47 protein-coding genes, 1 tRNA gene, 1 other RNA gene and 1 pseudogene (1 of these 50 only partly in view) are annotated in these 56,703 nt (G+C 72.5%); 29 read left to right on the top strand and 21 right to left on the bottom strand.

Translation table 11 applies throughout. The features are described from left to right. The 4 genes from ACN28C_RS13900 to ACN28C_RS13915 all read right to left on the bottom strand — a co-directional run. On the bottom strand, nucleotides 1–607 hold the start of the coding sequence (locus ACN28C_RS13900; protein WP_422773884.1) for an alkaline phosphatase D family protein. The gene continues 1,046 nt to the left of window position 1, outside the view; only the first 607 of its 1,653 coding nucleotides appear in the window; it begins with the start codon at nucleotides 605–607; its stop codon lies beyond the left edge, outside the window. 168 nt (nucleotides 608–775) lie between these two features. Beyond that, nucleotides 776–1,573 (bottom strand): ABC transporter permease, encoded by a 798-nt coding sequence (locus ACN28C_RS13905; protein ID WP_422773885.1) that lies wholly within the window; start codon nucleotides 1,571–1,573, stop codon nucleotides 776–778. Then, complete coding sequence (locus ACN28C_RS13910) at nucleotides 1,560–2,471, bottom strand: ABC transporter ATP-binding protein (protein WP_422773886.1); 912 nt, start codon at nucleotides 2,469–2,471, stop codon at nucleotides 1,560–1,562. The genes ACN28C_RS13905 and ACN28C_RS13910 overlap by 14 nt, the downstream gene beginning before the upstream one ends. After that, nucleotides 2,464–2,883: a GbsR/MarR family transcriptional regulator gene (locus ACN28C_RS13915; protein WP_422774655.1), complete on the bottom strand. Its 420-nt coding sequence runs from the start codon at nucleotides 2,881–2,883 to the stop codon at nucleotides 2,464–2,466. Before ACN28C_RS13915 ends, ACN28C_RS13910 begins: the two co-directional genes overlap by 8 nt. A 204-nt stretch (nucleotides 2,884–3,087) precedes the next feature. Between ACN28C_RS13915 and ACN28C_RS13920 the strand changes: the two genes are divergently transcribed. The 5 genes from ACN28C_RS13920 (at nucleotide 3,088) to ACN28C_RS13940 (ending at nucleotide 7,806) form a co-directional block, all read left to right on the top strand. After that, on the top strand, nucleotides 3,088–5,577 hold the full coding sequence (locus ACN28C_RS13920) for a transketolase C-terminal domain-containing protein (protein ID WP_422773887.1): 2,490 nt from the start codon (nucleotides 3,088–3,090) through the stop codon (nucleotides 5,575–5,577). 110 nt (nucleotides 5,578–5,687) lie between these two features. Continuing rightward, entirely contained in the window at nucleotides 5,688–6,125 is a 438-nt protein-coding gene (locus tag ACN28C_RS13925; protein WP_421494496.1) for a DUF3052 domain-containing protein, read from the top strand. A gap of 34 nt (nucleotides 6,126–6,159) precedes the next feature. Further along, nucleotides 6,160–6,624 (top strand): peroxiredoxin, encoded by a 465-nt coding sequence (locus ACN28C_RS13930; protein WP_422773888.1) that lies wholly within the window; start codon nucleotides 6,160–6,162, stop codon nucleotides 6,622–6,624. Nucleotides 6,625–6,698: 74 nt separating this feature from the next. Continuing rightward, nucleotides 6,699–6,770: transfer RNA gene (locus ACN28C_RS13935), tRNA-Val, on the top strand. Between the two features lie 337 nt (nucleotides 6,771–7,107). Next, complete coding sequence (locus tag ACN28C_RS13940; RefSeq protein WP_422773889.1) at nucleotides 7,108–7,806, top strand: DUF4142 domain-containing protein; 699 nt, start codon at nucleotides 7,108–7,110, stop codon at nucleotides 7,804–7,806. 94 nt (nucleotides 7,807–7,900) lie between these two features. Here ACN28C_RS13940 and ACN28C_RS13945 read toward each other — a convergent pair whose 3' ends face one another. Together ACN28C_RS13945 and ACN28C_RS13950 are read right to left on the bottom strand one after the other, a co-directional pair. After that, the gene (locus ACN28C_RS13945) at nucleotides 7,901–8,110 is read right to left on the bottom strand and encodes a hypothetical protein (RefSeq protein WP_422773890.1); all 210 of its coding nucleotides are present in this window, start codon (nucleotides 8,108–8,110) and stop codon (nucleotides 7,901–7,903) included. Between the two features lie 59 nt (nucleotides 8,111–8,169). Beyond that, nucleotides 8,170–8,493, bottom strand: a complete 324-nt coding sequence (locus ACN28C_RS13950; RefSeq protein ID WP_422773891.1) for a zinc ribbon domain-containing protein — start codon at nucleotides 8,491–8,493, stop codon at nucleotides 8,170–8,172. Nucleotides 8,494–8,794: 301 nt separating this feature from the next. Here ACN28C_RS13950 and ACN28C_RS13955 point away from each other — a divergent pair, with 301 nt between their 5' ends. Then, complete coding sequence (locus ACN28C_RS13955; protein ID WP_422773892.1) at nucleotides 8,795–12,394, top strand: SNF2-related protein; 3,600 nt, start codon at nucleotides 8,795–8,797, stop codon at nucleotides 12,392–12,394. Further along, a complete protein-coding gene (locus ACN28C_RS13960) occupies nucleotides 12,391–13,359 on the top strand; it encodes an SWIM zinc finger family protein (protein ID WP_422773893.1) in 969 nt (322 codons plus the stop codon). Before ACN28C_RS13955 ends, ACN28C_RS13960 begins: the two co-directional genes overlap by 4 nt. Nucleotides 13,360–13,473: 114 nt before the next feature. Here ACN28C_RS13960 and ACN28C_RS13965 read toward each other — a convergent pair whose 3' ends face one another. Then, a complete protein-coding gene (locus tag ACN28C_RS13965) occupies nucleotides 13,474–13,728 on the bottom strand; it encodes a DUF3040 domain-containing protein (protein WP_422773894.1) in 255 nt (84 codons plus the stop codon). Between the two features lie 255 nt (nucleotides 13,729–13,983). After that, a complete protein-coding gene (locus ACN28C_RS13970; RefSeq protein ID WP_422773895.1) occupies nucleotides 13,984–14,670 on the bottom strand; it encodes a bifunctional DNA primase/polymerase in 687 nt (228 codons plus the stop codon). A gap of 240 nt (nucleotides 14,671–14,910) precedes the next feature. Between ACN28C_RS13970 and ACN28C_RS13975 the strand changes: the two genes are divergently transcribed. From ACN28C_RS13975 to ACN28C_RS13995, 5 genes are all read left to right on the top strand, one after another. Then, on the top strand, nucleotides 14,911–16,143 hold the full coding sequence (locus ACN28C_RS13975; protein ID WP_422773896.1) for a helix-turn-helix domain-containing protein: 1,233 nt from the start codon (nucleotides 14,911–14,913) through the stop codon (nucleotides 16,141–16,143). A 56-nt stretch (nucleotides 16,144–16,199) separates the two neighbouring features. Further along, on the top strand, nucleotides 16,200–16,769 hold the full coding sequence (locus ACN28C_RS13980; protein WP_422773897.1) for a flavoprotein: 570 nt from the start codon (nucleotides 16,200–16,202) through the stop codon (nucleotides 16,767–16,769). Between the two features lie 103 nt (nucleotides 16,770–16,872). Continuing rightward, complete coding sequence (locus ACN28C_RS13985) at nucleotides 16,873–17,766, top strand: Nif3-like dinuclear metal center hexameric protein (protein WP_422773898.1); 894 nt, start codon at nucleotides 16,873–16,875, stop codon at nucleotides 17,764–17,766. Next, nucleotides 17,763–18,503: a zinc ribbon domain-containing protein gene (locus ACN28C_RS13990; RefSeq protein ID WP_422773899.1), complete on the top strand. Its 741-nt coding sequence runs from the start codon at nucleotides 17,763–17,765 to the stop codon at nucleotides 18,501–18,503. The genes ACN28C_RS13985 and ACN28C_RS13990 overlap by 4 nt, the downstream gene beginning before the upstream one ends. 105 nt (nucleotides 18,504–18,608) lie before the next feature. Beyond that, nucleotides 18,609–19,778, top strand: a complete 1,170-nt coding sequence (locus ACN28C_RS13995; protein WP_422773900.1) for a bifunctional RNase H/acid phosphatase — start codon at nucleotides 18,609–18,611, stop codon at nucleotides 19,776–19,778. 45 nt (nucleotides 19,779–19,823) lie between these two features. On the opposite strand, the gene ACN28C_RS14000 is transcribed toward ACN28C_RS13995, so the two are convergent. Beyond that, on the bottom strand, nucleotides 19,824–20,696 hold the full coding sequence (locus ACN28C_RS14000; protein WP_422773901.1) for an alpha/beta fold hydrolase: 873 nt from the start codon (nucleotides 20,694–20,696) through the stop codon (nucleotides 19,824–19,826). A gap of 301 nt (nucleotides 20,697–20,997) precedes the next feature. Here ACN28C_RS14000 and ACN28C_RS14005 point away from each other — a divergent pair, with 301 nt between their 5' ends. Further along, entirely contained in the window at nucleotides 20,998–21,243 is a 246-nt protein-coding gene (locus tag ACN28C_RS14005) for a DUF3311 domain-containing protein (RefSeq protein WP_422773902.1), read from the top strand. Nucleotides 21,244–21,249: 6 nt separating this feature from the next. Further along, nucleotides 21,250–22,920: pseudogene (gene mctP / locus ACN28C_RS14010) on the top strand (monocarboxylate uptake permease MctP); the annotation flags it as partial. Nucleotides 22,921–23,158: 238 nt separating this feature from the next. Here the strand turns inward: mctP and ACN28C_RS14015 are convergent. Further along, a complete protein-coding gene (locus ACN28C_RS14015) occupies nucleotides 23,159–23,995 on the bottom strand; it encodes a sulfite exporter TauE/SafE family protein (protein WP_422773903.1) in 837 nt (278 codons plus the stop codon). A gap of 141 nt (nucleotides 23,996–24,136) precedes the next feature. Here ACN28C_RS14015 and rnpB point away from each other — a divergent pair. Beyond that, nucleotides 24,137–24,579: RNase P RNA component class A (gene rnpB / locus ACN28C_RS14020), an RNA gene on the top strand. Nucleotides 24,580–24,657: 78 nt separating this feature from the next. Then, nucleotides 24,658–25,578: a hypothetical protein gene (locus ACN28C_RS14025; RefSeq protein WP_422773904.1), complete on the top strand. Its 921-nt coding sequence runs from the start codon at nucleotides 24,658–24,660 to the stop codon at nucleotides 25,576–25,578. Between the two features lie 75 nt (nucleotides 25,579–25,653). On the opposite strand, the gene ACN28C_RS14030 is transcribed toward ACN28C_RS14025, so the two are convergent. From ACN28C_RS14030 to ACN28C_RS14040, 3 genes are all read right to left on the bottom strand, one after another. Then, nucleotides 25,654–26,457 (bottom strand): aminoglycoside phosphotransferase family protein, encoded by an 804-nt coding sequence (locus ACN28C_RS14030; RefSeq protein ID WP_422773905.1) that lies wholly within the window; start codon nucleotides 26,455–26,457, stop codon nucleotides 25,654–25,656. Between the two features lie 488 nt (nucleotides 26,458–26,945). Beyond that, nucleotides 26,946–27,449, bottom strand: a complete 504-nt coding sequence (locus tag ACN28C_RS14035; protein ID WP_422773906.1) for an NUDIX hydrolase — start codon at nucleotides 27,447–27,449, stop codon at nucleotides 26,946–26,948. A gap of 91 nt (nucleotides 27,450–27,540) precedes the next feature. Further along, entirely contained in the window at nucleotides 27,541–28,089 is a 549-nt protein-coding gene (locus ACN28C_RS14040) for a hypothetical protein (RefSeq protein WP_422773907.1), read from the bottom strand. Between the two features lie 309 nt (nucleotides 28,090–28,398). Between ACN28C_RS14040 and ACN28C_RS14045 the strand changes: the two genes are divergently transcribed. The 3 genes from ACN28C_RS14045 to npdG all read left to right on the top strand — a co-directional run bounded on the left by ACN28C_RS14045 (nucleotide 28,399) and on the right by npdG (nucleotide 30,246). Continuing rightward, nucleotides 28,399–28,602: a hypothetical protein gene (locus ACN28C_RS14045; protein WP_421494469.1), complete on the top strand. Its 204-nt coding sequence runs from the start codon at nucleotides 28,399–28,401 to the stop codon at nucleotides 28,600–28,602. A gap of 85 nt (nucleotides 28,603–28,687) precedes the next feature. Then, on the top strand, nucleotides 28,688–29,368 hold the full coding sequence (locus ACN28C_RS14050) for a histone H1 (protein ID WP_422773908.1): 681 nt from the start codon (nucleotides 28,688–28,690) through the stop codon (nucleotides 29,366–29,368). A gap of 179 nt (nucleotides 29,369–29,547) precedes the next feature. Then, on the top strand, nucleotides 29,548–30,246 hold the full coding sequence (gene npdG, locus ACN28C_RS14055) for an NADPH-dependent F420 reductase (protein ID WP_422773909.1): 699 nt from the start codon (nucleotides 29,548–29,550) through the stop codon (nucleotides 30,244–30,246). Between the two features lie 76 nt (nucleotides 30,247–30,322). On the opposite strand, the gene panB is transcribed toward npdG, so the two are convergent. Together panB and ACN28C_RS14065 are read right to left on the bottom strand one after the other, a co-directional pair. Beyond that, complete coding sequence (gene panB, locus ACN28C_RS14060; protein WP_422774656.1) at nucleotides 30,323–31,165, bottom strand: 3-methyl-2-oxobutanoate hydroxymethyltransferase; 843 nt, start codon at nucleotides 31,163–31,165, stop codon at nucleotides 30,323–30,325. 152 nt (nucleotides 31,166–31,317) lie between these two features. Further along, nucleotides 31,318–33,102 carry an NAD+ synthase gene (locus tag ACN28C_RS14065; RefSeq protein WP_422773910.1) on the bottom strand — a complete coding sequence of 595 codons (1,785 nt, stop codon included), beginning with the start codon at nucleotides 33,100–33,102 and terminating at the stop codon, nucleotides 31,318–31,320. A 239-nt stretch (nucleotides 33,103–33,341) separates the two neighbouring features. On the opposite strand from ACN28C_RS14065, the gene glnA (ACN28C_RS14070) reads away from it, so the two are divergent. Further along, entirely contained in the window at nucleotides 33,342–34,694 is a 1,353-nt protein-coding gene (gene glnA / locus ACN28C_RS14070) for a type I glutamate--ammonia ligase (protein WP_421494465.1), read from the top strand. Between the two features lie 103 nt (nucleotides 34,695–34,797). Here glnA (ACN28C_RS14070) and ACN28C_RS14075 read toward each other — a convergent pair whose 3' ends face one another. Beyond that, on the bottom strand, nucleotides 34,798–35,313 hold the full coding sequence (locus ACN28C_RS14075) for a hypothetical protein (RefSeq protein WP_422773911.1): 516 nt from the start codon (nucleotides 35,311–35,313) through the stop codon (nucleotides 34,798–34,800). Nucleotides 35,314–35,750: 437 nt separating this feature from the next. Between ACN28C_RS14075 and ACN28C_RS14080 the strand changes: the two genes are divergently transcribed. Next, nucleotides 35,751–37,307: a N,N-dimethylformamidase beta subunit family domain-containing protein gene (locus tag ACN28C_RS14080; protein ID WP_422773912.1), complete on the top strand. Its 1,557-nt coding sequence runs from the start codon at nucleotides 35,751–35,753 to the stop codon at nucleotides 37,305–37,307. A gap of 77 nt (nucleotides 37,308–37,384) precedes the next feature. Here the strand turns inward: ACN28C_RS14080 and ACN28C_RS14085 are convergent, their stop codons facing one another. After that, complete coding sequence (locus ACN28C_RS14085; RefSeq protein WP_422774657.1) at nucleotides 37,385–38,329, bottom strand: S66 peptidase family protein; 945 nt, start codon at nucleotides 38,327–38,329, stop codon at nucleotides 37,385–37,387. 224 nt (nucleotides 38,330–38,553) lie between these two features. Between ACN28C_RS14085 and ACN28C_RS14090 the strand changes: the two genes are divergently transcribed. The 3 genes from ACN28C_RS14090 (at nucleotide 38,554) to ACN28C_RS14100 (ending at nucleotide 44,415) form a co-directional block, all read left to right on the top strand. Further along, the gene (locus ACN28C_RS14090) at nucleotides 38,554–39,306 is read left to right on the top strand and encodes a type 1 glutamine amidotransferase (RefSeq protein WP_422774658.1); all 753 of its coding nucleotides are present in this window, start codon (nucleotides 38,554–38,556) and stop codon (nucleotides 39,304–39,306) included. A gap of 107 nt (nucleotides 39,307–39,413) precedes the next feature. Beyond that, nucleotides 39,414–42,680, top strand: coding sequence for a bifunctional [glutamine synthetase] adenylyltransferase/[glutamine synthetase]-adenylyl-L-tyrosine phosphorylase (locus ACN28C_RS14095; RefSeq protein WP_422773913.1), 3,267 nt, complete (start codon nucleotides 39,414–39,416; stop codon nucleotides 42,678–42,680). After that, nucleotides 42,673–44,415 carry a hypothetical protein gene (locus ACN28C_RS14100; RefSeq protein ID WP_422773914.1) on the top strand — a complete coding sequence of 581 codons (1,743 nt, stop codon included), beginning with the start codon at nucleotides 42,673–42,675 and terminating at the stop codon, nucleotides 44,413–44,415. Before ACN28C_RS14095 ends, ACN28C_RS14100 begins: the two co-directional genes overlap by 8 nt. 74 nt (nucleotides 44,416–44,489) lie before the next feature. Here the strand turns inward: ACN28C_RS14100 and ACN28C_RS14105 are convergent, their stop codons facing one another. Continuing rightward, nucleotides 44,490–47,813: an NACHT domain-containing protein gene (locus ACN28C_RS14105; protein WP_422773915.1), complete on the bottom strand. Its 3,324-nt coding sequence runs from the start codon at nucleotides 47,811–47,813 to the stop codon at nucleotides 44,490–44,492. A gap of 242 nt (nucleotides 47,814–48,055) precedes the next feature. Between ACN28C_RS14105 and ACN28C_RS14110 the strand changes: the two genes are divergently transcribed. The 5 genes from ACN28C_RS14110 to ACN28C_RS14130 all read left to right on the top strand — a co-directional run bounded on the left by ACN28C_RS14110 (nucleotide 48,056) and on the right by ACN28C_RS14130 (nucleotide 53,075). Continuing rightward, complete coding sequence (locus ACN28C_RS14110) at nucleotides 48,056–49,582, top strand: pyridoxal phosphate-dependent decarboxylase family protein (RefSeq protein ID WP_422773916.1); 1,527 nt, start codon at nucleotides 48,056–48,058, stop codon at nucleotides 49,580–49,582. A 135-nt stretch (nucleotides 49,583–49,717) separates the two neighbouring features. Beyond that, on the top strand, nucleotides 49,718–50,929 hold the full coding sequence (locus tag ACN28C_RS14115; RefSeq protein WP_422773917.1) for a helix-turn-helix transcriptional regulator: 1,212 nt from the start codon (nucleotides 49,718–49,720) through the stop codon (nucleotides 50,927–50,929). Between the two features lie 197 nt (nucleotides 50,930–51,126). After that, on the top strand, nucleotides 51,127–51,606 hold the full coding sequence (locus tag ACN28C_RS14120; protein ID WP_422773918.1) for a hypothetical protein: 480 nt from the start codon (nucleotides 51,127–51,129) through the stop codon (nucleotides 51,604–51,606). 148 nt (nucleotides 51,607–51,754) lie between these two features. Continuing rightward, nucleotides 51,755–52,027, top strand: coding sequence for a hypothetical protein (locus ACN28C_RS14125; RefSeq protein ID WP_422773919.1), 273 nt, complete (start codon nucleotides 51,755–51,757; stop codon nucleotides 52,025–52,027). Nucleotides 52,028–52,442: 415 nt separating this feature from the next. After that, nucleotides 52,443–53,075 carry a DUF433 domain-containing protein gene (locus ACN28C_RS14130; protein ID WP_422773920.1) on the top strand — a complete coding sequence of 211 codons (633 nt, stop codon included), beginning with the start codon at nucleotides 52,443–52,445 and terminating at the stop codon, nucleotides 53,073–53,075. 517 nt (nucleotides 53,076–53,592) lie between these two features. On the opposite strand, the gene ACN28C_RS14135 is transcribed toward ACN28C_RS14130, so the two are convergent. From ACN28C_RS14135 to glnA (ACN28C_RS14145), 3 genes are all read right to left on the bottom strand, one after another. After that, on the bottom strand, nucleotides 53,593–54,681 hold the full coding sequence (locus tag ACN28C_RS14135) for a GlsB/YeaQ/YmgE family stress response membrane protein (protein ID WP_422773921.1): 1,089 nt from the start codon (nucleotides 54,679–54,681) through the stop codon (nucleotides 53,593–53,595). Beyond that, nucleotides 54,678–55,082: a PadR family transcriptional regulator gene (locus tag ACN28C_RS14140; protein WP_422773922.1), complete on the bottom strand. Its 405-nt coding sequence runs from the start codon at nucleotides 55,080–55,082 to the stop codon at nucleotides 54,678–54,680. Before ACN28C_RS14140 ends, ACN28C_RS14135 begins: the two co-directional genes overlap by 4 nt. Nucleotides 55,083–55,265: 183 nt before the next feature. Then, entirely contained in the window at nucleotides 55,266–56,690 is a 1,425-nt protein-coding gene (gene glnA / locus ACN28C_RS14145; protein WP_421494459.1) for a type I glutamate--ammonia ligase, read from the bottom strand. Nucleotides 56,691–56,703: the final 13 nt, after the last annotated feature.

The following is a 56,703-nucleotide window of genomic DNA, read 5'->3' on the forward strand; positions in this document are numbered from 1 at the left end:
CGCGCGGGTTCCCGCCCGGGATCGTGTACGAGTCCTTCGCGTACTCGTACTGGTAGTCGCCGAGGTGCAGGACGAGGTCCGGCTGCTCCTCGGCGAGGCGCCGGTAGGCGGTGAAGTAGCCGTGCTCGAACTGCGAGCAGGAGGCGAAGGCCATGGTCAGGGCACCGCCCAGCGTCCAGAGCGGCGGTGCGGTGCGGGTCCGGCCGACCGGCGAGGTGTGCCGCTCGGCGTGGAACCGGTAGAAGTACTCGCGTCCGGGGAGCAGGCCGTTCAGTTCGACGTGCACGGCGTGCCCGGACTGTGGCCGGGCCAGCGCGGTGCCGCGGCGTACGACGTGTCGGAACCGTTCGTCGGCGGCGAGTTCCCAGCGCACCGGCACGACCCGGTCCGGCATCCCGCCCATGCCGTCCTCGGCGAGCGGGGTCGGTGCCAGCCGGGTCCAGAGGACGAAGCCGTCGGAGTCCGGGTCGCCGGAGGCGACGCCGAGGGTGAACGGGTCGGCGGTCAGCGGCCGGGCGGCGGCGGCCGCGGCCGGCAGGCCGGTCACCGCGCCGGCGGCTCCGACGGCGGCGCCGGTGAGCAGGAGGGTACGGCGGGACAGGGCCATCGAGATCTCCCGGGGATCCGGTGGACAGGCTGGGAGCAGCCTGGCGAAGACCGGTTCCCCGGGTCGATCGTCCCGATAGCCACCTGCCGAACAGAAAGTAAAGAAAAGAGCTGGCTTGCCCGGTTACGGCGCAGACATCCTCGGCACCGTAACCGGGTCCGTGCTGGATCAGACCGCGACGTCTCGCCGGTTGAACGCCCAGGTGCCGGCGGCCACCAGCAGCGCCGAGGTGCCGAGCAGTAGCAGCGCGCCGCCGGCCTGGAACCCGTTGACCAGGGGCTGACCGCCTAGGTACCAGTGGAACGGGGAGAGTTCGGCCAGCCACTCCGCCCCCTCGACCTGTGGGAACACCGAGTTGGCCAGGTACGCCAGCACGGCCACCCCGGCGCTGACGCCGAGCGCGACGGCTCGCCGCCCGGTTGCCGCGCCGACCGCGTACGCCAGGGCGCCGAAGGTCGTGCCGAGCAGTGCGAGCTGGAGGCTGGCCGCGGCGAACTCGCCCGCGCTCACCCCGTCGAACTGGGCCGGCCCGGTCAGCGCCAACATCACCACCCAGAGCAGCACGGTGATGACGGCGAGCCCGACCAGCAGCGCGGCGAAGCGCTGCACCGCGAGCCTGACCCGCCCGACCGGATGCGCGAGGATCAGGTCGAGGGTGCCGGCCTCCTCGTCCCCGGCCACCGCCCGGGTGCCGGCGGCGATCGCGAAGACGGTGACCAGCAGCGGCACCAGCAGGCCGTAGACCGCGCTGCCGAGATAGCCGGCGGCGCTGGTGAGGTCGCTGTAGTTGAAGGCCTCCATCAGCCCTTCCGGATAGGCCTCCAGAGCCTCCTGCATCTCCGGGGCCTGCATGGTCGGCCAGAAGGCGGCGTACATGGCGGCGACGGCGGCGATCGCCAGGGCCCAGGAGAGCAGCGATCGCCGGCTGTCGACGAGGGCCTTGGTGAACGGATCACGCGGCAGCATGCTCGACCTCCCCGGTCGCGTAGTAGCCGAAGAAGAGCTCCTCCAGGTCGGGCTCTTCCGACAACAGGCTCACCACGGCGTGCCGGGAGGCCGCCTTGACCAACCCGTCCGCCCGGCCGTCCAGCCGGCAGCGCAGGGTGCCGCGCTCCAGGGTCGCGTCGCTGACCCCCGGCAGCTCGGCGAACTCGGCCAGCTCGACCGGATCGTCGAAGTGGATCTCCACTCGCCGGACCGCGCGTTCGCGCAGCTCCTCCACCCGTTCCACGGTGACCAGCCGGCCCTCCCGGACGATGCCGACCCGGTCGGCGGTCTGCTGCACCTCGCTCATCACGTGCGACGACATGAAGACCGTCTGCCCGGCGGCGCGGGCCTCGCGGACCAGCGCGACGAACTCCTGCTGCAGGAACGGGTCGAGCCCGCTGGTCGGCTCGTCGAGGATCAGCAGCTCGGGGGAGTGCATGAAGGCCTGCACGACCCCGACCTTCTGCCGGTTACCCCGGGAGAGGCTGCGGATCCGCCGGCCGAGGTCGAGGTCGAGCCGCTCGGCAAGTTCCTCGATCCGGGCGCGCGGCACCCCGCCGCGCAGGTTGGCCAGGTAGCCGAGGAGTTCCCGGCCGGTCTGCCGGCCGTCGACGACGAAGTCGCCGGCGAGGTAGCCGATCCGGCGCCGCAGCGCCACCCCGTGCTGGCGCGGGTCCTGACCGAGCACGCTGACCCGGCCGCTGGTCGGCCGGATGAGGTCGAGCAGCAGCCGGATCGTCGTGGACTTGCCGGCGCCGTTCGGACCGAGGAAGCCGTAGACCTCACCGGGCTCGACCCGCAGGTCCAGCCCGGCCAGGCCGCGACTGCGGCCGTAGCGCTTGACGAGTTGCTCGGTGCTGATGGCCGGTTCAGCCATCCGTTTCTCCCTTCCCGAGATATTCGGCCTTGAAGCGTTCGATGATGGCGGGCAACTCCCGTTCGGCGTACGCGTAGAAGTCGCGGGTGATCAGGGCCCGGGCGGCCCGGGGGGAGTCCTGGCCGCCGGCCACGGTCACGCCTCGGTCCATCAGCTCGCGGAACGTCCGGAACTTCGTGGTCTCGGCGACGCTGCGGATGATCGCGTCCGGGGCGACCTCGTAGGCGTGCCCGCGCCGGCCCGGCGCCGGGACCCGGCGGACGAAACCGCTGAGTTCCAGCACGCGCATCCCGGTGCTGACCGAGCCCCTGGAGAGGTCGAGTGCGGTCGCCAGCTCGCCGCTGGTCTGCTGCGGCGGGTCACAGATCAACAGCCAGCCGAGCAGCTTGCCGTAGGCCGGGGTCATGCCCATGGCGCCGAGGACGACGGCGGCCTCCTCGGCGTAGCGGCGCTCCGGGGAAAGTTCGGTCACCTGCGCTCCCGTTTCTGTCGAGCTGTTCGTTTCGACTGATCTGATTCGAACGTTCAAAGATTTCTGAACGTTGAGTCTAGACCAAGCTGCTGAGACCAGGACGGGCCGGGGTGTCTGAGTGGTCAGGGGTGGCCGGCGTCGGTAATGCTGTCGGACGTGACCACCCCCCAAGATCTCGACGAGCGGTTCCGGGAGGCGGTCGGCGCCATCGAGGTGCCGGCGTCCTCCGGTCGCGCGGCCGAGGAACCGGTCCGGGACGGCGGCACGCTCGACGGCCGTACCGCCCTGGAGCTCTTCGACGCCCAGCTCGTCAGCCGGCACCTGGATCTTGCGGCCCGCTGGCTGCGCAGCTTCGGCGAGGGGTTCTACACCATCGGCTCCGCCGGACACGAGGGCAACGCCGCGGTTGCGCTGGCGCTCCGGCCGACCGACCCGGCCCTACTGCATTACCGGTCCGGCGCCTTCTACTGCGCTCGCGTGGCCCAGGCGAAGGCCGGACAATCCACCGAAACCATCGAAACCACCGGGACTGGCGATCCGGCACACCGGGTCGGGGTCGCCGAACGGGTGGCCGAGGCGATGCGGGCTCCGGAGGGCAACGGGAGCGTGGGCGGGCGCCGGGACGGCGTCGACGGGGCGGGCGCCTCCGAAGCCGTCCTCGGCGCGGCCCGGGACGTCCTACGCGGCGTGGTGGCCTCCGCCGACGAGCCGATCGCCGGCGGCAGGCACAAGGTCTTCGGCAACGCCGCCGTCGCGGTCGTGCCGACCACCTCGACCATCGCCTCGCACCTGCCCCGGGCGGTCGGCATCGGCTTCGCGGTCGAACGGCTGCGCCGGCTCGGCGACGGGCGCGGGCGGCCGGGCGGACGCCGGGCGGCCGGCGGTGCGGCGCGGCAGCGCGGCGAGGCCGAGTCGGCCTGGCCGAGCGACGCGATCGTGCTCTGCTCCTTCGGCGACGCCTCGGTCAACCACGCCACCGCCGCCGCCGCGTTCAACACCGCCGGCTGGTGCGACCACACCGGCCTGCGCATTCCGGTGCTCTTCGTCTGCGAGGACAACGGGCTCGGAATCAGCGTGAAGTCTCCGGACGGCTGGGTGGCGCAGACGCTGCGCGCCAAGCCCGGCATCCGGTACTTCGCCGCGGACGGCTGCGACCTGGTCGAGACGTACGACGTGGCGGTCGAGGCGGCCGCCTGGGTGCGCCGGCACCGGCGCCCCGCCGTACTGCACCTCTCCACGGTGCGGCTGATGGGGCACGCCGGGGCGGACGCCGAGGTGGCGTACCGGACCGCCGCCGAGATCGCCCGGGACGTGCAGCGCGACCCGCTGGTGGCGACTGCCCGGCTGCTTGCCGGGGCCGGGCTGGCCACCCCGGAGGAGCTGATCGCCCGCTACGACGAGGTCGGCTGGCAGGTGCGCAAGGTCGCCGAGGAGGTGCTCGGCGAGCGCAAGCTGGCCAGCGCGGCGGACGTCGTGGCGCCGCTGGCGCCGAGGCGGCCGGTCCGGGTGGCCCGGGCGGTCACCGAGGCCGCCGGCCGGGCCGCCGGGCCGGCCGCGGCGGCCCGGAGCGCCGTCTTCGACGGCAAGCTGCCGGAGCAGGGTGGCCCGCTCACCCTGGCCCAGACCATCAACGCCGCGCTCGCCGACGGGCTGCTCGACTATCCGCAGCTGACCATCTTCGGCGAGGACGTGGCGGCCAAGGGCGGGGTCTACGGGGTCACCAAGGGGCTGCGGGACCGGTTTGGTGCTCCCCGGGTCTTCGACACGCTGCTGGACGAGACCTCGATCCTCGGGCTGGGCCTCGGCGCCGGGCTGAGCGGGATGCTGCCGGTGCCGGAGATCCAGTATCTGGCCTACCTGCACAACGCCGAGGACCAGCTCCGGGGCGAGGCGGCGACGATGCAGTACTTCTCCCGGGGCGCCTACCGCAATCCGATGGTGGTCCGGATCGCCGGGCTGGCGTACCAGGACGGGTTCGGCGGGCACTTCCACAACGACAACTCGCTGGCCGTACTCCGGGATGTGCCGGGCCTGGTGCTCGCGGTGCCGTCCCGGGCCGACGACGCCGCGCCGATGCTCCGCTCCTGCCTGGCCAGCGCGGCGGTCGACGGCAGCGTCTGCGTCTTCCTGGAGCCGATCGCGCTCTACCACACCCGCGATCTGCATACCGACGGCGACGACGAGTGGCTCGCGCCCTATCTCGGGCCGGGCGGCTGGACGGCCAGCCACGTACCGATCGGCCGGGGCCGGGTCTACGGCGTCGGCTCGGCCGAGGATGTCACGATCATCACGTTCGGTAACGGCGTACGGATGTCGTTGCGCGCGGCCGCCAAGCTGGCCGAGGAGGAGATCGGCACCCGCGTACTGGACCTGCGCTGGCTGGCTCCGCTGCCGGTCGCGGACATCATCCGGGAGGCCCAGGCGACCGGCCGGGTGCTGGTCGTGGACGAGACACGCCGCTCCGGTGGGGTTGGTGAGGGCGTGGTGGCGGCGCTGGTTGATGCCGGTTTTGTCGGCTCTGCCCGTAGGGTAGCTTCTATCGATACCTTCGTCCCGTTGGGTCCGGCTGCCCGTCATGTACTGGTCTCCGAGGAGGCCATTACCCAGGGTGCCCGGACGCTGCTGGCACGGTAAATTCCCTTCGACTCGGTGCGCCACTTGCGCGCGGCGGGACAACTGTGTGGACTTTGCGTCATCGGCGTCGCACCGGCGCCGCTGGCAGTGGAGATGAGGAGGCACGTGGAGTGAGCGCGACCGCTGGTCAGGCCGCCGACGGCGTACGGAGTCTGGCAGACCGGTTCGGCATCGAGCCGGGGATGGTCGTCATGGAGATGGGCTACGACGACGACGTCGACCAGGATCTCCGGGACGCCCTGACCGATCGCTGCGGAGAGCTGGTGGACGAGGACACCGACGAGGTCGTGGACTCGGTCCTGCTCTGGTATCGGGACGGCGACGGTGACCTGTTCGAACTGCTGGTCGACGCCCTCGGCCCGCTGGCCGACAACGGTGTGGTGTGGCTGCTGACGCCCAAGGCCGGACGGGAGGGCCACGTCGAGCCGAGTGAGGTCAGCGAGACGGCGGTCACCGCCGGCCTCCAACAGACGTCGACCCTGAACGCCGGCAAGGACTGGAGCGGAGCCCGGCTGGTCCTCCGGCGGGGAGCCAAGGCCAAGAAGTAACCCGGTCCGGTGCCGCACGACCAGGGAGCCCCGCATGCCGATCGACGTCGGCGCGCAAGCGCCGGACTTCGCGCTGAAGGACCAGAACAACCAGCTCGTACGCCTGGCGGACCTGCGGGGTCGCCGGGTCGTGTTGCTGGTCTTCTATCCGCTGGCGTTCACCGGCACCTGCCAGGGCGAGCTGGGTGAGGTGCAGGAGAACCTCCACGAATACCAGAACGGCGACGTCCAGGTGTTGACGGTCAGCGTCGACTCGGTCTACTCGCACAAGGTGTGGGCCGACCGGGAGGGCTACGGGTTCCCGCTGCTGGCCGACTTCTGGCCGCACGGGGCGGTGGCCCGGACGTACGGCGTCTTCAACGAGGCCGCGGGATGTGCCGACCGGGGCACGTTCGTCATCGACCGGGCCGGTACGGTGCGCTTCGCCGAGCTGAACCCGCCCGGCGAGCCACGCGACCAGGCAGGATGGCGTAAGGCCCTGGCCACGGCGCTGGTCTGAGCGAAGTGGGTGGAGCAGGCACCGGGGCGGCAGGGTAAGCTTGCCGCCGCCGGTAGGCTCCGCACGGGCACTCCGGGCGCGTAGCTCAGTGGGAGAGCACTCGCCTTACAAGCGAGGGGTCGCAGGTTCGAAACCTGCCGCGCCCACCGACCGACCCGACAGGTCGTCCCACCCTGGCGTGCGACCCCGCCCCGCCGCCTCGTGACGGGACGGGAACGCCGACCCACACCACAGCGCAGAACCACCGTCACCGTGCTGCCGGACCCGGTTACCAGCCCGCGCTGCGGGCTCCGCTCGGACCACCGCTACCCGCCGGTATAGGTTTCCTTTAAGTGTGGCCTAAGCTTCGCTCTCCTCGGCCGTCCGAGATTGACTCATGAGCGCGCCTCCCCATACGGTCCTGATCGATGGCTCCATTGCCACTTTGGCGCCGCTTCATGGGAGGTTGACTACGTGGCCACGGCCCGATCTGCGGTAAAGGCAATGCGCCGGACGGCTGCTCTGCTGACCGGCCTGATGGTCGGATTGCTCGTGCTGCCCGGGGTGGCGGTGGCCGCGCCGGTCGGGCCGACCCAGCTCGGCGCCGCCGACATGGCGCTGCTGAGCGGGGTCCGGCTGGCCGGGCTCTGGGAGATGCCGGCCGGGCAGATGGCGGCCGAGAAGGGCGACAGCGAACGGGTCCGGCAGATCGGCGCCGAGATCGCCAAGCAGCACGTGGAGTTGGACCAGCTCACCGTCGAGGCGGCCAACAAGTTGGGGGTCCAGCTGCCCACCGAGCCGACCGACCAGCAGAAGGGCTGGATCACGGAGATGACGAACGCGTCCGGGGCGCGGTTCGACCGGATTTTCGTGGACCGGCTGCGCGCCGCGCACGGCGCGATCTTCCCGGTCATCGGCGCGGTCCGGTCGGGTACCCGGAACGAGATCGTCCGCACGCTCGCCGAGCAGGCCAACGACTTCGTGATGAACCACATGATCCTGCTGGAGAGCACCGGCCTGGTGCGGTACGCCGAACTGCCCCCGGTGGTGGTCCCCGCGCCGGTGGACAACTCGCTCGCCGCCAACGCCAAGGCGAACGCGGAGTTCGGCGTCGGCCTGAACACGACGATCATCTGGGCGGTACTGCTCGGTGCGCTGGCGCTCGGCGGCATCGCCACCGTCCGGGTGTTCCGGGGCAAGTAACCAGCCCTCAGCGGGGCTGCCGAGGGCGGCCGTCGGATCGGCCGGCTGACTCGCCGCCACCGGACCGGTCCGCGCACGAGGCCGACGGGCCGGCTCAGGACGGGGCCGGCCCCCGCCACCGGTACAGCCACGGCGGCCCCTCGCCGAGGGCCGCCTCCAGTTCGTAGATGTCGGCGCGGGCGAGCCCGCCGTCGGCCAGGTGGTGGTGGGTGAGCGGCGGCCGGCCGTGTACGTCGAGGTCGACGATCACGCTGCCGCCGTCGCCCGCACCACCGACCAACGGGATCTCCGTGGTGGCCTCCATGTCGCCATCCTGCCGTCGGAGCCGTCCCCGGCGCAGCCGATCAGCCGTTGCCGCCCGGGTCACCGCCACTGGTAGTGCAGGTCGGCGAGCCCGACGCCGATGCTGACCCGGGCCAGTACCGAGGTGAGCAGGGCCTGCCGCTGCTCCGGCGGGATGTCGCGGGCGGCCGGAGCGTACGTCGACGCGACGTGCGCCCAGACGGTCTGCTCGGTCTGCTCGGCCGGCACCCAGGGGTGCGGGCACTGCCGGCGGGGGCAGCCGTAGTATCGCCGCCCGCTGGAGGAGAAGGAAGGGATCAGCAGTTCGCCGCACGGCCCGCAGGAGAGCAGTCCGCGGAGCAGGTAACGCCCTGGCGTGGCACGCTGCACGATGGGAAACTCCATGGTCACCACCTCGCCTCAGGACGCCGACACATCCATGCCTATCGTCATCTTGACCGTTGGTACGGCCGCCGGGGCGAAACTGTTCGATTCGTGACTGGGTAACGGCAGAAAGATTGTCAGAAACCCGCCGACCGGCCGCCGCTGTCGCCGCTGTCGCCGCGACCGATGGTGCCACCGGAGTCGACCCACACCGTGCGGCAGCCGTAACGGCGATGCCGGCGAGTAGACCGGCCGCGGCGCCGGAGGGGGTGCTAGAAAGGGAGCCGCCTGCTGACTTCACCGCCGAGAAGGGACTTTGTGCGTGCTGGTCGTCCACGGGATGTGGCTGGCCGGTGGTCGGCTCGCGGTGTGGGGCGAGGACTCCGCGCTGCCCGCCCGGCCGCCGCGCCGGCCCGGCCGCCCGCCCCGGCACCGTCCGCACCCGTTCGCGACCGGACATCCCGCGCTGGCCGGCGCGCTCGGCGAGCTCGCCGCGAAGGCGACCACCGGCAGCGTCCTGCTCGCCCTGCCCACCCGGGACGGTGCTCCGGTCGATTCGGCGGAGTTGGTCCGGACGGAGCCGGTCGATCCGGCCCGCGGAGCGGTCGGTCTCGCGTCGTGGCGGGTGCCGGTCCTGGAGTACGACGCCGACCATGCGCTGCCGGTGCTCCTCGCCTTCGGCGGGGGCGAGCCGTTCGGCGGCCGGGAGGCGTCCGCCGGTCGGGAGCGGTCCGGCCGGCGCCGCTCGCCCACCGGCCGGACCGCCGACCGCCGACCGTCAGGCGACGGCGGAGCGGCTGCCGACCGTGAGCCACTCGGTGACCGTGAACCGGCCGGTGGCTACGAAGCCGACGGGTCGCCGCCGGTCCCGGGTGCGTCGCTGCGGCATCTCGCCGGGCTGGCGGAGTTCGCGGTCGAGCTTGTCCGGCGGGGCCGCACCCTGCCCGGCCTCGCCCTGTCGACCACGCCGGGCGAGGCCGCCGGCGAGCCGGGTGCCATCCCGGCCGGCCCCGGTGCTCCGGCCGCCTCCCGCAGCACGCGCGGCTCCGCCCGATCCGGCGGCGCGGCACGCCCGGCTCGCGCGGTGTGGCGCCCGCTGCTCGCCGGGGCCGATGCGGGCTGGGCCCGCGCGCTGACCATGGCACTGCCGCCGGCGGCCCGCGCCGCGCTCGACCCCCCTGCGGCCGGGGCATCCACCCCGGACTCCAGCAGCGGCTCGGCAACCACCCGGACGGAGAAAAGCCGCACCGGACCGGCAGCGGCGCCGCCGGTTGACGCTGCCGGGGCGAGCGGCTCGGCGGCGGCCACCGTCGCCGACGCCCTGGACGCGCTCACCGACGCCGCCGCCCGGACGGCCTTGGAGGGCGTACGCCTGATCGGGGCCGGCCGGGCCGGCACCGGAGACGCCACCGTGCGGGCCTGGCTCAGGGCGTTGACCGGGCGGCAGCGCGACTTCACCGCCGAGCCGGAGGCCGTCGCCGAGTTGGAGCGCGAGTTGCGCGCCTGGCAGCGGGATGCCGTCGGCAGCCCGGTCCGGGCCTGCTTCCGGCTGGTCGAGCCGCCCGTGCCGGCCGAGGTCGACATGGTGCTCGATCCGCTCCTCGACGCACTCGCCGGGCACGCACCGGACGCCGCCGACGGGCCGGACGCCGCCGACGGGCCGGACGCCGCCGACGGGCCGGACGCGTCGGGTGGGCCGGACGCGTCGAGTGGGCGGGGGGCGGCGGACGCTGCCGACAGGCCGGACGGGGCGCAGCAGCGCTGGCGGGTGGAGTTCGCGCTCCAGGCCGCCGACGAGCCGAGCCTGGTGGTCGGGGCGGACCGGATCTGGGCGGCCCGGGGCGAGCTGCGGGCGTTGGCCCGGCACCTGGCGACGCCACAGGAGACGCTCCTGACCGAGCTGGGCCGGGCCAGCCGGCTCTGGCCGGAACTGGACGACGCGTTGCGCACGGCGGCGCCGGAAGCGCTGGAACTGGACACCGAGGGCGCGCACCGGTTCCTTCGGGAGGGCGCACCGGTGCTGCACTCCGCCGGGTTCGGGGTGCTGCTGCCCTCCTGGTGGCAGCGGCCCGGCGCCCGGCTCGGGGCCAGGTTGCAGGCCAAGACCCGTACCGCGCCGGGGACGGTCGCCTCGCGCAGCGCGCTTGGCATGGAGGCGCTGGTCGACTACCAGTGGGAGCTTGCCCTGGGCGACCAGCGGCTCTCCGCCGCCGAACTGCGGGCGCTGGCCAAACTGAAGACGCCGCTGGTCCGGCTCCGCGGGCAGTGGGTGGAGCTGGACGCGAAACGGCTCGCCGCGGGGCTCAAGCTGCTTCGCGGCGGCGGCGAGCTGACCGTGGGCGACCTGCTCCGGCTGGGACTGGCGGCCCAGGACGATCCGGAGGCGCTGCCGGTGCTCGGGGTCGGCGCCGACGGCCCGCTCGGGGACCTGCTCGCCGGCCAGGTCGAGCGGCACCTCACCCCGAGGGACGCGCCGGAGTCGTTCCGGGGGACGCTGCGGCCGTACCAGCGGCGTGGGCTGGCCTGGCTGGCGTTCCTCCAGTCGCTCGGCCTCGGCGGCATCCTCGCCGACGACATGGGGCTGGGCAAGACGATCATGTTGCTCGCCCTGCTCGCCGGTGACCCGGCCGACAGCGGTCCCACCCTGCTGGTCTGCCCGATGTCGCTGGTCGGCAACTGGCAGCGGGAGGCGGCCCGGTTCGTACCGGAGCTGCGGGTACACGTACACCATGGTGCCGAGCGGCCGCGCGGGGCGAGGTTCGCCGCGGCGGTCCGGGACGCGGACCTGGTGCTCACCACCTACTCGCTGGCGGCCCGGGACGCCGCCGCGCTCGGCGAGGTCGACTGGCACCGGATCGTGGTCGACGAGGCACAGTCGATCAAGAATGCCGCGACCCGGCAGGCCGGCGCGGTCCGGTCGCTGCCCGCCCGGCACCGGGTGGCGGTCACCGGTACGCCGGTGGAGAACCGCCTCGCCGACCTCTGGTCCATCATGGAGTTCGCCAACCCCGGCCTGCTCGGTGCCGCATCCGCCTTCAAGAAGCGCTACGCCGAGCCGATCGAGCGGCACGGTGACGACGAGGCGGCGGCCCGGCTACGCCGGATCACCGGCCCCTTCGTGCTGCGCCGGGTCAAGACCGACAAGTCGATCATCACCGACCTGCCGGAGAAGCTGGAGATGGAGGTGCTCTGCAACCTCACCCGGGAGCAGGCATCCCTCTACCAGGCGGTGGTCGACGACATGATGTCGAAGATCGAGTCCAGTGAGGGGATCGAGCGGCGCGGCCTGGTGCTGGCCACGATGACCCGGCTCAAGCAGGTCTGCAACCACCCCGCACAGGTGCTCCGGGACGGCTCGGCGCTGCCCGGCCGCTCCGGCAAGCTCGCCCGGCTGGAGGAGATCCTGGACGAGGCGCTGGCGGCCGGGGAGAAGGCCCTGATCTTCAGCCAGTACGCCGAGTTCGGCGGGATGCTCCGCGCCCACCTCGCCGCCCGGTTCGGCCGGGAGGTGCTCTTCCTACACGGCGGTGCCGGCAAGGTGGAGCGGGACGCGATGGTGACCCGCTTCCAGGACGGGGACGGGAACGCCGGTCCGGCCCTCTTCATCCTCTCCCTGAAGGCCGGGGGCACCGGCCTGACCCTGACCGCCGCCAACCACGTCATCCACGTCGACCGGTGGTGGAATCCGGCGGTCGAGGACCAGGCCACCGACCGGGCGTTCCGGATCGGCCAGCGCCGCGCCGTGCAGGTACGCAAGTTCGTCTGTGCCGGCACCGTGGAGGAGAAGGTCGCGGCGATGATCGCCGAGAAGCGGGGGCTGGCCGCGCGGATCGTGGGCAGTGGTGAGCAGTGGCTGACCGAACTCTCCACCTCGGAGCTGCGCCACCTCTTCGCCCTGGAGCGCGGGGCGGTGGTGGAGTGACCGACTTCCGTGAGTACGGCCGGCCGCGCCGGGTCGACGGCGGACTGCGGGCCCGCAGTGCCCGAGGGGCGATCGGCCGGTCCTGGTGGTCCCGGCGCTTCCTGGACGTGCTGGAGTCCTTCGCGCTCGGCACCCGGCTGACCCGGGGCCGCTCCTACGCCCGCGCCGGGCAGGTGCTGTCGCTGGAGGTGGCGCCGGGCGAGGTGACCGCCGTGGTGCAGGGCTCCCGGCCGAAGCCGTACCGGGTGTCGATCCGGTTCCGGCCCTTCGCCGAGCGGCTCTGGGCCCGGATCGAGACGCAGCTCGCCGCGCAGGCGCTGTTCAGCGCCCGGCTGCTCGCCGGGGAGCTACCGCCGGAGCTGGAGGAGCTCTTCGCCGAGGCGGGTGCGCCGCTCTTTCCGGCCGGCATCGACGAGCTGGCGCAGCGCTGTGACTGCCCCGACTTCGCGGTGCCGTGCAAGCACCTGGCCGCGACCTTCTACCTGCTCGCCGAGGCATTCGACGCTGACCCGTTCCAGCTACTGCGGTGGCGGGGACGGGACCGGGAGCAGTTGCTGGCCCGGCTGCGGGATTTGCGTGGCGTCGCACCCGGCACCGCCGGCACGCGGCGGACCGCCGGTTCGCGGCGTGCGGACGGCGGTTCGCGGCGGACCGGCGGTTCGCGGCATGCGGACGGCGCGGGGTTGCCGGCCGGGAGGCCGGATCCGGGCGCAGCTGTCCCGAGCGACCCACCGCCGGTCGGTGCCGGGTTGGCCCTCGCCGACCTGCCCGCCGAGGCGCTGGCCGGGACGCTCGACCGATTCTGGGTCTCTCCGGTGCCGCTGCCGTCCCGCGCGCCCACCCTGGCCACCGAGCCGGAGCTCGTGCTGCGCCAGCTCGGCCCGCCCGGTGCGGCGATCGGCGGGCCGGGGTTGGCCGAGCGGCTCCGCCGCGCCTACCTGCGGTTCGGCGCAGACGAGACCTGATCGCACCCGTGCAGCCATCCGGCCGTTCAGCCGTTCAGCCAGCCGTTCAGCCGTTCAGCCGTGCAGCCGTGCAGCATCGGGCCACCGGAGGCGTCCGGCGGCCGCGATCATCGGTCACCGCACTCGTCGGGCCTGCCACATCATCAGCGTGGCCGCGACCAGGACCGCCGGGGCGACCGCGACGGCGAGCCAACCACCGAGCACCACCAGGGCGGGCACGGTGGCCCAGAATACGAAGGTCAACACGAGTATCAGCCGGGCGCGGCGGAATTTTCCCCGGTCGCCCAGCCGGGCCACGAATTCGGGATCGGTTACCCGGAGCTGGTGCGTGATCTCGTCAAACCGGCGCTGATCCTCTTTGCTGAGCATGGCGTAGGCCCTCTCCTCAGGCGTCAACCAGTCCGGCGCCGGATTACCCGGTCCGGGGCCGCTCTCACGCTCCTGGTGCCCCTGCTACCGGCCACGATGCGCCAGCTACGGCCGCGACTGCTCAGCCACCTGCCACGATGCGGCCAGCCGGCGTTGGTGGCGACATCCCGGCCGGTTGTCCCCGACCGGCGCCGGAGCGGCGGAACACCTCTCGGTGACCAGACCCGGACAAGGGGGACGCGCGGTAGCAGCCACCTACCATCCACCGGCGCGGCGCTGGGCCGGCAGGTGTGCCGGGAAGAGCGGCTCGGGCAGGGTCGGCGAGACGGCGTCCACCGCCTCGACGAGCAGTTCCTGGATCCCGTACGGGTCGGCCAGGCGCCAGCGGGTCTCCTCCGGCGACACCACCCAGCGCACCGTCCCCTCCGGCAGCCTGGTCGGCGGGGCCGGGATCCAGGAACCTAAGCCGTGCCGGACCACGTAGAGGCTCTGTTCCAGTTCGGGCCGGAGCGGTTCGCCGGGGCGTACCAGGAACATCCACCGCCCGGCCGGGGTGACCGCCACCGGCCCGCGACCCTGCGCGGAGGCGGCGCCGTGCAGCCGGGGGCGGGCCCGCTCCAGCGCGTACCGGCCGAGGTAGGCGGGGACCTCCAGAACGTCGAAGGCGCGTCCGGTGGCCAGCAGGATCGAGTGCGGGCGGAGCCGCCACCAGGTGGCGACCCGGGCCGGATCGGCGGTGGCGCTGCGTTCCCACTGCTCCAACGCGGGGTGGCAGCCGGTCGTCGGGCAGCCGGCCCGGCCACAGACGAACCGGTGGCGGGCGAGGCACGCGCCGGGGGTGACGTCCCAGCCGTGCCCGGCGTAACGCACCGCGATACGGCGCAAACGGACCCGGTCGAGTTGAGCGAAACGGACCGAGGACGGACGGACTTTCTGCCACATCTCTGCGAACCCCCTATTTTTGTCGATCAACGCCAGGTATGCAGGTCGAAGCCCGTCACTGGCGCCGGACGCGGTCGTTTGTCCGGGCAGACAGCCGCAAGGTTGCACCGAAAGCTACGAGCGGCCGGCTGCGGAGTGACGTACATGCTGTGCGACCAGCGCAGACGTGAGTGGTACCCGGTTTCTCACCGGCGCGGTTCCCCCCGACCGAACCGCCGACGCAGAAAGGAGGGGCCGGACGTGGACGAGCTTCCGATCGGACGTCGTGTCGCCTACTGGCGCGGTCGCCGCAAAATGTCGCAGCAGGTATTCGCCGACCGGCTCGGAAAGTCGAAGAGCTGGGTGGACAAGGTCGAACGGGGAGTGCGCCGGCTGGACAAGTTCTCGGTGCTGTACGAGATCGCGGACGTACTCCAGCTCGACGCCCAACTGCTGCTCGGCAAGGAGCCGGAACGCCGGGCCGACGGGCTCACCTGCATCGACGAGGTCGAGGTGGAGGAGATCCGCTCCGCCCTGGAACGCTACGACTCGATGAGCAGGCTGCTGACCGCCCTTCCGCAGCCGCCCTCGCTGGCCGAGATGACCAAGTCGGTCAACCACGCCTGGCTGACCTACCAGTACGCCCGGTACGGCGTCCTCTCCCGGGCGCTGCCGAAGCTGCTCCGGGACGCCCAGGCGCTGGACAGCGTGGCGAGCGGCGACGACTCGGCCAGGGCCGCGCACCTGCTCGGGCAGGTCTACCAGATCGCCTCCTCCGCGCTGCGCAAGCTCGGCGAGTACGAGCTGGCCTGGCTCGCCGCCGACCGCTCGATGGCGGTCTCCCAGCGGGCCGACGACGACCTGCTGGCCGGGGTCGCCACCTTCCGGGTCGGCAACGCCCTGCTCGCGCTCGGCCGGGCCCGGCCGGCACTCGAGGTCAACGTGAGTATCGCCAACCGCCTCGCGCCGGGCAGCGGCAACGGCTGCGAGCCGGAACGACTCTCCGTCTACGGGATGCTGCTGTTGCAGGGGGCGATGGCGGCGGCCCGGATGGGCGACAACAACACGGTCAAGGATCTGGTCAACGAGGCCAAGGAGGCCGCCGACCGGCTGGGCGGCGACGAGAACCACTACTGGACCTGCTTCGGCCCGACCAACCTGGAGCTGCACCGGGCGGCGGCGGCGGTGGAACTGGGCGAGGGGGGCAACGCGGTCATCACCCACGAGCGGTCGATCGTGGGGCGGGACGGGTTCCACACGTTGCTGCCGGAGCGCCGGGCGCACCACATGCTGGATCTGGCCCGGGGGTTCGCCCAGATCGGCGACCTGGACCGGGCGGGGGAGGCGTTGGTCGACGGCGACCGGCTGGCCCCGTCCGAGATCCGCTGCCGGCCCATCGCACACGAGGTGATGTCGAACGTGCTGCGTCGCACACGGGGTGCGCCGCCCGCGCCGATAGCGGAGTTAGCTGAGCAGATGGGGGTCGGCATCTGACGCCCCCACCGAATGGAGCGTGCTGAGGCGGGAGGCGTGCTGTGGGTGATCGTCCGGTGACGGAGCCGACCGGGTCGCGGGTGCTGTACGTGTTGGCCTGCGGATCGCCGCTGGCCCGGCACGTCGGGCGGCTGGTGACCTGCGCGCAGCGCGAGGGCTGGGACGTCTGTGTGGTGCTGACTCCGGACGGGACGAAGTTCGCCGACGCGCCGGCACTCGGCCGGCAGACCGGACATCCGGTGCGGTCGACGTACAAGAACCCGGGCGACCCCGACGTGCTGCCGGCCGCGGACGCGATGATCGTGGCACCGGCGACGGTCAACACGATCAACAAGTGGGCCGCCGGGATAGCCGACACCCTCGCCCTCGGTCTCCTGGTCGAAGGGCTCGGCAAGGGGTTGCCGATCGTGGCGATGCCGTTCACCAACTCCGCCATGGCGGCGCATCCGGCCTTCCTGGCCAGCCTCGCCCGGCTGCGGGACTGGGACGTCACGGTGCTCTTCGGCGACCAGGTCATGCCGCTGCACGCGCCGGGCACCGGGGAGCGCCACCTGGAGAGTTTTCCCTGGGAGATGGCGGTGAGCGCGCTACGGGCCAGGCTCTCGGTCAGCGGCCAGCTCGGCTGACCGTGCCGCCGGCCCCGGCTGGCCGGCTCGCCCGGTCGCCCGGTGGCGGTGTCGCGTGACGGTCGGCACCGCCGCCCGGCCGGCGCCGGTAAGCTGGGCCGCCGTGAGTGCATCGGGATCTGGCACGGTCAGTCTGGCCGACGTCGTGGCGGCGCTGGACGAGCGCTATCCGCCGGCCTGGGCCGAGGGCTGGGACCGGGTGGGGCTGGTGGTCGGCGAGCCGTCCGCGCCGGTACGCCGGGTCTGCTTCGTGGTGGACGTGGTGCCGGAGACCGTCGCCGAGGCGCTCGGACACGGCGCAGACCTGATCGTCGCGCACCACCCGCTGCTGCTGCGGGGTGTCTCGTCGGTGGCCGCGACCACCTACAAGGGCCGGATCGTGCACCAGTTGATCAAGAATGGCGTCGCACTCCACGTCGCGCACACCAACGCCGACGTGGCCGACCCCGGTGTCTCCGGCGCGCTCGCCGCCCGGCTGGGCCTGACCGAGCTGCGCCCGCTGCGCCCGGCCGACCCGTCCGGCCCGGCCGCCGGCCAGGGGCGGGGGTTCGGGCGCGTCGGGCGGCTGCCGGAGCCGATGACCCTGGCCGAGTTCACCGGGTACGCGGCCGGGGCACTCCCGCCGACCGCCTGGGGCGTACGCGCCGCCGGTGACCCGGAGCGGACGATCTCGACCGTCGCGGTCAGCGGCGGGGCCGGTGACTCCTTTCTCGGTGACGCACTCCGGGCCGGTGTCGACGCCTTCCTCACCGCCGACCTGCGGCACCACCCGGTCAGCGAGTATCTGGCCGAGGAGGGGCCGGCGCTGCTCGACGCCGCGCACTGGGCGACGGAGCGGCCCTGGCTCGACGACGTCGCCGCGCACCTGGGCGAACGCCTTCCCGTCGACACCGTCGTGTCCGACCTGGACACCGATCCGTGGACGGCGCACGCGGCGTCTCCGGTACCGCCCGTGGTAACCCCCGCTTTCCCCGTGGACAAGGAGACCCGCCGATGAAGGCCGACCCGAAGGACCAGCGCCGCCTGCTCGAGGTGCAGGCGATCGACACGGCACTCGCCCAGCTCGCGCACCGGCGCCGCACGCTGCCCGAGCACGCCGAGTTGGAGGCGCTGGCCCGGGAACTCTCCGCGCTGGAGGACGAGCGGGTCCGCGCCCAGGTGGCTGTAGACGACCTGGACCGGGACATCGCCCGGCTGGAGCGCGACGTCGAGCAGGTCCGGGTCCGCAAGGACCGCGACCAGGCCCGGCTGACCGGCGGTTCGGGGCCGGCGCGCGAGCTGGAGGCACTCCAGCACGAATTGGCCTCGCTCAACCGGCGGCAGACCGAACTGGAGGACGCCGAGCTGGAGCTGATGGAGCAGCGGGAGACCGCACAGGGCGTACTGGACGGGATCGAGCAGCGGCTGGCCGCGGCGCGGGAGCGGCGCACGGAGACCGAGCAGCGGCGGGACCGGTCGCTGGCCGAGATCGCCAAGGACGAGGAGTTCAGGGCTGGTTCGCGGCAGCCGCTCGTGGCCGACCTTCCGGGCGACCTGGTGGCGCTCTACGACAAGATCCGGGAGGCGTCGGGCGGGCTCGGCGCGGCCCTGGTGGCGGGCGGGCGCTGCGGCGGCTGCCGGCTGGAGCTGTACGGCGCGGACCGGGCCCGGATCAAGGCCGCCGACCCGGACGAGGTGGTGCGCTGCGAGGAGTGCCGCCGCATCATGGTGCGCACCGCCGAGTCCGGCCTGTGACCGCGGTGACCGCTGCCGCTGCCGCTGCCGGTATCGGTGGCGGTGGCGGCACTGCTGGTACCAGCGGCGGCGTCGGCGCGGGTGGCGGGACCGGGAGGTGGGCCCGTGCCCGGTCGTAGGGTCGTGGTGGAGGCCGACGGCGGCGCCCGGGGCAATCCCGGCCCGGCCGGCTACGGTGCGGTGGTCCGGGACGCCGCCACCGGCGAGGTGCTGGCCGAGCGCTCCGAGTCAATCGGCGTCGCCACCAACAACGTCGCGGAATACCGTGGCCTGATCGCCGGCCTGGAGGCAGCCCGCGAGGCCGGCGCCAGCGCCGTCGAGGTGCGGATGGACTCCAAGCTGGTCGTCGAGCAGATGGCGGGCCGCTGGCAGATCAAGAATCCAGGGCTGCGCCCGCTCGCCGCGCAGGCGGCCGGGTTGGTCCGCAGGTTCGACACGGTGACGTACACCTGGATTCCCCGGGAGCGCAACCGGCACGCCGACGCGCTCGCCAACGCGGCGATGGACCTGGCCGCCGGGGTGGCGCCGCAGGTGGCCCGGGACAGCGCAACCGAGGCCCAGGCGGCGCCGCCGGCCGACCCGACCGGGCGGGCCGAGACGCACGGGACGGCCGCCCAGGGTTCGACCGCGAAGAGCTCCTGGGAGCCGCGGCCGGCCCGGACCGCCACCCGGCTGCTGCTGCTGCGGCACGGCGAGACGGAGTACACCGCGCAGGGGCGCTATTCCGGCCGCGGGGACGTGCCGCTGTCGGACCGGGGCCTGGCCCAGTCCGGCGCGACGGCCCGGCGGGTGGCCGGGCTGGTCGACTCGGTCGCGGCCGTGGTCAGCTCACCGCTGTCCCGGTGTACGACGATGGCCCGGATCGTGGCCGGCGGGCTCGGCGACCCGCCGGTGGTGGTCGAGCCGGACCTGATCGAGTGCGACTTCGGCGAGTGGGAGGGGCACACCTTCGCCGAGGTGCGCGAGCGCTGGCCGGCGGAGCTCGACGCCTGGCTGGCCTCGCCGGAGGTGGCCCCGCCGGGCGGGGAGTCCTTCGTGGAGGTCGGCGCCCGGGTGGGCCGGGCGGTGGCGAAGCTGCTGGCCGGCTATCCGGGGGAGACCGTGGTGGTGGTCTCACACGTCTCACCGGTGAAGATCGCGCTCCGCGACGCGCTCGCCGCGACCGACGCCTTCCTGCACCGGCTCTACCTCGACCCGGCCGGTCTCTCGATCATGGACATCTGGCCCGACGGCGGCATGGCGGTGCGCACCGTCAACGACACCGCCCACCTGTAAGGAAGGGCCCCCGCATATCGTTTTTTGTATATGCGGGGGCCCTTCCTAACACCTTGGGCGTTCCTCGCCGAGGAAGGTGAGCACGGCCTTGACGAACCGGGACGGGTCGTCGAGCCAGGGGAAGTGGCTGGTGGCGTCCTGCACCACGACCTCGGAGCGCGGGAAGAGCGCGGCGAGCGCGTGGGCCGCCTCCGGGGTCGGGGCCGGGTCCAGCGCGCCGGCCACGACCAGCACCGGGGCGTCGAGCCCGGCCAGGGCGGCGCGGACCGCCGAGGTCTCCGGGGCGAAGGCGTCGTAGAAGCCGGCGGCCGCCGCGTCCGGCCGCTCCCACTCCTCCGCCTCGGCGTGCGCGCGGGCCCGCTCGTCCCACCGGCCGTACGCGAAGGGCGCGGCCCCCGTGCGCAGCGGCTCCACCTCCGCCGGCCCGGCTCCCCGGGCCGCCGCCTCCTGCCAGGCGTCCATCGCCGCCTTCGCCTCCGCGTACCACCACTGGGTGGAGCGGGCCGCGACCGCCTCGGCGAAGCCGAGCGTCTCCAGCCCGACCGCGCGTAGCCCGGGGGTGACCAGCACCAGCCGGTCAACCCGGTCCGGATGCCGGGCGGCGTAGAGTTCCGCCAGGTTGCCGGCGGCCGAGTGGGCGAGCAGTTCCATCCGGTCGAGTCCGAGATGGATCCGGAACGCCTCGACGTCGTCGACGAGTCGTTCGCACCGGTAGCTCGTCGGATCCTCCGGGACCGCCGAGTCGCCGCTGCCCCGGAGGTCGAGCATGAGCAGGGTGCGTTCCCGGCTCAGCCCGCCGAGGTCGCCGAGATAGCTGGACGCCCGGGCCGGCCCGCCCGGCAGACAGACCAGCGGCGGCCCGGAGCCTTGGACGTGGTACGCGAGTTCCGTGCTGTCGTACGAGGAGAATCGCCGCACCCGGCCAGCATTCCAACCGGCCGACCCCCGATCAAGAGGTATCGCCGTACTTCGATGTCTCCTTTATACGTGAAAGACTTTTTTGTACGTCGCTATGCGTCATCGATCACCATTCGGCGCAGCGTGGTCGCCGTTGGGCGCACCGGATCGGTTTCCTCGACGTGACCGCCGTCACTCTGCCCTAACCTCCGGCGGCACACATAGGTCAACGACGACATGTCCAGGATCGACGGACGAGTCGACCGACCGACGACCGGATCCGACAGGTGGGTCACGAGGCCGAGCAGAGCGAGGAGATGGCATGAGCGAACCTGATACGGGGGCGGCCGCCGCCGAGGTGGTGTCGAAGTCGCGGGCGAAGGACCACAGCCCGTGGAACTGGCTGCTCTTCGTCCCGATCGTGGTGCCGCTGATCACGCCGCTGTTCAACGCGGACTCGCCCCGGATCTTCGGCTTCCCGCTCTTCTACTGGCTCCAGCTGGTCTTCATCCTGCTCGGGGTCGGGACCACCACGCTCGTCTACCAGATGACGAAGAAGCGGAGGTGACCGGCGATGTGGCAGGATCACCTCACTGAGATCATCATCTTCACGTTGCTCTTCCTGCTGGTCAGCGGGATGGGCTTCGTGGCCGCCCGGTGGCGGGCGCCGAACGACATGGCGCACCTCGACGAGTGGGGGCTGGGCGGGCGCAGCTTCGGCGGCTGGATCACCTGGTTCCTGGTCGGTGGCGATCTCTACACCGCGTACACCTTCGTGGCGGTACCGGCGTTGCTGTTCGGCGCCGGGGCGGCCGGGTTCTTCGCCGTGCCGTACACGATCATCATCTATCCGCTGGTCTTCCTGGTGCTGGTCCGGCTCTGGTCGGTCTCGCACCGGCACGGCTTCGTCACCCCGGCCGACTTCGTCCGGAAGCGGTTCGACTCGCCGACCCTGGCGCTGATCATCGCGATCACCGGGATCGTCGCGACGATGCCATACATCGCGCTCCAGCTCGTCGGCATCGAGGCAGTGCTCAAGACGATGGGGGTCACCGGCGAGAGCACCATCGCCCGGCACCTGCCGATCATCGTCGCCTTCGCCATCCTGGCCGCCTACACCTACCAGTCCGGGCTGCGGGCACCCGCGCTGATCGCCTTCGTCAAGGACACGCTGATCTACGTCGTGATCCTGGTGGCGATCGTCTACCTGCCCTACAAGCTGGGCGGCTGGGGAAGCATCTTCGACGCGGCGGACGCGAAGTTCGACGCGAGTCCGAACCCGAACGACGGCATCACGCTCAACGCGAACAACCAGTTGCAGTACATCACCCTGGCCCTCGGCTCGGCACTGGCGCTCTTCCTCTACCCGCACAGCCTCACCGGCGTACTGGCCAGCCGGAGCCGAGACGTGATCAAGCGGAACATGTCGGCGCTGCCGGCGTACAGCCTGCTGCTCGGGTTGATCGCCCTGCTCGGGTACGCCGCCATCGCGGCCGAGGTGACCCCGCTGCCCGGCGCGACCGAGGGCAGCGTGGACAACAACACGGTGGTGCCGCTGCTGTTCGAGCAGCAGTTCCCGAGCTGGTTCGCCGGGATCGCGTTCGCCGCGATCGGGATCGGCGCGCTGGTGCCGGCCGCCATCATGTCGATCGCGGCGGCGAACCTCTTCACCCGCAACATCTACAAGGAGTACCTGCGCCGGGACGCCACCGCCGCGCAGGAGGCGAACGTCTCCAAGATCACGTCGCTGGTGGTGAAGATCGGTGCGGTCGCCTGCATCGTCTTCCTCGACCCGCAGTTCTCGATCGACCTCCAGCTCATCGGCGGCGTCATCATCCTGCAGACGCTGCCGGCGGTCGCGCTCGGCCTCTACACCCGCTGGTTCCACCGGGGCGCCCTGGTCGCCGGCTGGGCGGCCGGGATGGGCCTGGGCATGTGGATGCTCTACCAGATCCCGAACGCGGCGACCGGGCGGGCACACTTCGGCGGGTCCGCCTTCCCCCTGGAGAAGTTCGGCTTCGACGGCTCGGCCAGGACCATCTACGTCGGACTGGTCGCGGTCGCGGTCAACCTGCTGGTCGCGGTGATCATCACGCTGCTCCTGCGGGCGGCGAAGGTGGCCGACGGGGTCGACGGGACCGAGCAGGACGACTACTTCGCCGACGAGGGCGACCCGCGCCTCGTACCCACCCCCCGCCCACCGGCCGAGCTGGCCGACGAACCCACCGGCAACGCGAGCGGCGGAGGAAGCGGAGGGAGCGAGGCCGCCGAGACCAGCGGAGCCACCGGACCCGCCCCGAAGGTCTGACCGTCCCGGCGGAACGACCACCCCCACCGGTCCGGGGAGATCCCCGGGATCAGGGATCCCCGTGACCAGGGCAGGCAATCCGAGATCTCGGGTACGCCGTCCCGGTCACGGGGATCGTGGTGGGTGCGGAGACGACAGGCGACCGGCCGCACAGTTCGGGGCACAGTTCGCGAGCTCACGTCCAGGCGCGGTAGAGCAGCAGCAGGCCGATCGCCGTACCGAAGACCACGATCACGGTCTTGAGTACCTCGGGCGGGAGCCGGCGGACGAGCCGGGCGCCCGCGTACCCCCCGACGATGGTCGCGGGGGCGACCACCGCGACGGCGGTCCAGTTCACCGGGCCGAACGCGGCGAAGGCGGTGACCGTGGTCAGCCCGACCACGGCGGAGAGCAGGTTCTTGATCGCGGTGATCCGGGTCAGCGTCTCCGTCAGCACCAGCGCCAGCCCGGCCACCAGCATGACTCCGAGGGCGGCACCGAAGTACCCGCCGTAGACCGCGCCGACCACGACCATCACGTGCAACCCGACCGTCTGCCGGGAGGTGCCGCGCACCGTCGCAGTGCGGGTTGGTGCCGGTGCGAGGGCTGGCACGGGTGCGGGTGTGGGCGGCACCGGGCCGACGCCGCCGCGACCCTGCCCGACCAGGCGGCGAAGCTGCTCCTGGAACGCCAGCAGGGCGGTCGCGCCCAGCACCAGGAACGGCACGACCACCTCGAACGCGCGGGCGGGGGTGGAGAGCAGCAGCGCGCAGCCGGCGGCGGTGCCGAGTACCGTGCCGGGAATCAGCCGGAGCAGCCAGCGCCGGTCCGGCAGGTCCGCCCGGCTCCCGTAGACGCTGGCCAGATAGCCGGGACAGACCGCCATCGAGTTGCTGACGTTGGCCGGGATCGGCGGCAGACCGACCGCGATCATGGCGGGAAAGGTGATCAGCGAGCCGCCGCCGGCCACCGCGTTGACCATGCCCGCGGCGAGCCCGGCAGCGAGCAGCAGCAGCGCCTCGGGAAAATTCATAGCCAGTCGAGGCTAATCGGCCCCGCCGGACGGCGATCGACGCCCTGCCGGCCGTCCCGCACGATGACGCCGGGCACGCCGGGTATCGCGGGCCGGTGGATCGCTCTTCCGGATCATGGCTAAACTCGGGTACGCGACGGACGAGTCGACCGGGCGGTCGCGTCGGCGAGCGCGAGCCCGCCGCCGAGGAACGTCCGGACTCCACAGGGCAGGGTGGTTGCTAACGGCAACCCGGGGTGACCCGCGGGATAGTGCCACAGAAAACAGACCGCCGGGCGGATGGTTTGCGCGGAAACGCGTCGATCGACCGATCCGGTAAGGGTGAAACGGTGGAGTAAGAGCCCACCAGCATCCCGGGTGACCGGGATGGCTCGGTAAACCCCACCCGGAGCAAGGCCAAGACAGGGCCATCACCGAAAGGCGACGGCCCGCGCAGGCGTTCGAGGGCTGCCCGCCCGATGCCTGCGGGTAGGCCGCTGGAGCCTGCCGGCAACGGCAGGCCGAGATGGATGACCGCCGCTGGCGCTCGCCCCGGCAGGGGTGCGCGCCGGGCACAGAATCCGGCGTACAGGTCGACTCGTCCGTCGTACCCTCGGCGCATTCGTCGATGGCCGGCTTTGGGTAGCGTTCCGACACCGTGAGCCCTGGGGACGCTCTTGAGTGTGCAGCCGCAGATTACCGTCGGGATCATGTTCCGATGGCGTGGCACGGTTCCTGCGGAGGGCGCGATCGGCGTCGGTGGCGGCGCCAGCCCAGCGCCCGCGATTCGACGCGGTCGTGCGCCGCTTGTCGTCATCACCAGCGTCGTCGCCCTGGCCGCCCTCAACACTCCGGGCTACCTGTTGCTCGCCGACTCGGATGACGTGGGCGATGCTGTCTTCGTCCTGACCATCTTCGGTCCCGGCGTCCTGCTGGTGCTCTGCTGGCTCGTACGCCTGGTGCAGTGGCGGTTCGCCGCGCGCAGAACCGGTACGCCCGCGCTGGTGACCCCGCATCTCGCGCAGTCCCGTGCGCCCCACGAGCGGGGGTTCGCGATCCGGACGGCTAGCACGATCTCCCGCTGGGGTGGGTTGAGCAGTAGTCCGAAGGGCTACGCCGTCTGGTTGACATGGCGCGATGCGCACGGCGTGTTCTGGTATCAGCGCGTGGTCTGGGAACCGTGGTTGCGCGGCATGGCCCGGCCGTCTCAGGCCATCGTACGCCGTGGTCCAGGCGCAGTCACCGTAATCGATGTAAGAGACCATGGTCGGCTCTGGCCGGCGAGCTTTACTCTGCGGCGCCGCCCGATCGGGGTGCGACTCACGCCGTTCAGCCAGGCACACCGGCTGCCGGAGGACCGTCGTCTCGACTTTGGCACGCTGGCCATGCTGTTCGTGTTCCTCGTCGTGCCGTGCTCGGTCGGTGCGATCATGGCTGGCCTCTGGGAGGCCATCGGATGGTGGATCGCCTACGTAATCGCCCTCGTGGCAGCCGTCGGCACCTGGTTCGGCATCGTCCCGCCGGGCGCCCTGCCGGGCAGGAGACGACGAGGGCGGAGCACGCCTTCCCCTCGACGCCCGTCGATCGATCGCAAACGTCGATAACCATCACGGTTGCGGGGTTGTCATGGCTCTCCGGAGGCCGCCGGCAGGTGGAACCCGCCGACGGCCTCCGGTTGCTCAGCCGCCGGAAACGGCGCGGTCGAGCAGGGTACGGTGCCGGATCATCCAGCCGGCGGCGCGGGCCCGCCAGGCGAGGGCCCAGAGCGGCGCCGGGTCGGTCGACTCCGGCGTGATCCGGGCCCGGGTCGCCTCGGCGGCACAGTCCCGGATCGCAAACTCGATCATCCGGTCGACCAGGCCGGCCCGGTCCGCCGCCGGCAGCTCGTAGCCGTCCAGGAAGAGCCGTAGCTGCCGGGCCCGGCTCGCCGGGTCCGGCAGGTCGTTGCGGACGGCGACGTCGTCGTCGTGCAACTGGGCGTGCCACCAGGCGGCGCCGACCACCTCGTCGAGCCGGTCGACCGGCCCGGCCAGGGTCCAGTCGACGAACGCCACCGGTCGGCCGGCCCGGGCGACGGTGTGCCACGGTCCGGCATCGCCGTGCCCGATCACCGAATCGGGTCCCTCCCGGCGCATCCACCACGGCTGCCACACCGCGTCCGGCGGTGGCCGGAAGCTGGCGGTCGCGGTGTGCAGGTCGCGCAGCAGCCTGCCGACCTGCCAGACCCCCTCGTCCGTCCAGGCCCGGGGGTGGATGATCTCGCCCTCGACGTACGTCAGCATCTCGTTGCCGGCGCCGTCGATGCCGGTGCCGACCACCCACGGCGAGCCGGGAAAACCGGCCTCTTCCAGGTGGTGCAGCAGGGCGTGCACCGTTTTGGTCCAGGGCCGTGCGGGGCGCCGCACGATCTGGCCGGTACGGACGACAGCACTTGGTCCGCCCTCGGCCGCCGTCAACGGCTCGAAGGATGTAGCGGAGTCCACGGATTCTCCTCGATGTCAGCGCGTGAAGCAGTGCCGCATATGCGGTGAGACAGGAGCACCGGATCACCGGTGCCAGCGGCTGGCGGCGCGGAGAGATTCCGCGTACGCAGCCGGCGGACCGCTACGACGCGCGAGGAGTGGGCGACTCAGCCGGGCCGGAGGCCGGCCGGCGCCGCGGGAGCGAGTGCCCGGAGGTCAGCTCGTGGTGCGGTCGCGCGTCGTGGCGGCGGGGACCACTGCACCGAAGACCGTGCCTGCCATGTCATCGACCTCCTGGAAGAGTCGGGCGTCGCGAGGCTACGACACTGCCCTCGGCTCCGCCACCGAATTTCGCCGGCTCGACGCTCCGCCGGCTCGACGCTCCGCCGGCTCGACGCTCCGCCGGCCCGACGCCCCGCCGGCCCGACGCCCCGCCGCACCGCCACGGGACGGGCTCCCCGGCGGGCCGGAGGCCACGATCCGCAGTGGAGCGGACGGAGGGGCGAGAATCACTCCGGGGTGTCCCGGGAGAGGCCGGAGGAGTCCGGTGCGTACCAGGCACCGACCGTCGCCGGGGCGAGCGCGTGCGCGATCGTCGTCCGGGCGTGCGCGTCGAGCGGCGGAAGCTCGTCCTGGGCGAACCAGCCGACGGCGACCGACTCGTCGTCGTTGACCCGGGCGACACCCTCGATCAGCCGGCAGCGGAAACCGATGTTGAGGAACTGGCACCGGTCCCCGTTGGGGTAGGTGTGCGGATGGGCCAGCACGCTCGACACCCGTTCCGGCGCCACACGCACGCCGGTCTCCTCGAAGACCTCTCGGACCAGCGCCTCGGCCGGCTGCTCGTCGGGCTCGACGAAGCCACTGATCACCGACCACCGGCCGTCGTCGGCACGCTTGCCGAGGAGCAGTTCCCCGGCCTCGTTGCACACCACCGCGCTCACGCTGGGCAGCCAGAGCAGGTCATGTCCGACGAACCTGCGGATCCGCTTGATGTACTCCGGTACGGCCATGGCGAGGACCCTAACCACCGCTTGGCGGCCCGCGTCGGCCCGGTCGTCGCTTCGACGGTCGGCGGCGCCGCGTTCCGCTGACCTGGTCCGCTCAGCGGCCCGGCGCGGCAGGCGGCTGCTCGGGCACGTCGACCGGGGAGGTGCCGGGTGCCGGTGCCGGGTCGCCCTCCGGCGGGGCCGGCACCGCCGTCGGGGTCGTGCCGGGGAGCAGGGTGTCGGGGCAGGGCAGCTCGATCCGGGAGAAGTCGGCCCGCTCCTGGTCGACCACCTGCCGGAAGCAGACGCGTACCTCGGCCTGCCTCCGTCCGGCCATCGCGGCCCGGGACATCGTCACGTGTACCCGGAACACCAGCCGTACGCCGGGGGAGTGGCGCCGGTCGGTGCCGTCGACCCGCAGCACCTCGACCCGGTCGTTCCGCGCAACGGTCTCCCGGAGTTCGGCAGCGCTGTCGCCGACGCCGTACACCAGCGCGTCGCCGATCGCGGCGGCCCGGCGTACCGCTTCCTGTCGGGCCCGTTCCTCGATCGAGGGCTCGGTCACCATACTCATAATGGTGTGCCCGGCGCTGCCGACGAGCAGCAGCAGAATGGCCAGCGCGACGATTGACAGGACCCGGCCGAGCCGTCCCGTCGCACCCACCTGCCGCAGGCTACCCACACGGCGAATTGTGCTCCATTCCCCGCCGCGAAGTGGCGGGTCGGGGCAATGAGGTGGAGGACTGGCGTGTTGCCGGGGGAAATTTTTCCGCCGGCCGTCGCGGCCCGTCGGGGCCGCTTCCGCCGGCCGCTGACAGCAATGAATCCCTTGCCGTAGAATACTTTTACCTCGTACGGCGACACTTTACCGATTACCCGGTGCCGGTTATCGGATCGGCTCTACTGTGGAAGACCCTCCGTCATTTTGCGCGAAACGGTAGCGCCTGGTCGTTTTCCCATGCACAGTTACCCCATGAGCGACAGCGGGAGTGGTGTGCAGTACTTCTGGTGCATCCGTCATCACCGGGTCGAGACCGGTGCCGACGTCTGCCCCGCGAGGTACGTGCTCGGTCCGTACGCCTCGGCTGCCGACGCGGAAGGGGCGCTGCAGCGGGTGCAGCAGCGCAACGAGGCGTGGGAAGCCGAGGACGCCCGCTGGGCCGGGGAGGAGAGCTAGGCCGGCGCGGCAACAGCCCGCGTCGAAACTCCGTGGTGCTCCGCGAGGAGACCCCCGAGAGCATGTCCCGCAAGGAGGAACACAGATGGCCGAAGCAACCAGGGCCACCCGCACGGTAGCGAGAAGCGCTGCCGGCAAGAAGACCGCGGCGCGCAGCCGGACCGTGGGTGCCAGCAAGGGCACCCCGGCCCGTAAGGCCGCGAGCGGGTCGGTGGCGAAGCAGGCACCGGCGAAGAAGGCCCCGGCCAAGCGCGCGACGGCAGCCAAGAAGGCCCCGGGGAAGAAGGCCCCGGCCAAGAGGGCGACCGCGAAGAAGGCGCCGGCGAAGCGGAGCACGGCGAAGCGGACCACCGCGACGGCCGGCCGGAAGACCACCACCGCGGCGCGGAAGACGACCGCGGCGGCGAAGCGGACCACGTCGTCGGCGGCGAAGAAGGTCACCGGCCGCAAGGCGCCGACAAAGAAGGCGACCGCCAAGAAGGCGCCGACGAAGAGGGCGACCGCGAAGAAGGCACCGGCGAAGCGCACGACGGCGAAGAAGGCGCCGGCGAAGCGGGCGACCGTCAAGCGGACCCCGGCGAAGCGGACCACGGCGAAGAAGGCGCCGGCGAAGCGGACGACCGCGGTGACGAAACGGACTCCGGGGGTGGCGAAGAAGGTCACCGCCCGGAAGGCACCCGGCAAGCAGGCCGCGGCGCGCAAGACGCCGGCCAAGGCACCGGCGCGGAAGGCCACCAGGGCGACCGCGCGGAAGACGATGAGTTGAGTTCCCACCGGAACTGAGATGAGTTGAGTTCCCACCGGAACTGATCGGTCGAGGTCCCACCGGAACGCCCCGGAGCGGGGGCGTTCCGGTGCGGCGACGGTCACGGGTACGCCCACCGCGCGCCGGACCGACCCGGCCCGCAACCGTCGGTGCCCGCCACGATCTGCGAGGATTCCGGCATGGGATACGACGCGAGCGGGCTGCCGGACATCGCCGGACTCACCGTCGGCATCATCGGCGGCACCGGAGACCAGGGACGAGGGCTGGCCTACCGGTTCGCCCGGGCCGGGCAGCCGGTGCTGATCGGCTCCCGGTCGGCGGCGCGGGCCGCGCAGGCGGCGGAGGAGCTCCGCGCCCTGCCGGGGATGCCGGCCGGGGTGACCGTCTCCGGCGGCGACAACGTCGAGGTGGCCGGCCGGTCCGACGTCGTCGTCATCGCGGTCCCCTGGGACGGGCACCGGGACACCGTCGCCGCGCTGCGCGAGCCGCTGGCCGGCAAGGTGGTCGTCGACTGCGTCAACCCGCTCGGCTTCGACAGGCAGGGGCCGTACCCGCTGCGGGTCGAGGAGGGCAGCGCCGTGCAGCAGGCGGCGGCGCTGCTGCCGGAGTCGCGGGTCTGTGCCGCCTTCAACCACGTCAGCGCGCCACTGCTGGCCGACCCGGAGGTCGACCGCATCGAGCTGGACGTCCTGATCTGCACCGAGGACCGCGACCTCGTCGGGCTCGTCGCCGCGCTTGCCGCGCGGATCCCCGGCATGCGCGGCATCTATGCCGGCCGGCTGCGCAACGCGCACCAGATCGAGGCGTTCACCGCCAACCTGATCGCGATCAACAAGCGTTACAAGGCGCACGCCGGGATCCGTGTCACCGACCTCTGATGCCCCGCCCGCCCCGGGAACACCACCCGGGGCGGGCGCGACCGTGCCGCCGACGGTTCAGAAAGTGCGTGCGTGCTCAGAAGGTGTGTTCGGCGGTGGGGAACTCGCCGTCCCGGACTTCGGTGGCGAACCGCCGGGTCGCGTCGCCGAGCGTGCCGGCAAGGTCGGCGTAGCGCTTCACGAACCGCGGCATCCGGCCGGACCGCAGCCCGGCCATGTCCTGCCAGACCAGCACCTGGGCGTCGGTGTCCGGCCCGGCCCCGATCCCGATGGTGGGTATCGGCAGCTCGTGCGTGATCCGCTTGGCCACCTCGCCCGGCACCATCTCCAGGACGACCGAGAACGCTCCGGCCTCGGCGACCGCCAGGGCGTCCGCCACCACCTCGTCGGCGTCGTCTCCCCGCCCCTGCACCCGGTAGCCGCCGATGGCGTGCTCGCGCTGCGGGGTGAACCCCACGTGCGCCATCACCGGGATGCCGGCCCCGGTGATCGCCCGGATCTGCTCCGCCACCTGCCGGCCGCCCTCCAGCTTCACCGCGTGGCAGCCGCCCTCCTTCATGAACCGCACGGCGGTGCGCAGCGCCTGCGCCGGCCCCTCCTCGTAGGAGCCGAACGGCAGGTCACCGACGACCAGCGGATAGCTGGTGGCGCGTACCACGGCGCGGACCAGCGGAAGGAGGTCGTCGACGGTCACCGGCACCGTCGTCTCGTAGCCGAAGACGTTGTTCGCGGCCGAGTCGCCCACCAGCAGCACCGGGATGCCGGCCTGGTCGAAGATCGCCGCCGTGTACTGGTCGTACGAGGTGAGCATCGGCCACCGCTCGCCGCGTTCCTTGGCGGCGACCAGGTCGCGGGCGCGTACCCGCCGGGTCGCCGGACCTCCGTAGAGCGTCGCCACCTCGCTCGGGGCGGGCGCCATCTGCTGCTCGGACATCGCTGTCTCCCTTCGCCTCGAGGCCGCGTCCGCGGTCCCCGGGTCACTGCCGATCGTCCCACCGTGCCAGGCGGTGGTGGCAGGGAAGAGTGCAGGTTGTCACACCCTCGCCGCTGATTCCGGACCGGCCGGACCGGTCAGCCCCGCTCGCGCCAGCGGTTGGTGATCGGCAGCCGGCGGTCCCGGCCGAACGCCTTGATCGAGATTTTCGGGCCGGGGGCCGACTGCCGCCGCTTGTATTCGGCGACGTCCACCATCCGGAGCACCCGGTCCACCACCGCCGGGTCGTGCCCGGCGGCGACCAGGTCGTCCCGGCCCTGGTCGCCGTCGACGTAGCCGACCAGGATCGCGTCGAGCACGGAGTAGTCCGGCAGGGTGTCGCTGTCGAGCTGGCCGGGGCTCAGCTCCGCGCTCGGCGGCTTGCGGATCGAGTTCTCCGGGATCGGCGGGGTCTCGCCCCGCCGCACCGCCTCGGCGTTACGCCAGGTCGCCAGCTTCCAGACCAGGCTCTTCCAGACGTCCTTGAGCGGGTTGAAGCCGCCGACCGAGTCGCCGTAGAGGGTGGAGTAGCCGACCGCCAGTTCACTCTTGTTGCCGGTGGTGAGGACGAGGTGCCCCTCCTGGTTCGACAGCGCCATCAGCAGCACGCCACGGACCCGGGCCTGGAGGTTCTCCACCGACATCCCGGAGAGCGACAGGTTGGCCAGGAAGCTGTCGACCATCGGCTGGATCGGCTCGACCCGGTAGTCCAGGCCGGTCCGCTTGGCCAGGTCGGCGGCGTCGTCCCGGGAGTGCTCCGAGGAGTGCTGGCTCGGCATCGAGACCCCGGTCACCCGCTCCGGCCCGAGCGCGTCGACCGCGATCGCGGCGACCAGCGACGAGTCGATGCCGCCGGAGAGGCCGAGCACCACCGACCGGAAGCCGTTCTTTCCCACGTAGTCGCGCAGCCCCAGCACCAGCGCCTGCCACACCTCGCCCTCGTCGACGACCGGCTCGGTGACGCCGCCGGTGGCCCGGGGCCCGGTCGGGGCGGGGACGGCGTCGCTGACCCGGACCCGGGCGACGGCCATCTCCTCCGGCCCGCCCGCCGCCTCCGGTCGGGCGGCCTCGGTGCCGGTCGGCGCGTCCGTGCGGCCGGCCGGCAGGTCGAGGTCGTGCAGCAGCAGGTGCTCGACGAACTGCGGGGCGCGGGCCAGCAGGGTGCCGTCGGGCGCCACGATCATCGAGTCGCCGTCGAAGACCAGCTCGTCCTGGCCGCCGACCGTGTTGACGTACGCCACCGTCGCCTCCGCCTCGGCGGCCCGGCGGCGGACCAGCGGCAGGCGTACGTCGTCCTTGTTCAGCTCGTACGGCGAGCCGTTGATGTTGACGACCAGCCCGACCCCGGCGCGGCGGGCGACCGTGAACGGGCCGCCGGCCTGCCACAGGTCCTCGCAGACGGTCAGCGCGACGTCGACCCCGCCGATCCGGACCACCGTCAGGGTGTCGCCCGGCACGAAGTAGCGGTCCTCGTCGAACACCCCGTAGTTCGGCAGGTGGTGCTTGAAGTAGCGGGCGACCACCTGCCCGCCGTGCAGCACGGCGAGCGCGTTGCGCGGGCCCCGGGTCGGCGTCGACTCCGCGTTGGCGCTGGCCGGGCCGTCGGCGTCGAGATAGCCGACCAGCACCGACAGCCCGGCCAGCCCGTCGGCGGCGAGGTCGGCGGCGAGCCGGTCGAGCCCGGCCCGGGAGGCGGCGACGAAGGAGTCCCGGAAGACCAGGTCCTCGACCGGATATCCGGTCAGCACCATCTCGGGAAAGGCCACCAGGTGCGCGCCGGCTTCGGCCGCCTCCCGGGACCGCTCCCGGATCAGCGCCGCGTTGCCGGCCGTGTCGCCGACGGTGGGGTTGACCTGGGCCAGGGCGATGCGCAAGCTCGGCATGTCTCCATCTTGCCGCAGCCGCTCCCGTCCGGCCCGTCGCGTGCGGTGCAGCGCCGTGCGGCGAAGTCGGTATCCGGGCTATCTTGGGGACGAACGCCCACAACCGGGCAGGCCGTGCTGCCCCGCCCATCGGGTCCGGACCAGTTCCCGTAACGTCTGTGTAACGGGTTCGGTGAAGACTGGACCGCTAAGCCGTGCGCCGGCTGGGCCGGTCCGAGAAGAGTGTGCGAGGGGTTGAGGTGGACCGTCAGCAGGAGTTCGTGCTCCGCACGCTGGAAGAGCGTGACATCCGTTTCGTCCGGCTGTGGTTCACCGATGTGCTCGGCACGCTGAAGAGCGTCTCGGTGGCCCCCGCGGAGCTGGAGGCCGCCTTCGACGAGGGCATCGGCTTCGACGGCTCCGCCATCGAGGGCTTCGCGCGGGTCTTCGAGTCGGACATGGTGGCCATGCCCGACCCGACGACGTTCCAGGTCTTCCCCTTCGAGGGCGGGGTCAGCGGCGAGAGTGCCCGGATGTTCTGCGACATCCTGCTCCCGGACGGCAGCCCCTCCTGGGCCGACCCCCGGCACGTGCTGCGCCGGGCGCTCTCCCGGGCCGCGGAGAAGGGCTTCACCTTCTACACCCACCCGGAGATCGAGTTCTTCCTGCTGGAGAACGGCCCCAACGACGGCTCGGTGCCGGTGCCGGTCGACATGGGCGGCTACTTCGAGCACACCACCCACGCGGTGGCCCGGGACTTCCGCCGCCAGGCGGTGCTGGCGCTGGAGCGGATCGGCATCTCGGTGGAGTTCAGCCACCACGAGGTCGCCCCCGGCCAGCAGGAGATCGACCTCCGCTACGCCGACGCGCTCACCACCGCCGACAACATCATGACGTTCCGGCACATGGTCAAGGAGGTCGCGCTCTCCACGGGGGTGCGGGCCACCTTCATGCCGAAGCCCTTCACCGACCAGCCGGGCAGCGGCATGCACACCCACCTCTCCCTCTTCGAGGGGGAGCGCAACGCCTTCCACGACGCCAGCGACCCGATGAAGCTCTCCAAGGTCGGCCGCGCCTTCATCGCCGGGCTGCTCACCCACGCCCGGGAATACACCGCGGTCACCAACCAGTGGGTCAACTCCTACAAGCGGCTCTTCCCGCAGGCGCTGCCGGACCGGATCACCGAGTCCCCGGCGTACGTCTGCTGGGGTCACCTGAACCGCTCGGCGCTGGTCCGGGTGCCGGCGTACGGGAAGCCGAACTCGGCCCGGGTCGAGGTCCGCTCCCCGGACGCCGCCACCAATCCCTACCTGGCGTTCGCGGTGCTGCTCGGCGCCGGGCTGAAGGGCATCGAGGAGGGCTACGAGCTGCCGCCGGGCGCCGAGGACGACGTCTGGTCGCTCTCCAACGCCGAGCGCAAGGCCATGGGCTACGAGTCCCTTCCGGAGAACCTCGCCGAGGCGATCGACGTGATGGCCGGCTCGGAACTGGTCGCCGAGGTGCTCGGCGAGCACGTCTTCGACTTCTTCCTGCGCAACAAGCGCGCCGAGTGGGAGCAGTACCGGCGCGAGGTCACCCCCTACGAGCGCCAGCGTTACCTGGGCCTGCTCTGAGCCAGGCGCGCCCGGGCCGCACCTGAGTAGGGGTGCGACCCGGGCCGGTCACCGCGTGCCGGGCGCCAATGCGCCGCCCTGGCCCGGTTACTTCGTGGCCGGGTTACTTAGTGGCCGGGGCGCCCGGGCCGCCGTGGCGCGGGCCACCCCAACCGCCGCCCCAGGCCGGGAAGACGCCTGCCTCGACCGCCGCACGGATGGCGTCGGCCTGCTCCTGGGTCAGCTTGCCGTCCGCGACCGCCTTGTCGAGCCGCTCCTTCAGCATGGCCTCCCGGTCGGCCTTCGACTGCGGGCCGGGCCTACCCTCGCCCCGCTGCTCGATCCGGTCCTTCCACTCGGCCCGGTGCTGCTCCCTGATCTTTGCCAGTGCCGCTTCGACCCTCTCCTGCGGCACGCCCAGCTCCTCGGCGAGCTGCTCGGCCAGCTTGCCGCGCTGCTCGGCCCAGCGCTTGCCCTGCTCCGGGGCGGACGCGCCGCTCTCCGCCGAACTCGACGGGGTCGGGGCGGGCGTGGCGCCGTCCTCGGCGAACGCCACGGCCGGGGCCGCGAGACCCACCGTGAGTACGCCGCCGGCCACCAGGCCGCCGAGGACCTTCTTCCGTGAAAGTCGCCTGCTCATCCTGCGTTCTCCCCCTTCAGATGCGTACGACGCCGGGTGGCGCCTGCTTTCCTCAACCCGCCCACACTGCGGCACCAGCCTGGGCGGTGCCCCGGATCTGGCTGGCAGGCCGCTGGGAATTGCGCGACCGCCTGGCAGGACGCTGAGACTCCACGGTCACCGGGGGCGTCGTTGCACCCGATTGTCCGGTAGGGCGGATCTCGCACCCGGCGTCTCCGTCGTCGGGATTGCGACTGCCGTCGGGACTGCCGTCGCGGTCCGGGTGTGGCGGGGCGCTCGACGCGTCCGCCGCTGATCTGTTGGGTTCCCGACTGCAACAGGAGTGACCCACCGGGCGTGTGTGCAGAAAGGGTGTCGCCCCGGCCGCCAGCCCGGTGCGCCCCAACCCACCTACCACATATGTCCAAAGTGGACAGACGAGTCATCACGGGGGAAGCATGATGGAGAAGGCGGGCCGGTACTCCCGGCGTACGGCGTTGGGGATCATCGGGGTGAGCGGCGCGGTCACGGCGGTCGGCATCGCCGCGCGGTCCGGCACCGGCGATCCCACCGCGCCGGGAATCGACCCCTACTACCCGGGCGACGCGAGGCCGGGGCGGGGCGCGACCGTCCGGCGGTCGCCGGTCGGCACCTCCGAGGTCTCCCGGGAGAACACCCGGGCCGGAGCCGGCGGTTTCACCCTGCTGGACCGCCGTTTCGCCGAGGACCGCCAGGGCCAGATCGCCGGCTATGCCTCGGCGACCAGCGTCGAGGCCGGCGGCAGCCTGGACTTCCACGTCTCCGTGGCGCCGGCCCAGCGGTACCGGATCCAGGTGTACCGGGTCGGGCACTACGCCGGCACGGGCGCGCGGCTCGTCGCCGCCAGCCCGTGGCAGGACGGGCGTACCCAGGCCGCTCCGGCGGTGCATCCGAAGACCCGGATGGTGAGCTGCGGCTGGGATCCCGGCTGGCGACTGGCGGTGGGCCGGCACTGGGTCAGCGGGCTCTACCTGGCCCTGGCGACCGGCGCCGACGGCTGGTGCCAGTGGATACCGTTCGTCGTACGGGAACCGCGGCGGCCGACCGCCGGGCTGGTGGTGCTGCCGACCAGCACCTATCAGGCGTACAACCGGTGGCCGGCCGTCGGGCACACCGGCGCCAGCCTCTACTACGGGTTCGACGACTCGGGCAGGTGGGCGACCGGGACGCGGTCGCTGGCGGTCAGCCACGACCGGCCGTACGCCGGCAACGGGTTGCCGCACCACATCAGGGACGAGATCGGATTCGTCCGCTGGTCCGAGCGGCACGGCGACGACGTCAGCTACGCCACCAGCGAGGACCTGCACACCGGCCGGGTGGATCCGGCCCGCTACCGGGCGGTGGTCTTCAGCGGCCACGACGAGTACTGGTCGGTGCCGATGCGCCGGGCGGTGGCGACGGCCCGGGACTCGGGTACCAGCCTGGTCTTCCTCAGTTCCAACAACTGCTACTGGCGCGTCCGGTACGGCGGATCCGACGCCCGTCCCGACGAGCGGATCGTGGACTGCGCCAAGGTGAACCCCGGACCCGGCCAGCGGCCGGTCAGGGTGACCAGCCAGTGGCGCCGGGCCGGCAGCCCGGAGCAGCAGCTGATCGGCGCCCAGTACGTCAGCGTGGTCGACGACGACGCGCCGCTGGTGGTGCGGGAGAGCGGTCACTGGTTCTGGGCCGGCACCGGGGTGCGGGACGGCGACGAGATCCCGCACACCGTCCGGCAGGAGGCCGACCAGGTGATGCCGGACGTCGACCTACCGCAGTCGACCGACCGTCGGGTGCTCGCCGACTCGCCGTACCGTCGGCTCGGCGTGGCACAGCGGCAGCAGAGCAGCCTCTACCGGGCGCCGTCCGGGGCGTGGGTCTTCGCGGCCGGCACGATGGGCTGGACCCGGGCGCTCTACGCGGACGGGTTCGTCGACTCCCGGCTGCGGCGGGCCACCCGCAACCTGCTCGACAGGGTGCTCCGGCTTCCGGAGTAGCGCTCCGTGCTCCGGATGCCGGTGGTGACGCTCCGGAGGCGGCGGGCCGAACCGTCGTGGGCCGGCGGGGACAGCGCTCAGCAGACGGCGGGAGAGACGGTCAGGGTGCCGGCGGCGACGTCCAGCGTCGCCGGCACGCCGACGGGCACGGTGAGCTGGCCGACGCCGTGCCCGATCGGCAGCCCGCCGAGCACCGGCACCCCCAGGTCGCCGAGGCGCTCGGCGAGCACCTCGGCCACCCCGATCGTCCAGCCGTCCGCGCAGTCGGTGAACTGTCCCACCGCCACCCCGGCCAGCCCGGCGAGCGCACCCGCCCGACGCAGGTGGGTGAGCATCCGGTCGACCTTGTAGGGCGGCTCCGCGACATCCTCGACCAGCAGGATCGCGCCGGCCAGGTCCGGCATGTCCGGGGTGCCCAGCGAGTGCGTGAGCAGGCAGAGGTTGCCGCCGATCAGCGGGCCGGTGGCCGTACCGGGGACCAGCACCGGTGCGGTCTCCTCGGTTGGCAGCCGGTGCAGCACCACCGGCTCGGGGTGCATCAGCGCGGTGCGCAGCGACTCGGCCGAGGCAGGCGGGGTGCGCTCGTCCAGCCAGGCGGCTCCCGGGCCGTGCACGGTGGCGAGCCGGGCACCACGCCAGAGCGCGAGTTGCAGGGCGGTGATGTCGGAGAACCCGGCCACCACCTTCGGATCGCGGCGGACCGCCGACATGTCGATCGCGTCGACGACCCGTTGGGCGCCGTAGCCACCTCTGGTGCAGAGCACGCCCCGCACCGTCGGGTCGGCGAAGGCGGCGTTCAGGTCGGCGGCGCGTAGCGCGTCGTCGCCGGCCAGGTAACCCCGGCGGGCGTACGCATTCGGGGCGAGGACGGGACGAAGGCCCCAGCCGGTGAGCAGTTCCACCCCTCGGGCGACCCGGTCCGGCCGGGTCGGCCCGGAGGGCGACACCAGCAGCACCGTGTCGCCGGGGCGCAGCGCGGGCGGCCGTACCGCCGGCCGTGCGGGTAGCGGTACCGCCGGCAGTGTGTGCGGTCGTACCGCCTGGTCGTCGGGCACCTCGCCTCCCGCGTCCGCTCGGCTCCATCGCGTTCCGGCCCAGAGCCTATCGGTGTCGGTCGGGGCCACCGGATAGCCTCGACACCGTGACAACGGAGACCGGACCCGAGCACGCCCCTGGAACCGAGCGTGGGGACGGAGTCGAGCGCGACACCGGCGGCGCGGACCGAGCCGCGACCACGACGGCGCTGGTGATCGAGAACGACCCGACCGACGACCCCCGCCGGCTGGGCGAGTGGCTCACCGAGGCCGGCCTCGACCTGGCGGTGCTCCGGCCGTACGCCGGGGACGCGCTCCCCGACGACCTGACCGGGTACGCCGCCCTCGTCGTCCTCGGCGGCTACCAGCACCCGTATCCGACTCCCGACGGCACCTCCGGCGCACCATGGTTCGCGGCGCTGGAGGGGCTGCTCCGCAAGGCCGTCCGGCACCGGGTGCCGACCCTGGCGATCTGCCTCGGCGCCCAACTGCTGGCCACCGCACACGGCGGCACGGTGCAGCGGAGCGCGGCCGGGCCGGAGGTCGGGCCGACAGTCGTCGGCAAGCGGGACGCGGCCGAGCACGACCCGCTCTTCCGCTACGTGCCGATGATCCCGGACGTGCTCCAGTGGCACGTCGACGAGATCACCGAGCTGCCGCAGGGCGCGACCCTGCTTGCCGCCTCGACCCGCTATCCGCACCAGGCGTTCCGGCTCGGCGACCGCGCCTGGGGGCTCCAGTTCCACATCGAGTGCGACGCCGCGATGATCGCCGACTGGGCCACCGACTCGGCGACCCTGGCCGAGCTGGACTACGACCCCGAGCTGGTGGTGGCGGCCTGTGCCAACGCGCTGGCCGACGTGGAGGAGGTGTGGCAGCCGTTCGCGGCCCGGTTCGCGGCGCTCGCCCAGGGCCGGCTCGACGGCGGCACCCCCCGGCCCACCCTGCCGCTGCTCGGACACTAGAACTCCGACAGCGGGGCTCGGAGAGCAAGGACTCGGAGAGCAAGGACTCGGAGAGCAAGGACTCGGACGGTAGGGGGGTCGACGCCGATGAGATGTGCGGGTCGCCGATGAGCAGGCCGACCAGCGCCCCCGGCCGGCTCGCCCGGTACGGCTTCGGCCTGGGCGACGGGGAGCGGACCGGCGGCAACGGTGTGGGCCTGGCCGCCGAACTGCTCGGGCCGGACGGGCTCGGGCTCTGGGACGTCAACGCCCAGGAGCCGGTCGACGCCCCGGCCGGCGAACTGCTCACCGCGCTCTCCCGGGCCGCCGACCCGGACCTCGCACTGCGCCAACTGCACCGGATCGTCGAGGCGGAACGCCGCACCGCCGGCCCGGTCACCGGCGACGGCGGGAAGACCACCGGCGACGGCGGGAAGACCACCGGCGACGGCGGGAAGACCACCGGCGACGGCGGGAAGACCACCGGCGACGGCGGGGAGACCACCGGCGACGGCGGGGAGACCACCGGCGACGGCGGGAAGACCGCCGGCGATGGCGGGGAGACCCTGCTGGCCGCCCTGCACGCCGATCCGGGGCTGCGCCGGCGGGCCGTCGCCATTCTCGGCGCCTCGTCGGCACTCGGTGACCACCTGGTGGCCAATCCGGAGCAGTGGCGGGCGCTGCGTACCGGAGTCGACGGGTTGCCGCCGAACGCCGACGGACTGCTGCACCCGGACGCCACCGGGCCGGAGGAGGGAGCCGGCGGGCTGCCGGTGGTGGCGGCGCTGCGCCAGGCGTACCGGCTGGCCCTGCTGCGGATCGCGGCGGCCGACCTGACCGGCGGGCGCGGCCTGGAGCAGACCATGGCGGCGCTCTCCGCGCTCGCCGACGCCACCCTCTCCGACGCGTACGCCATCGCGGTCGGCGAGCTGCCAAAGGGGACTCCGGAGCCCCGGCTGGCGGTGGTGGCGATGGGCAAGTGCGGCGGCGGTGAGCTGAACTACGTCTCCGACGTCGACGTCATCTTCGTCGCCGCCACCGACGAGGACCTGCCGGCCGCGACCCGGGTGGCGACCCGGCTGATCGAGATCTGCGGGCTGGTGGCCTGGCCGGTGGATGCCGCGCTGCGCCCGGAGGGCAACCGGGGGCCGCTGGTGCGTACCCTCGCCAGCCACCTCGCCTACTACCGTCGCTGGGCCCGGACCTGGGAGTTCCAGGCGCTGCTCAAGGCCCGCCCGGCGGCCGGGGACGCCGCGCTCGCCATGGAGTGGATCGACGCGCTCGCCCCGCTGGTCTGGCGGGCGGCCGAGCGGGCCGAGGCGGTCGAGGACGTCCGGGCGATGCGCCGAAAGATCATCGACAACATCCCGCCGCGCGAGCTGGAGCGGGAGATCAAGCGCGGGCCGGGCGGGCTGCGCGACATCGAGTTCGCGGTGCAGCTCCTCCAGCTCGTACACGGCCGGATCGACGAGTCGCTGCGGGCCCGGGGGACCATCCCGGCGCTGCGGGCCCTGGTGGCGGGCGGCTACGTCGGGCGGGCCGACGGCGAGGCGCTGCTACGTGGCTACCGCTTCCTCCGGGCCGTCGAGCACCGGCTCCAGCTGCAGGCACTCCGGCGCACCCACACCGTGCCGGCCGACCCGGCGGCGCTGCGCTGGCTCGCCCACGCACTCGGCTACACCGCGCTGCCCGGCCGCAACGCCGTCGAGGCGTTCCGGGCCGACTGGGTCGGCCATGCCACCGAGGTACGCCGGCTGCACGCCAAACTGCTCTACCGCCCGCTGCTGGAGGCGGTCGCCCGGGTCCCGGCCGACGGACTGCGGCTCACCCCGGAGGCGGCCCGGAACCGGCTGGAGATCCTCGGCTTCGCCGACCCGAGCCGGGCGCTCAAGCACCTGGAGGCGCTGACCGGCGGGGTGACCCGGACGGCGGCGATCCAACGCACGCTGCTGCCGGTGCTGCTCCAGGAGTTCGCCGACGCGCCCGAGCCGGACCGGGGACTGCTCAACTACCGCCAGGTCTCCGACAAGCTCGGCAGCACCCCGTGGTATCTGCGGCTGCTCCGCGACGAGGGGCCGGTGGCCCGCCGGCTCGCCCGGACCCTGGCGGTCTCCCGCTACGTCGCCGACCTGCTGGCCCGGGACCCGGAGGCGCTGCGGCTGCTCGCCGACGACGCCGAGCTGACCCCCCGGGACGCCGAGGTGCTCCGGGACGGCCTCGGGGCCGCCGCCGACCGCTACCTCGTCGGCCGGGGGCCACGGCCGGCCGACCCGAACGAGGCGATCCGCGCGGTCCGGGCGCTGCGCGGCCGGGAACTGGTCCGGATCGCCTGCGCCGACGTGCTGCACCGGGCCGGCTCGCTCACCCCGGTCGGCCCGACCGGCGTCGCCGCACCCGTCGGGCCACCGCCGCCCGGTGGTCCGGACGGGATACTCGGCGACCCCGACGTGCTCACCGTCGGTGCGGCACTCTCCGCCGTCACCGACGCCACCCTCGGCGCGGCGCTGCGGGTGGCCCGGGCGAGCCAGCCGGCGATGCCGGGGCTGCGCTTCGCCGTCATCGGCATGGGCCGGCTCGGCGGGTACGAGATGAACTACCTCTCCGACGCCGACGTGCTCTTCGTCTACGACCCACCGCCCGGCGTCGCCGAGGACGCGGCCAGCGCGGCGGCGCACGCGATCGCCGAGGAACTCCGCCGGCTGCTCGGCCGGCCCGCCGCCGACCCGGCGCTCGGGGTCGACGCCGACCTGCGCCCGGAGGGGCGGCAGGGGCCACTCGTCCGCAGCCTCGGCGCGTACGCGCAGTACTACGCCCGCTGGTCGAAGGTCTGGGAGGCGCAGGCGCTGCTGCGGGCCCGCTACGTCTGCGGCGACGCCGACCTCGGCCGCGAGTTCGAGGCCGTCGCCGATCCGGTGCGCTATCCCGAGCAGGGGCTGAGCCGGGAACAGGTCGTGGAAATCCGGCGGATCAAGGCCAGGGTGGAGACCGAACGGCTGCCCCGCAACGCCGACCCGGCCACGCACACCAAACTGGGTCGGGGCGGGCTGGCCGACGTGGAGTGGGCGGTACAGCTCACCCAGCTCCGGCACGCTGGACGGCTGCCGGAGCTGCGCTGCACGCGTACCCTCGACGCGCTGGCCGCCGGCCGGGAGGCCGGGGTGGTGGGCGGCGCCGACACCACCGCGATGGCCGCCGGGTGGAGCCTCGCCGCCCAGGTGCGGAACGCGCTGATGCTGGTCCGGGGCCGGGCCGGCGACCAGCTGCCCCGGCACGGGGTGGAGCTGGCCGGGGTGGTACGCCTGCTCGGCGGCGACGACCCGGGCGAGTTCCTGGACCACTACCTCCGGACGGCCCGGCGCTCCCGGGCGGCGGCCGAACGTGTGCTGAATGCCTGACCGGCGCGGCGTCCTACGGGTGGTGTCCGGGGCGGTCGGCCCGGCCGTCGTGCTGGCGGGCGCCTTCCTGCTCGCCCCGCCGCTCGGCACCGACCTCTCCGCACAGGTCGCCAGGGCCGACTTCTTCGGCCGGCACGGACCCGCCCCACTCGACCTCGGCTGGTACGGCGGCGTCGCCCCGTACGGCTACAGTCTGGTCACCCCGCCGCTGATGCACTGGCTCGGCGGCGGCACCCTCGGCCCCCGGCTGCTCGGTGCGCTCGCGCTCGTCGTCTCGGCGGCGGCGCTGGCGCTGCTGATGCTCCGCACCGGTGCCCGCCGCCCCCTGCTCGGCGGCCTGCTCGGCGCCGCCTGCGTCGCCGGCAACCTCGTCTCCGGCCGGATCACCTACGCCGTCGGCGTCGCCTTCGGCCTGCTCGCCCTGCTGGCACTGACCATCGGCACCGACCGGCCGACCTGGCGCCGCGCGACGGCCGGACTCGCGGCAGTGCTGGCCGGCGCAGCCAGCCCGGTGGCCGGCCTCTTCGTCACCCTCGCCGGCACCGCCCTGCTGTGTAAGGAAGGGCCCCCGCTTATCGCTTTTTGTAGAAGAAGGGCCCCCGCCAAACACCTCGGACCGGCGGCGCGGCGCGGCATCCTCGACGGGCTGGTGCTGGTGGTGGGCGCGGGCGTGCCCACGGCCGGGCTGGGGTTGGCGTTCGGCGCGGGTGGCTGGATGAACATCAGCCTGGCGGACACCCTGACGGCGATGCTGGCGAGTGCGCTGGTCGTGGCGGTGGTGCCCCGGCCGGTGCTGCGGATCGCGGCCGGACTCGCCACCCTTGGCGTGTTGCTGGCGTTCGCCGTCCGGACCCCGGTCGGGCTGAACGCCACCCGGCTGGCCGCGATGTTCGCCGTGCCGGTGCTGGCCGGCTACGGGACGCTGCCGGCCGGGCTGGTCGCCCGCTGGTCCCGCCGGAGGGCCGGATTCGCGCTGGCCGCCGTGGTGGCGCTGGCGGCGGTGGTGGAGCCGCCGGTGTCGGTGCCGGACCTGCGGGCGGCCGGCGACCCGACGGCGTCCCGGGGCTACTTCACGCCGCTCCTGGCCGAGCTGGGCCGGCGCCCGCCCGGCCGGATCGAGGTGGTGCCGACGGCGAACTACTGGGAGGCGGCGTACGTGCCGGAGGCCGCCCCGCTGGCCCGGGGCTGGCTGCGCCAGGCCGACCAGGCCCACCACCGGCTCTTCCTGGACGGCAGCGTCGACGCGGAGTCCTACGGCCGCTGGCTGCGGGAGAACGGGGTCCGGTACGTGGCGCTGGCCGGGGCGGAGCCCTCCTGGGTCGGCCGGCGGGAGGCGGAGCTGATCCGGGGCGGGCTGACATATCTGACCCCGATCTGGCAGCACCCGGACTGGACCCTGTACGCGGTAAACGGCACACCCTCGGTTGTGGAAACCATCGGGTCGGATGCGGGGGCGGACGGGGGCGACCCGCCGGACGTGGTGGCGGGGCCGGGAGCGGGGGAGCGCGGGGTTGACCTGACCCGGGCGACCTCGGCCGAGTTGACTGTGGACGTGCGTAACGACGGGGCCGAGGTTCTGGTCCGGCTGCGCTGGTCGCGGTGGCTCCGGGTCGACGGCCCCGCCGGTGCCTGCCTCGCACCGTACGGCGACTGGACGGTGCTGCGGGTGGCGCAGGCCGGCAGGTATTCGGTCACCGGCAGCCTGACCGGGGCGGGCCCCCGGTGCCCGGATTGACCGATCCGGCGAACCGACGCGGAGCACGGCGGGTTAGAAACGGTCGGTGTCGGAGCACCTCGGCACGGAGCGGCTCACTGGTGCCTGATCCGTACGCCCTCGGCGTTGCGGAACGTCTGGCCACGGTTCGCCCAGACGGTGAGTCGACGTGCTCCCGCGAACGGTGCGAGATCCAGCTCCGGGGCGTCGTGCAGATACAGGGTCGCCAGCTTCGGGACCGAGGCCAGCGGCGAGAGGTCGGTCAGTCCCGGGCAGTTGCGCAGGTCGATGTCGTCGAGGGTGGGATGTCCGGCCAACGGGCGCAGGTCGAGTTCGTGCTGGTAGCCGTCCAGGTCGAGGCTCTCCAGAGGCAGTCCGGCCAGCGGACGGAGATCGAGAGCGGGCGGTTGCAGCCGCATGAGCCGGAGGTTTCGCACGTCGCCCTGCGATTCCGCTATCCGGTCCAGCACCAGCGGATCGGCGCAGCCGTTGAGGTGCAGCGTGCGGAGCGCGGGAAGCCGTTTGAGGAAACGCGTGTCGCCGAGACACCTCCGCCGGGTCCCGGCGGTGATGTCCAGACTCGTCAGGTGCGGCAGCTCGCCGAGGGGACGGTAACTGCGGGGGTTCCGGCCGACGCCCTCCAGTCTGAGGATGCGCAGCCGTGGAAACCGCGCGACCCAGTCGAGGTCCGGCAGGAGCGCCGGATCGTATCCGAGCCAGAGTTCGAGGTGGGTGAGCCAGGTCAGGGTGTCGGGCAGCTCGGCCGGCGCGCTCGTCCACCGCACGATCAGTTGTTCCAGGTCGTTCTGGCCGCGCAGGAAATCGAGGTCGACCCGGGCGTCGGTACGGAAACCCCGGTGCGGCTCCACGGAGAGGCCGCGGAGACCCGGCGGAAGTTCACGGGCGGCGAGGGCCGGCTCCGCGACGCTCAGCATCGCCACGCCGAGATTGCGGAGGTGCTTCAGCATCGGGGCGGCCCAGTCGTCCACGGTGATCACCCCGCCCAGCAGGGACGAGTCGGCGAGGACCATCCGGCCGTACTCGTCGGGCTCGAAGTGACCGGCCGCCCGGACCAGCGCGTGGATCACCATGAAGCGCTCGTCCCGGCCGTACCGGCTCAGTTTCCGGAGTGCCGCCGGCCCGCCGACGAAGGCGGCGGTGTCGACCGTGGCGGCGGCGACGCGCTCGGTGAGCGCGCCCAGGTCGTCGGGGAGGAGTTGGAGCACGCGTTCCCCGGCCAGCGCCAGCGACCGGGCCTCGATCGCGTTGCGCGGCGGCACCAGCTCGGCCAGGTTGGCGTCGATCCGGTCGAGCGTGCGGACCGGCAGCGCGGGGGCGGTCTCCACGCAGGCTCCGGCGAGCAGGCGCAGCCAGCGGGCGCGCCGGGCGGGATCCGCCTCGGCCCGGTCGAGGAGCCGGTTGACCAACCGCTGCCGGTACTCGCTGTTGGCCAGCCCGGCGGTCATCACCACCGTCTCCCGCCACATGTCCCGAGTGGCGTGCTCGGCCAGTACGTCGATGTAGTTCTCCTCGGCGATCTCCTTTGCCGCCAGGTATTCCTGGAAGGTCCGGTGCACGAAGGAGATCCGGTCCTCGGCCACGTCCTTCAGCACGCCGCTGCGGTCGAGCAGGTGCTCGAAGACGTCGTCCGGCCCGGCGGTCACCTTCGGCATGGTGGCCAGCTTGCGGCGTACGTGCGCCCGCGCCTGCGCGGTGTCCAACTCGGACTGGTTGCCGAGGGTGAGCCGCCAGGCGAGATCCTGCAACAGCGACATCGCGTGCTGGGCACCCAGACCCACCCGCTGGTAGGCCGGCACGCTCCGGGCGGTGTCCCGGCGCTCGAGCAGCATCTCCAGGGCCGCCCGGTAGAGGCTGATCCGGTCGTGCGGCAGGTCGTCGCCCCGGTCCAGGTTGAGCGCGCAGAGCATCGCGCACATCAGCGGATTCGTGGCCAGGCCCCGCAGGTGGTGGTTGGCGTCCAGCCGGGCGAGCAGCCGGCGCTGGTAGCGGGGGAGTTCGACCGGGTCGCACGGCAGATGTCGGGCGCCGCCGATCGCCCGGTGCCAGCGCCGGACGAACTCGACGATGTCCGCCGGGCTCATCCGCTCGAGCATCACCGCGAGGAAGCCCTCGTTGGTCAGCCAGCGCGCCGGTGCGCCACTCGGTCGGGAGGTCACCACCACGATCACGTCCGGGTACCGGTCGAGGAGGCGGCGTAGCCACTGGCGTACCTGGGTGCGCTGGGCGCGGACCAGCTCGTCCACCCCGTCGACCAGCAGCAGGGCCCGGCCGGTGGCGAAGATCCGTTCGACCAGGCCGGCGGGTGCCTCGGCGGCGAACTGTGCGATGTCCTCGCCGAGCAGCTCCCCGACCGGCGGTAGCGGGCGGTCGGCGTAACCGCGCAGCTTCACCAGGAACGGCGTCCGCCCGTTCCAGTCCCGCAGCTCGCCGTCGAAACCCTGCCGGGCGGCGTTGATCGCCAGCCAGCGCAACAGGGTGCTCTTGCCGGAGCCGGCCGCGCCCCGGATGAGGATGCGCCGGCTCCGCCCGAGCGTGCTCTCCACCCGCAGCCCGGTCTGGCCGTCGTACTCGTCGTCCTTGTCGCCGCTTCGGAAGAACGAGCCGCGTCCCGGTGGGAGGCCGGCGGGGCGCCGGGGTCGCGGAGCCGGCCGGGTGCCGTCGAGATCGGTGACGGCCAGGCTCAGGTACGCGATGCTCAGCGTCGTCTCCGGCGTGTAGTTGCGCACGTCGACACCGAAGAGTTCGAGCTGGTCGTGATGGTCGGAGACGAACCGCAGGTAGCGGGCGACGAAGCCGTTTTCGTCCGGCACCGGCTCGCCGGTGCGCGGCGCGGGCAGCCGATCCAGGATCTCGGCGAGGTCCACGGAGATCCGGGAGAGTCGGGCCAGCGTCTCCTGGCCGGCCCGGTTGGTGAACTGCGGCAGGTGGCGGACCATCTGCACGTAGCAGAGCACGCAGTCCTCCAGCACCCAGCCGGCCAGCCGCTCCGCCGCCTCGCCGAGTCCCGCCCCCTGCGCGTTGGCGGCCAGCGCCGGCCGGAGCCGCTGCGCCAGCGCGGCAGGGTCGGCATCCGCCGCGAGCAGGGCCTCGTCGGTCAGGGCGTCGGCGGTGAAGGTCCGGGCGACCGCGTCGAGCGCCGCCGCGCACTCGTGCTCCGGAAGGTCGACACCGTCCGCCTCGAAGAGCCGCTCGACCCGTTCGGCGATGTCCGCCGCCACGCTCTCGATCTGGAGGCCGACCTTGCGGCGTACGAGGCGGTCCCGGAAACTCACCGCCAGCAACTCGGCCAGGTCGCGGGAGCTGTCGGCGCGATCCCGCCGCGCGGCGAGCCACTGGGTGGCGGCATGGGTCGCCACCGCTCTGGCCAGGCCGGTCGCCGCGCTCTCGAGCACCGGCATCCGTCGTCCTCCGCTTCGGCCCCGACACCAACAGCGACGCACATCGTACGGCCGGCCGACGACCCTCGGGCGGCCGAGCCGAGTCGGCTACGCGACTCGTGCGCCACCGGCTTCGTATCCGACCCTTCCCGCCCGGTGCGCCGGCGATCAGGCAGCCGCAGGGCGGCGATTGGTCGTACCGGCGCGGGTGGCCGAGTGGCATGGTGGGCGGTGATTCGACGGGAGTTGCATCGGAGGTTCGCATGGCTGACCCACTGCACGAGCGGGACTCGACGGCGGCACTGGGACAGGTGTGGGCCGCGGCCGGCCCGTACCTGGAATCGCTTGCCGAGCGCCACGTCCGCGATCCGGCCGGCGAAGCCCTGCTGGGGCAGCTCGCCGACCTCGCCGTCGACGGCGGCCTGCCCGAACAGGGCGTCCCGGGCGCCTTCGCCGAGAGTGGCGGGCTGCCGGAGAAGGGCGTCGGATCGGCCGCCGCCCTGGACCGGCTGCTCCGGGTCGGCACCGCCGCCGCGACCCACTCCGCCGGCCCGCGCTTCTTCCACTTCGTCATCGGCGGCGCCACTCCGGCCGCCCTCGCCGGTGACTGGACCGCCGCGCTGCTCGACCAGAACGCCGCCTTCCGGGCCTCCTCCGCGCTCGCCGCCGAGCTGGAGACCATCGCGCTGCGCTGGCTCCGCGAGCTGTTCGGGCTGCCCGACCGCTTCGGCGGGGCGCTCGTCGCCAGCGCCACCTTCGCGAACTTCACCTCGCTGGCCGTGGCGACGCACTGGTGGGCCGAGCAGCACGGCGTGGACGTGGCGGCGGACGGCCTGGTCGCGTTGCCCCGGATGCCGGTGCTCTCCGGCGGCTACCTGCACGCCAGCTCCCGCAAGGCGCTGCAGATGCTCGGTCACGGCCGGGACACCGTCGAGGTGTACGCCCGGGACCGGGTGGGCCGGGTCGACCTGCCGGCGATCGAGCGGCGCCTCGCCGAGATCGACGGGCCGGCGGTGCTGATCGCCAACGCGGGTGAGGTGAACGCGGGCGACTTCGACCCGCTCGACGACTTCGCCGACCTCGCCGAGCGGTACGGCGCGTGGCTGCACGTGGACGCCGCGTTCGGCATCTTCGCCGCGCTCTCGCCCCGGACCGCCGGACTGCTGCGCGGCATCGAGCGGGCCGACTCGATCGCCTGCGACGCGCACAAGTGGCTCAACGTGCCGTACGAGAGCGGCTTCGCCTTCCTGCGCGAGCCGGCCCGGCTGCCGGTCGCGTTCGGAATGCCCGGTACGGCGTACCTGCCGGGGCCGGATAGTCCACTCTGGTCGGACGGCCAGCCCGGTCCCGTCGACTACGCGCTGCACGGGCCGGAGTCGTCCCGCCGGGCCCGGTCCATGCCAATCTGGGCGACCCTGGCCGCGTACGGGCGGGAGGGGTACCGGGCGATGGTGGAGCGGCAACTCGACCTGGCCCGGCGCCTCGCCCGGTCGGTGGACGAGGCGCCGGAGCTGGAGCGGCTGGCCGAGGTGCGCCTCTGCATCGTCTGCTTCCGGGCCGCTCCCGCACACGTGCCGCCGGACGAGCTCGACGACCTCAACCGGCGACTCGGCGCCGCGCTGCTCGACGACGGCCGGGTCTTCGTCGGTACCACCGTCTACGACGGCCGGGTCGCGCTCCGCCCGGCGATCGTCAACTGGCAGACCACGGAGGCGGACATCGACCTGCTGGTCGAGGTGGTACGCGAACTGACCGCCCAGCTTGCTCCGCCGCCCCGACCAGTCGACTGACGAGGCAGGTCAGCAGTGGCGAGGGCCGACCTGCACGCCGGGCAGGTGACCCGGGCCGGGTACGTTCCTGGCAGCGTTGGCTGAGTCGGCGTACCGTCGGGGTACACGTTGTACCCACGGCGGTGAGGTGGCGCCATGACCGACCAGACCGAACCGACACCAGGCATGCGAGTCGAGCGCCTACGCCGCGCGGCCGGACTGTCCCGGGAACGTCTCGCAGGGCTCGCCGGGCTCTCCCCGACGACCGTCAAGTTCATTGAGAACGGCAAGCGGTCCCTGACCCTGCGTGCCGCGCAGCAACTCGCGCCCCATTTGGGCGTCCGGGACCTCGGCGACCTGTTCGGCCCGGCCGTCACCCTGTCCCTTGATGGCCGGCCCACCCACCCCGGGGTTGAGGACGTCCGCCGAGCGTTGACCGCGTGGCATGTCAACATCGACGGCGAACCCGCCTCCCCGGAATATCTGCGGGGCGCGGTCGACTCGGCGTGGCAGACGTGGCACACCTCCCGGCACCAGAGGTCAGAAGCGGGCGCGATCCTGCCCGGCCTGCTCGACGCTACCCAGCGCGCCGCGCGGCTGCACGCCGGAGCGGAGCGACGTCAGTCGCTCGCCATGCTGGCCCAGTCGTACCACCTCGCTCAGGCGTTCCTGGCCTGGCACGGTGACCGCGAACTGTGCTGGCTGACTGTCGACCGGGGCATGTCGGCGGCCCTCGACGCCGACGATCCGATCGCCGTCGCGCAAGCCATCTGGTATGCCGCCCACCTGCTCCGGTCCGTCGGCCGCGGCGACGAGGCGCTTGCCCGGCTCGGCGAGGCGAAGGCGCTCATCGAGCCGCGTGTAGCGGAAGGCCCGGTCGAGTACGCCGAAATGCTGGCCGACCTCCACCTGTGCTCGGCGTTGACCCGAGCCCGGACCGGAGATCAGGGCGCCTGGTCGGATTGGGAGACCGCCCGGAACGTGGTACATCGAGTGCTGCCGGAGAACTTCGTCGGCCTGCGTACCCGCGTCTCCCGGCCGCTGGTCGACGTCTACGCCGTGATGTGCGCCGTCGACCTCGGCGATCCGGAGGAAGCCCAGCGGCGGGCGCACTCGCTCGACCCGGCGTCGATCCCGTCGACGGAGCGGCGCGGGCGACACTACGTTGAGCTAGCTCGGAGCGCGGACATCGAGGGTGCGCGGGAAGCCACCCTTCACCTGCTTCACAAGGCGGACGCGACTTCGCCGGAGACGGTCCGGTACAACCCTGCCGCCCGGGACATGTTGGTCCGACTGGCTACCGAGGCCCCGGCATCGATCCGATCCGAGGCGGTTGAGCTGGCTCAACGAGCCGGAGTCACTCCGTAGGGGTACGCCTTGTATCCCGGTACATGACGTACCCCTCACACCGTTGCGCGGTACCTACGGTGACTGCACGGTCGCGGCGCGAATGTCGCACCGGCGGGCGCCCTCAGGTACCGCGTAGCTGTTCATCCCGCCGCGATCGCCCTCACTGGACACGGCTCCGCGCGACCGCCGCGTCCACCGGGCGGCACCCTCCCCCGTTGGGTGCCGCCCGCTCAAGCGAGGCGTGGCGGCCGGAACGGGTTCAGCAGAGGGACCCGGCCGCCACGCCTCCCGGGTTCGACTGGGAGGGACCGATGGGCACGCTAGGCAGCTGGAGGGCCGCTCTCGACGAGTACCGGGCTGACCGGATCCGCGAGCGAACACAGGCGGGCGAGGACATCGAAGTCGTCCGGGCCCGACAGCGGGCGCTCGAAACGGCACAGATCCAGCGTGTACGGCCTGGTCTCGAACTTCGCCTCGAACCCACGGACTGGCTGGAGATGATCTCTCCGACCGTCGACCGCCGGCCGCACCTGGTCGTCTCCACGGTCCACGAACCGATCCTCTACCGGGAGACGGTCGGGTGGGTGCGGGTGTGGGGGCACACGCCCCGCTGCGGCGGCCAGCCGGACCACGGGCCTTGCATCACCCTGATGTGCCGGGTCGGTGCCATCCTCGACGCCATGGACCGGCAGTGACCGGCGACCCGGAGCAGGTACGGCGAGTCCTCCTACGGGCGTACGTGTTGAAGCGGACCCTGCCTCCGGATTGGGCGGCTCGGATCGCGCCCCTGATCGACGCGCTCGATCGGCAGTGGAGTCCACTCCTGACGCCGGAGGATCGGCCGTGACATCGATGTACGACGGCTGGTCGACGACGTTGGAGGATCTGACGGCCCGCCGGTTCCTGACCATGCACCGGGACGGGCGTCGCTGCTGGCAGTGCGACCCGGACGGCCTCTGCCGGCTTCTGACCTGGGCGTTCGACTACTTCCGCCGCAGCGGCGAGCCGATGCTGGGGCAGGCTGCGGAGATCCTGGCCCGTGCCACCCATCCGGGGTGGCTGACGGCCGCCGAGCTGCGGGAGATCGCCCGGACGTTGCGGGGAAGGTTGTCATGACCCGGACGACGATGTGTATGCCGTGCTGGTTGGCCGAGCGACCACCGGTCGCCGACAACCCGCACGGCTGCCCCGGATACCTGATCATCGGCGATGGCCCCGAGGTCGTCACGAAGCTGTGTTCCTGCCTGGTGTGTTGGCCTGACGGGCTGCCACCGGCACCAGAGCCACCCCTGTCCATCGGTCGCACGAGTGAGGGGTGAGGGTCGACGTCCCGGCCTTGCACGCCGCCGTTGCGGCGACGGCGCGCTGAAGTCCCCGACCGGCCTGGTGAACCGGTCGGGGACAGGCGAGCCCTACCGCATCTCCACCTTGACCAGGGGATTGTCCACAGGTCGGCTGCTGCCCACCAGTCGTCCAGGTGTTGCTACCGAACGTGTATTAATTTATACGCAGAGTGTGTCAAACTGCGAACATGCGGGACGACGTCGACGACCTCATCGCCTTTCCCGAGAAGCGTGCCGCCGAGGTTGCTGGTGTGACCGTGCGCAAGCTGCGCTACTGGGATCTGAAGCATATTGTTCGGCCGAGCATCCACCGGCGGCTCGGCATCCGGACCAAGGTGCGACTCTACGGCTTCGACGATGCTGTGGCGCTTCTGGTAGTTGCTGAACTCCGGTCCCGCGGTCTCAGCCTCCACAGCGTGCGCAAGGTCGTTCTGCACCTACGTTCCCGTGGCTACGAGCGCCCACTTAACGAGCTACGGTTCGCGACCCTGGGCAGGGAGATCTACTTCCAGCATCCGGACGGCAGTTGGGAGGGCGGCGCACGCCCCGATCAGCTTGTCCTGCACCAGATACTCAATCTGGAGCTTATCCGAGACAGGGTCCGGGCAGGAGCGGGACGTCCGGCGAGTAGTTACGGCAAGGTCGAGCGGCGGCCAAAGACCATGGGTAACAAGCCTGTCTTCGCAGGAACCCGCGTGCCGGTCGAGACGGTTGGCCGATGGCTGGAGCATGGACGCACTCAGGAGCAGATCCTTGACGCTTTTCCCGACCTGGTTCCTGAGGACATCAACATCGCACGTGGGCAAGCGGTGAGCGCCTGAGTTGTTCTTCATACTCGACCACGACGTCGATGCCGGCGTCGCGCGCATGCTTCGACGTGCCGCCACCGCTGCGTCACTGCCGGCGAAGCGGGGCAGGCGACAGCAGACGATGACGAACTGTCCGTCTTCGCCGACAACCGGGGCGCTGTCCTGATAACGCATGACCGTGAAGCCATCGGTCGCCGACGTCGTAACACCTTCGGGCGCCATGTCTACTTGGCCTGCATAGATGTCGATGCCGTAGCAGTCGTCACCATGCACCTCGACACGATTCTGCAGATGATCGAGACCAGAGACTCCATCGTGCTTCGGGTATCGAGGGAGGATGTCCGCCCCTTCCCTCGCGGATGGCGGTAAGGCCACGTAACGCGCTGACTCGGCAGCAGCGGCGCAATGAGGACTGTCAGCGCGTCCGGAAGGTCGGTGACCAGCTCCTCCGGTCTTCTGCGTCAGCCCAGCGCCTACTGGTCGCGGTGGGTTGCGAACCTCTCGCCAACTCGCTCCCGCGCCGGGCTGATCAGGGCGCTGCCCGGCCTCTCCCGGCGTCGGCCCGCCGCGCGACATCGGAGACGTGCCCGCAGGTCGGGCACGGGTTGCCGGCCGAGCGTGCCCGGATCGCCCGGTACCGGGCGCCGTGCCAGCCGACCACGGCCAGCAGCAGGCCAGCACCGACCAGCGGGAGTACGGCGGCGGTGGCGGCGAGTTCGGACCAGGTGGGGGCGCCGCCCCAGTACCACTCGGCGATCGGTCGGATCGCGAGCAGACCGGCCGGGGTCACCAGCAGTACGACCGACCACAGTGCACCACTGTCACCGGTGACCGCCCGGACGAGACCGAGGGCCAGTGCCAACCCGACCAACCCCACACCCGCCATTCCCAGGACCTCGATCGTGGAGTTGTAGCTGGTGAACCAGTTTCCGCCGCCCTCGGCGACCTCGAACATCGCGGCGACGGCCGTACCGGTCAGCGCCCCGAGCAACGGCGGGATCCGGCCCGCCCAGCCAGGGTGGGCGGGCAGCGCCAGCGCCGTCAGGCCGAACGCCAACACCGGGACGAGCACGTAGAGCGGGGGCCGGGGCAGCCCGGCCAGCGGTGCGGCCGGGATCACGGTCAGCGTCAGCAGGGTCGCGGCGGCGACGCCGCGACGCGCCCAGCGCCCCGGCAGCACTGTCGTGGCGAGCGCGGTCAGCAGCCAGCCGACCCAGAGGAACACGCCGAGGGTCTGCGCCGGGCCGACCTTCGCCGGCAGCACGTCAGCCGGCAGGTTCGTGAACTCGACCTGGATGAGCAGGAACGCCGCGAGCGCCGCCAGCGTGCTCACCGCGATTGTCGCGGCGATCGGCAGGCCGGCGGCGAGCCCGAGGGCGTCCTGCTCGCGTAGCCGTTGCCGCAGCCCGCCACGCAGCACGTCGACGGCGTCGTGCCGGGAGGGCCAGCGCCGCCGATCCTGGTCCACCAGATCGAGGTACGTCCCGACCAGTTCGTCGCCCCGGCGCGAACGGTAGCGACTCGGGTATGCGTACAGCAGTCGCCGGTAGCGCCGCTCCAGCGGATTCACCTGGGCGGCCGGGCCGTCCGGCCCGGCCGTGCCGGGCTGCTCGGTCATGCCGGGCCTCCGGAGAGCCGGATGGCGGGGCGGACCGCCGGCGCCGGACGGGCGGCAGAACCCTCCGACGCCCGGACGTCACGGGCTCGCAGGCGTTGGCTGGCGGCCTCGACGTTCCGGCGCAGCCGCTCGGTCTCGGCGGTGAGCGCGGCGGTTCCGCCGTCGGTGAGCCGGTAGTAGCGGCGGAGCCGGCCGCCCACGATCTCCTCCCGGTCAGGCTCGACCAGACCTTCGTCGGTGAGCCGGTCGAGGGCGCCGTAGAGAGTGCCAGGACGCAGCGTCAGGCGTCCGCCGGAGAGCTCGGCGACCTCGGTGATGATGCCGTAGCCGTGCATCGGTTTCCGGGCGAGCGCGGTGAGGATCAGGAACGTCGGTTCCCGCAACGGAACGGGCGTGGTCATGCACCGGAGTATATCGGTTGCCGAGCTATATCGGTGGCGAAGCCATCCGGCGGGTCGGGCCGGCCGTTCAACGCGGCGCGCCGCCGACCGGAGCCCTCGCGGGCGGGGGTCGGCGGCGCGGCCGTTGTGCCTGTGCCGCGCTGCCCCCGGACCGATGGTGTCCCGGGGCGGCGGCGGGTCTTGCTAGACGTCGAAGTACATTGCGAACTCGTGCGGGGTGGGCCGCAGCCGGACCGGGTCCACCTCGTTGGCGCGCTTCCACTCGACCCAGGTGGAGATCAGGTCGGGGGTGAAGACGCCGCCTTCCAGCAGGAAGTCGTGGTCGGCCTCGAGCGAGTCGAGCACCTCGGGCAGCGAGCCGGGGACCTGCTTGACCGAGCCCCACTCCTCCGGCGGGAGGTCGTAGAGGTCCTTGTCGATCGGCTCCGGCGGCTCGATCTTGCTCTTGATGCCGTCCAGGCCGGCCATCATCATCGCCGAGAAGGCCAGGTAGACGTTGGCGGACGGGTCCGGCACCCGGAACTCGACCCGCTTGGCCTTGGCGTTGCTGCCGGTCACCGGGATGCGGGTGCAGGCGGAGCGGTTGCGCTGCGAGTAGACCAGGTTGACCGGGGCCTCGAAGCCCGGGACGAGGCGGCGGTAGGAGTTGACCGTCGGGTTGGTGAAGGCCAGCAGCGACGGCGCGTGGTGCAGCAGGCCGCCGATGTACCAGCGGGCGGTGTCGGAGAGGCCGGCGTAGCCGGTCTCGTCGTAGAAGAGCGGCTCGCCGTTCAGCCAGAGGCTCTGGTGGGTGTGCATGCCGGAGCCGTTGTCGCCGAAGAGCGGCTTGGGCATGAAGGTGGCGGTCTTGCCGTTGGCCCAGGCGGTGTTCTTCACGATGTACTTGAAGAGCTGGAGCTGGTCGCCCGCGTGCAGCAGGGTGGAGAACTTGTAGTTGATCTCGGCCTGGCCGGCGGTGCCCACCTCGTGGTGCGAGCGCTCGACGGTGAAGCCGGCGCCCAGCAGCCGCTGGACGATCTGGTCGCGCAGGTCGGCGTAGTGGTCGACCGGCGGCACCGGGAAGTAGCCGCCCTTGTACGCGGTCTTGTAACCGCGGTTGCCGCCCTCCTCCTCGCGCCCGGTGTTCCACCAGCCCTCGACGGAGTCGATGTAGTAGTAGGACTGGTTCGCCGAGGTCTCGTGCCGGATGGAGTCGAAGATGTAGAACTCGGCCTCGGGGCCGAAGTAGGCGGTGTCGGCGATGCCGCTGGCGGCGAGGTACGCCTCGGCCTTCTTCGCCACGTTCCGCGGGTCGCGCGAGTAGGCCTCACGGGTGAACGGGTCGTGGATGAAGAAGTTCAGCGCCAGCGTCTTCTGCGCCCGGAACGGGTCGATGAAGGCGGTGGCGACGTCGGGGAGCAGCAGCATGTCCGACTCGTGGATCGCCTGGAAACCACGGATCGACGATCCGTCGAAGGCGAGACCGCTGGTGAAGACCGATTCGTCGAACGACTCGACCGGCAGGTTGAAGTGCTGCATGACGCCGGGCAGGTCACAAAAACGTACGTCGACGAACCTTACGCCCTCGTCTTTGAGGTATCGCAGGAGTTCCTCGGGGTTGGCGAACACACGTCCTCCTGGC

Source organism: Plantactinospora sp. WMMC1484, assembly GCF_049315195.1.
Taxonomy (GTDB): domain Bacteria; phylum Actinomycetota; class Actinomycetes; order Mycobacteriales; family Micromonosporaceae; genus Plantactinospora.

What these genes read in the sequence shown, in the direction of transcription:
- ACN28C_RS13905 (WP_422773885.1), bottom strand. Translation starts at nt 1,573, where the DNA reads ATGCTGCCGCGTGATCCGTTCACCAAGGCCCTCGTCGACAGCCGGCGA.
- ACN28C_RS13910 (WP_422773886.1), bottom strand. Translation starts at nt 2,471, where the DNA reads ATGGCTGAACCGGCCATCAGCACCGAGCAACTCGTCAAGCGCTACGGC.
- ACN28C_RS13915 (WP_422774655.1), bottom strand. Translation starts at nt 2,883, where the DNA reads ATGGGCATGACCCCGGCCTACGGCAAGCTGCTCGGCTGGCTGTTGATC.
- ACN28C_RS13920 (WP_422773887.1), top strand. Translation starts at nt 3,088, where the DNA reads ATGCTGTCGGACGTGACCACCCCCCAAGATCTCGACGAGCGGTTCCGG.
- ACN28C_RS13930 (WP_422773888.1), top strand. Translation starts at nt 6,160, where the DNA reads ATGCCGATCGACGTCGGCGCGCAAGCGCCGGACTTCGCGCTGAAGGAC.
- ACN28C_RS13940 (WP_422773889.1), top strand. Translation starts at nt 7,108, where the DNA reads ATGCGCCGGACGGCTGCTCTGCTGACCGGCCTGATGGTCGGATTGCTC.
- ACN28C_RS13945 (WP_422773890.1), bottom strand. Translation starts at nt 8,110, where the DNA reads ATGGAGGCCACCACGGAGATCCCGTTGGTCGGTGGTGCGGGCGACGGC.
- ACN28C_RS13950 (WP_422773891.1), bottom strand. Translation starts at nt 8,493, where the DNA reads ATGGAGTTTCCCATCGTGCAGCGTGCCACGCCAGGGCGTTACCTGCTC.
- ACN28C_RS13965 (WP_422773894.1), bottom strand. Translation starts at nt 13,728, where the DNA reads ATGCTCAGCAAAGAGGATCAGCGCCGGTTTGACGAGATCACGCACCAG.
- ACN28C_RS13970 (WP_422773895.1), bottom strand. Translation starts at nt 14,670, where the DNA reads ATGTGGCAGAAAGTCCGTCCGTCCTCGGTCCGTTTCGCTCAACTCGAC.
- ACN28C_RS13990 (WP_422773899.1), top strand. Translation starts at nt 17,763, where the DNA reads ATGAAGGCCGACCCGAAGGACCAGCGCCGCCTGCTCGAGGTGCAGGCG.
- ACN28C_RS14005 (WP_422773902.1), top strand. Translation starts at nt 20,998, where the DNA reads ATGAGCGAACCTGATACGGGGGCGGCCGCCGCCGAGGTGGTGTCGAAG.
- ACN28C_RS14015 (WP_422773903.1), bottom strand. Translation starts at nt 23,995, where the DNA reads ATGAATTTTCCCGAGGCGCTGCTGCTGCTCGCTGCCGGGCTCGCCGCG.
- ACN28C_RS14035 (WP_422773906.1), bottom strand. Translation starts at nt 27,449, where the DNA reads ATGGCCGTACCGGAGTACATCAAGCGGATCCGCAGGTTCGTCGGACAT.
- ACN28C_RS14045 (WP_421494469.1), top strand. Translation starts at nt 28,399, where the DNA reads ATGAGCGACAGCGGGAGTGGTGTGCAGTACTTCTGGTGCATCCGTCAT.
- ACN28C_RS14050 (WP_422773908.1), top strand. Translation starts at nt 28,688, where the DNA reads ATGGCCGAAGCAACCAGGGCCACCCGCACGGTAGCGAGAAGCGCTGCC.
- npdG (WP_422773909.1), top strand. Translation starts at nt 29,548, where the DNA reads ATGGGATACGACGCGAGCGGGCTGCCGGACATCGCCGGACTCACCGTC.
- panB (WP_422774656.1), bottom strand. Translation starts at nt 31,165, where the DNA reads ATGGCGCCCGCCCCGAGCGAGGTGGCGACGCTCTACGGAGGTCCGGCG.
- ACN28C_RS14065 (WP_422773910.1), bottom strand. Translation starts at nt 33,102, where the DNA reads ATGCCGAGCTTGCGCATCGCCCTGGCCCAGGTCAACCCCACCGTCGGC.
- ACN28C_RS14075 (WP_422773911.1), bottom strand. Translation starts at nt 35,313, where the DNA reads ATGAGCAGGCGACTTTCACGGAAGAAGGTCCTCGGCGGCCTGGTGGCC.
- ACN28C_RS14080 (WP_422773912.1), top strand. Translation starts at nt 35,751, where the DNA reads ATGATGGAGAAGGCGGGCCGGTACTCCCGGCGTACGGCGTTGGGGATC.
- ACN28C_RS14095 (WP_422773913.1), top strand. Translation starts at nt 39,414, where the DNA reads ATGAGCAGGCCGACCAGCGCCCCCGGCCGGCTCGCCCGGTACGGCTTC.
- ACN28C_RS14100 (WP_422773914.1), top strand. Translation starts at nt 42,673, where the DNA reads ATGCCTGACCGGCGCGGCGTCCTACGGGTGGTGTCCGGGGCGGTCGGC.
- ACN28C_RS14105 (WP_422773915.1), bottom strand. Translation starts at nt 47,813, where the DNA reads ATGCCGGTGCTCGAGAGCGCGGCGACCGGCCTGGCCAGAGCGGTGGCG.
- ACN28C_RS14110 (WP_422773916.1), top strand. Translation starts at nt 48,056, where the DNA reads ATGGCTGACCCACTGCACGAGCGGGACTCGACGGCGGCACTGGGACAG.
- ACN28C_RS14115 (WP_422773917.1), top strand. Translation starts at nt 49,718, where the DNA reads ATGACCGACCAGACCGAACCGACACCAGGCATGCGAGTCGAGCGCCTA.
- ACN28C_RS14130 (WP_422773920.1), top strand. Translation starts at nt 52,443, where the DNA reads ATGCGGGACGACGTCGACGACCTCATCGCCTTTCCCGAGAAGCGTGCC.
- ACN28C_RS14135 (WP_422773921.1), bottom strand. Translation starts at nt 54,681, where the DNA reads ATGACCGAGCAGCCCGGCACGGCCGGGCCGGACGGCCCGGCCGCCCAG.
- ACN28C_RS14140 (WP_422773922.1), bottom strand. Translation starts at nt 55,082, where the DNA reads ATGACCACGCCCGTTCCGTTGCGGGAACCGACGTTCCTGATCCTCACC.